Origin of the sequence: Staphylococcus sp. HMSC068G11 (genome assembly GCF_001815825.1) — a bacterium.
In the GTDB taxonomy this organism is placed as follows: domain Bacteria; phylum Bacillota; class Bacilli; order Staphylococcales; family Staphylococcaceae; genus Staphylococcus; species Staphylococcus epidermidis.
In genome coordinates this window covers 1-57,671 of sequence record NZ_KV822052.1, presented here as the reverse complement: position 1 = coordinate 57,671, position 57,671 = coordinate 1, and the positions used below count along the sequence as shown (strand labels likewise).

Genomic DNA, 57,671 nt, shown 5'->3' with positions numbered 1-57,671 from the left:
TCCTGTGTTTCCTTCACGAATAGCTTCAGCCGATGATTTAATTTCATGGGCTAAAGTACCGATACTTTTTGTATCTGCATGATTAATCACTGGCACCATAAGGCCTTCGTCTAAAGACGTTGCGATTCCTAAATGGACATCTTCATACTCAGTTAATTCGCCTTGTTCATAACGTGCATTCATTGCTCCATATTCTTTAAGTGCAAGCACTACTGCTTTAGCTAATAATGCAGTAACAGTTAATTTAACATCTTGATCTGCTTGTTTAAGTTCCGTAGCTAATCTGTCTTTGAAATCTAGCAAGCGATCCGCATCAACCTTACGATGTAATGTTAATTGAGCAGTATTATTAAGACTTTGTCTCATATTTTGAGCAATACGTTGACGCATAGGATTCAATCCTTCACCAATCGCACTTGTATCCACAGTATGTGTTGGAACATGACTTGTATCTTCATTAGATGTCGTATCACTAGCATAGTCGTATCCATTTGCTTCAACACGTTGAATATCTAGTTTTGTAATACGATGATTACCGCCCGTGCCTTTTATCTTGTTAATGTCTAATCCTTTATCCTCAGCCATATTACGTGCAAGCGGTGAGATAAAGATTCTTTCTCGTGATGCGCTTTTAGGCGAATTATCTTTATTATCGGAAGATTGTTGTGATGTATCTTTAACTTCTTGCGTTTCTTTTTCATGCTCGTTGTCTTCTTTTACTTTTTCTGATGCTAAATCATCTTCATCTTTATCAATAGCTTCCCCTTCTTCTCCAATTACACCTAATACAGCTTTAACTGCTGCATCTTCTCCGGCGTGCACTTTAATTTTTAACAATGTCCCACTCGCCGGCGCTTCAACGTCGTTGGTTAATTTTTCAGAGCTTATTGTAACAATACTCTCTCCTTGTTTTACGGTGTCACCCTCTGATTTAAACCACTCTTCAACAGTTCCCTCTTTCATTGTCATTCCAAGCTTTGGCATAATAATATTTTCACTCATTGTGATACACCTCCTATGCGTTAGCCTTTTTTAAATCATCAATTAATTCAGATGCAATATTTAATACCTTATCAGCATTCGGCATATATGCCGCCTCTAAGTTCGCTGCAAATGGTACAGGAGTGTCTGGGGCAGTCACTTTCTTAATTGGACCATCTAAGTAATCAAATCCTACATCTCCAATCACTGAAGCAACGTCTCCAGCAATGTTACACTGTGGATTAGATTCGTCAATAACAATTAGGCGGCCCGTTTTCTTCACAGAATCTAAAACTGTCTCTTGATCCCACGGTGACACTGAGCGTAAATCGATGACCTCAACTGATACTTGATCTTCTGCAAGTTTTTCAGCAGTTTCTTCTGCTACAGCTACCATTTTGCCAATAGCCACAATTGTTAAATCGTCACCTTCACGCGTCACATTGGCTTTACCAATTTCTATAGTATAAGGTTCTTCAGGAACATTACCTTTTTGTCCTAATAATGTTTTATCTTCTGAAAAGACAACAAGATTGTCCTCTTGAATAGCTGACATCAATAGACCTTTCGCATCATATGGATTAGATGGAACAACAACTTTAACTCCTGGAATTGCTGCAAACATATTATATAAAGACTGAGAGTGCTGTGCAGCAGCGCTTGCCCCTGCTCCATGAACAGTACGTACAACTAGTGGGATTTTGGCTTTTCCACCAAACATATATCTCATTTTTGCACCTTGATTTAAAATGGGATCTAAACCAAATCCGATAAAGTCGTTGAACATGAGTTCAGCAATTGGACGTAGCCCCGTCGCAGCAGCTCCTACTGCCGTGCTCAATGTAATGTGCTCAGCAATCGGTGTATCGATTACACGTTTACGACTATATTTTTTTGCGAGTCCTTTTGTTACACCAAATACACCACCGAATGTATCGTCATCTTTGATGTGGTCTACCTTTGCACCACCTGAGACATCAGTACCAATTAAAATGACATCCTCATCTTTTTCCATAGATTGGTCAATGGCTTCATTAATAGCACCCATAAATGTTAACTTGCGTTCTTCACTCATCGTAAAAACCTCCTTATGTGGTTAGGTCATTTGTTCTTATATCTTTTAATAAATATTCCAACCTTTTGCTTTAAGCAAAAACATCTTTGTATAATGAATCCTCATCTGGTAATTCGCTTTCTTCAGCAAATTTCACAGCATCTTCTACCGCTTGCTCAGCTACTTTTTCTATTTCATCTGCTTCTTTTTCAGTGAGCCAATTTTCTTCAATTGCTCTTTTTCTAAATTCAACTGTCGCATTTTTATCTGCATTACGATCATCTGGTGATTTTACTTTTTGCTCATCACCTTCAAAATGTCCATATTTACGATACGTATCACATTCAATTAACGTTGGTCCTTCACCTTTTTTAGCGCGTTCTACAGCCTCTTGTGTTGCTTTATATACTTCCACAACATCCATGCCATCAACACGTACACCCGGCATATTATAAGCCGCAGCACGCTCTGCAATTGTTTCAGAAGCACTTGCGTAGTCATGTGTTGTTCCTTCAGCAAATTGGTTATTTTCACATATAAAAAGAACAGGTAAATCTAAAATTGAAGCAAAATTAAGACCTTCATGGAAATTACCTTCATTTGCAGCACCATCACCAAAGAAACATACCGCAACATTATCTTTACCTTGATTGATGATAGAAATACTTGCGCCAATTGCTAACCCAAAACCACCACTGACAATACCATTCGCACCGAGCATTCCTTTGTCAATTTCTGCAACATGCATTGAGCCACCTTTACCGTGACCTAATCCGTCACGTTTGCCCATAATTTCTGCCATCATACCATTTAAATCGCATCCTTTTGCAATCGCATGACCATGACCACGGTGTGTACTTGTAATATAGTCATCATCACTTAATTGAGACATAACACCTGTTGCAACGGCTTCTTCACCTACATATAAGTGTACGAATCCTGGGATTCTACCATCACTAAAAATTTTGTGTACCTTTTCTTCAAAAAATCGAATTTCGTTCATCGTTTTATAAATCCAACGTGCTTGTTCTTTTTCCATTTTCATTGTCAATTCCTCCTATCTTTCATAGGTCATAAAGTTTAAAACTACATATGAATTGCAGAATCAAAAAATGCATCTGCACTCTCACCTATTGCTTCTAATAAAGCCGGGTGTGGTTGAATAATTTGAGAAAGTTCATGAATCGTACCCTCTGATGCTTTGACACTTAAAAGTTCTCCAATTATATCGGTAGCATGTGGTCCTACAATAAAAGCACCAAGAACCTCTCCATACTTTTTATCAACGACAAGTTTAATAAATCCTTCATTTTCTCCTTTGATTAACGCCTTTGCATTCCCTTGAAATGCTGATTGAGTCACTTTCACATCATAACCAGCCTCTTTAGCTTGCGCTTCTGATAACCCAACTGATGCTGCTTCAAGTCTTGTGTATATACAACGCGTAATATCTTCTTGACGCACAAGTGACGGCTGTTTGTTCATTATTGTTTCGACAACATGAATGCCATGCGCACTTGCTGCATGTGCAAGTTGATATCCTTTAATTAAATCTCCTATAGCATAGACATGTTTTTGACTCGTTTCATAATGTTCATTGATTTTAAAGAATTTACCATCCATTTCCAAATTTAAATCCTTTGCAACTTGCGTATTTGGTTGTCTACCTGTTGCAACAAGAAGGGTATCAAAGCTAACATCATCTTGCCCATCTAATATTATTTTCGATTCCTTAACTTGTTTTATCTTTGCTTTCGTCAGTATCTTAATACCTTGATTATCTAAATGTGCTTTTAACATTTCTCTAGTTTCGTTGATTTCAGTTAATAAAATGTCATCTGCAACTTCTATTATCGTAACTCTAACTCCAAGATCAGCCATTGAGGATGCGAGTTCAGTTGCAATCACACCCCCACCGATAACCGCTAACTGTTTTGGTAGTTTCTCTAAATCGAAAAATGTATCGGTTGTTTCATAATTGACTTGATCTAACCCATCAATTGGTGGAATGAACGGCTGACTGCCAGTTGCTAAAATTATATCTTTCGCTTGATACGTTTCATTGTTAACGTCCACTTTTAAGTTTTTAGAAATTCGTGCTTCCCCTTCAATATAAGCAACTTTATTTTTCTTTAACAACTGCTTCACGCCACCCGTAAGTGTTTGTACAACTTTCTTTTTACGTTGGACAAATTGAGTAAAATCAATTTTTAAGTCTTTCGTTGTGATACCCCAATCATTTGCAACTCGTATGTTGTGTGCTTTCTCGCCGTGTTCTAACAACGTTTTAGAGGGGATGCAACCTACATTTAAGCACGTGCCTCCAGCATTATTTTTTTCAATGACTGCAACATTTTTACCAAGTTGCGCACCACGTATTGCAGCTACATAGCCACCAGGTCCAGCTCCTATTACGATTAAGTCATATGATTTACTCATATAATAAATGCCTCCTTTCACCAATAGTACGTTGTGCCATCCCAATTTCATTTGCATGAGGAATAAGAAATTTTACATTTGTAAGCGCTTTCTTATTCCTTCAATTCCATTCTACTTCAAGTATTTTGAGTTTTCAAACAATTGTATGTTATTTATTATTAATACTTTATAAATTACTGTTTATCTAACTCTTAAACTGATTTAAAAAAGTAATGATGTTTAAAGATTGTATAATTATAAAAAGACCTGTACATCAGCGTGTGATAAGACTATGATTAAAATGTAAAAAAGATTTTAGATAAAGGAAGATGGTGTCGTGGGAAGTACTGTTAAATATCGTAAGTTTATTCTACCTATTGTCGTTGGTTTAATTATCTGGGCATTGACACCTATTAAACCAGATGCCTTAAATGATCAAGCCTGGTATATGTTTGCTATTTTTGTGTCAACCATCATTGCTTGTATTACTCAACCTATGACTATAGGTGCCGTATCAATCATTGGGTTTACAATCATGATTTTGGTTGGAATTGTTGATACAAAAACTGCCGTTCAAGGCTTCGGTAATAGTAGTATTTGGCTTATTGCAATGGCCTTTTTCATTTCAAGAGGATTTGTAAAAACAGGGCTAGGTCGACGTATTGCTCTACAATTCGTTAAATTATTTGGAAAGAAAACGCTTGGTTTGGCTTATTCACTTGTTGGTGTTGATCTTATCTTAGCTCCTGCTACTCCAAGTAATACAGCACGTGCTGGTGGTATTATGTTTCCAATCATTAAGTCTTTGTCAGAGTCATTTGGTTCATCGCCGAAAGATGGCTCTGAGAGAAAAATGGGTGCGTTTTTAATCTTTACTGAGTTCCAAGGTAATTTAATTACTTCAGCTATGTTTTTAACAGCTATGGCCGGTAACCCTATAGCGCAAAGTTTGGCTGAAAAAACGGCACACGTTCAAATTACATGGATGAATTGGTTTGTTGCTGCTATTATACCCGGATTAATTTCTCTCATCGTTGTCCCTTTCATTATTTATAAATTATACCCACCAACTGTTAAAGAAACGCCTAACGCTAAAAAATGGGCTACTGAACAACTAGAAGAAATGGGACATATGTCTATAGCCGAAAAAGTGATGGTTGGTATCTTTATCATTGCATTGGCTTTGTGGGTATTAGGAAGCTTCATTAATGTGGATGCTACGCTCACCGCATTTATTGCTTTAGCATTGTTATTATTAACAGGTGTATTAGCATGGTCAGATATTTTAAATGAAACAGGCGCATGGAATACACTCGTTTGGTTCTCAGTTCTTGTATTAATGGCAGAACAATTAAACAAGTTAGGCTTTATCCCTTGGTTAAGCAAACTCATTGCTCAAGGTTTGAATGGCTTTAGTTGGCCTATCGTTTTAGTTTTACTCATCTTGTTTTATTTCTACTCACATTATTTATTCGCAAGTGCAACAGCACATGTCAGCGCCATGTACGCCGCGTTACTCGGTGTTGCAGTCGCTTCGGGTGCACCGCCATTATTCAGTGCATTAATGTTAGGGTTCTTTGGTAACTTACTGGCATCAACAACACACTATAGTAGTGGACCAGCGCCTATATTATACGCAGCTGGCTATGTTACACAAAAGCGCTGGTGGACTATGAATATTGTACTTGGTATAGTCTATTTTATTATTTGGATCGGATTAGGTTCACTATGGATGAAACTCATTGGTATGATGTAAAGTTAGAATTTTAATTAAACTTCCGTTCATCAAATATATTGTAAGCTAACGTTTGAAACGTTAGCTTATTTTTTTGCATCATACTCCCATGATTAATATTTGCTATATTCATTTTACTTTTTACTCAATTCATCTATGTTATTCTGTACATAGATTAACCAGTATCACTAGGGGTGCAATTCAATTTGCTGAGAGAAAGTCTACTTTCAACCCTTGAACCTGTTGGTTAGCACCAGCGTAGGAAAGTGAGCAATATTGACAACTGTTTCTTCATTCACTTTTTTACGCAATAATTAAATGGATGGAGGAATTTTTTATGGACAAATTAACAGTAGGTTTAGAATGGTTTTTAAATCCTGATCATATGCCGTTAATCATAGGTATTGAAAAAGGATGGTTTAAAGAAGAATCATTAGAAATTGAGATGATTGAACCAAAAGAGCACTTTGATGCATTAGACGAGATTGAAAATGGTTCAATGGATATCGCGATTACTGAACCTATTCATCTGGTTCAAGATAGAGCTAAAGAACAAAACGTCATCGGGTTTGCGAGATATCTTCACACTAACGGCGGTATTATGTATAACAAAGATAAAAATATCGCTCGCCCCAAAGATTTAATCGGTAAGCGACTTCAATATCCTGGCGCTCCCGGTCCAGGTGGTATTGCCATGGCTAAAACGATGATTGAAGCAGATGGCGGCACATATAAAGAGGGTGACATCACACCAGTTAATCATAGCTTTTATCATACTGATGCACTTTTAACTGATAAAGCTGATGCTGCTACACTTATTTTCGAAAATTTTGAAATTCTTGAAGCTAAAAATCAAGGACTAAATGTAGATTATTTTCCACTAAAAAATTATAATGTACCCGATTTTTGTCAACTCATTTTCATTACTACACCTGAAGTATTAAATACGAGTGAGATCAAACTTAAAAAGTTTCTTAAAGTCATTCAAAAGGCCATTCATTACATCAATCATCATTTAGCAAGTGCAATTGAAATTTACTCAATGTATACTCGAACTGATATCTCTAACCAATTAAACAAAGATACAATTGAAGCAACAACTAAATGTTTTACAAATGATTTGTCTATGAGTTCCGACTACTACAATGATTTACAGTTGTGGCTTAAAGAAGTCAATGATATTAAAGACACGATTAACCCAACTTTATATTTTACAAATCAACTACTATTCAGTCGATATACAAAATAAAAAATACACCTTCACTCTATTTAAACGTTGATGTACACATCAATAGTTAGAATCAATATCTAATTTAGAGAATGCACATCAAATAAAGTGAAGGTATATTTATTTTACAACTGGGTTTTTCTTAATTTGAACATATTGAGAAATACTATATAACACAATACCTATCCATATAAAAATAAAGGTAATCAATTGATCAGTGTTAAATGGCTCTTTAAAGACAAAGATACCTAAGATAAACATGATTGTCGGCCCTACATATTGAATGAAGCCAGTTAACGATAATGGAATTCGCTTAGCACCTGCTGAAAACAGGATCAATGGTATTGCTGTAATTGCACCTGAAAATAGTAGCCAAAATGATGATATATTTAATCCAAATGTTATGTGTTGTTGCTGCCATAGGTAAATAACATAGATTAAACCTGCTGGTGCAGTAACAATACATTCAATAGTGATGCTACTTATCGCATCGATATGCACAATCTTTTTTAGTAAACCATAAATACCAAAAGAAAATGCTAACAGAAGTGAAATAAATGGAAATTCACCGATTTTTATTGTCATATAAAGTACGCCTACTAATGCAAAGATGATGGCTAACCATTCGAATTTATTAAATCTCTCTTTTAAAAATATAAGCGCCAAGACGATACTCACTAGTGGGTTAATGTAGTAACCTAGGCTAGATTGTAGCACGTGACCATTAGATACTGCCCAAATAAATGTCCCCCAATTCACTGTAATAACATACCCTGCAACTATGATGGCAATAAGTTGTACGGGATGCGATACCAACTGATTAACATCTCTAAAAAAAGCGTTCCGTTGATTTTTTCCTATAATGAGCACAAAAATCATAAATATCACTGAAAAAATAATGCGGAATGCCAAAATTTCAAAAGCGCCTATTTCATCAATTAAACGCCAATAAATGGGTAAAATCCCCCATAAAATATAAGCACCTAAAGCTAAAAATATTCCTTTTTTATACTCCGAAGACACCATTAACCCTCCCTCAATATAAGTGATTAGAAAATGAGACTCATTCCAACTCATTGACAGTTATGTAATCAAGTCTACTAATAAAACAGTAATATTTACACATATCTGTTTGCGCACAGCTTTTGATTTTATAATCAATCTTCATTAAAATAAGCACGTTTAATACTTGGTACATCAATTGTTTGAGACATATCTATAAAGTATTGTTTTTGCCACGCTTGTGTCTTTTGAGCGACACGATTTAAATCTTTCTCCCAAGTAGGATACACTCGAAAAGCCATTTTCCCTTTAGATTCATGATGTCTTAAAATACCTTTATGAAAAAGTACATGTTTTGGAAAAATAAACTGACCTACTTGAGAATCATCTATCACGTGTACAATTAATTTCCCAGGAAATGATTCGTAGTCAAATGCACGATTTTTCTTTGTTTTATCTTTTTCCCAAAGCGATAAAAAATATCCTTTTTTCTTTGTTGTTTTTTTAGCTAACCTACTTTTAAATACGTAGCCATTAATATTAAAATTGTATGCCTCATAAAACTGATTCCATTGTTCATCTCTTATAATTAATGATTGTTGTAAATTCATTATCTTTATGATGTGATTCAACAATCGAACTGAAGACTTCATCTTCATACTCCCCTTTATTTTCAGTCTCAAAGTTCAACACATCGACGCAAACTCTGAGATACTTTTATAATAAATATTTAAAATGGGCATATATTTATTCCCTTTGCTTTATTTTTAATCTACGATATCGATTAAGTGTCGCAATAAACTCCTGCTTTCTAGGTAGCGCTAAATGACCAGGATGCCCATGATGATTTGATATAACATCTAATCCGTGCTTCTCAATCCGTTGATACAAACAATTGGTCAATTCTACAATCGTACTTTTGTCATCTAGCAATTCATTTTTTACATAACTTAACATCATCGCTAAACCTTGTGTTTGACTGTCATCGACAAGTTGTTCTAAGCCAGAAATATGAATAGTTTCCTTACCATACGTTACTACATTCAATCCTTTAGCTTTAAAGCGATCACGTTTCCCTTTTTGATTAAAACTCGCTCTCAACGGAATTCTTGATGGAATGTGACCGAACTGATTGTGAGAAGAAACCTTTCTTTGATAACCGTCTGACTGCGCAATGTCTTTAGCATGTTGCGTAACATCTTTCAACACATATTCATCCATCATCAATACTTGATCTGCCACGTCAAAATAATCTCCCGAACCTCCAACGATTAGAATAGTCGACACGTTATGGTCGTCATATAATGCTTTTACCTTATTAGAAAAGGGTGTAATCGGCTCTTTTTCGGGAGCAATTAAACGTTGCATACGACCATCACGAATCATGAAATTCGTTGCAGATGTATCTTCATCAATGAGTAACAATGACGCTTGTGATTCTAAAGCTTCCATGACATTTGCAGCTTGAGACGTACTACCACTCGCATTTTCAGTTGAAAAATGTGTAGTATCTTTTTCACCTGGTAAATGATCAATAAATGGCTGGATATTAACATTTTGAATACTTCTTCCGTCTTCAGCACGAATTTTCATTGCATCTTGATTTGTAATCACATATTCTCTACCATCACCAGCAATATGATTATATATACCTCGTTCTAACGCTTCAAGTAATGTTGATTTACCATGATAACCGCCTCCAACTATTAATGTAATGCCTTTGGGAATACCCATACCCTTAATAACTTTGCCACTCGATAGTTTCATTACAATCTCATATTGTTTAGGACTTTTAAATTCAATAGCGTTATTCATAGGTAGATCTGAAACACCACTTTTTCTTGGTAAAATAGCACCATTTGCTACAAATGCAACAAGGTCACGTTTTACTAACTGTTGTCTAATCTCCTCTTGATCCATCATTAATTCAACTTGTTGTTGCAATTGTGAACCATTAATGTTGCGATAACATAAGGCATTTTCTACTATTTGAGGCAATACATTAATAAGTGTATGTCTTGCTATTCTACCTAATATGGTACGTCCTCGTGCTGGTAATCCAACTTCAATACGTGCCTCAATTTGATAGTTCTTAATTACTACTGCGGTACGCTCTAAGATTTCTTGGCCACAACTATCAATTTGAATTTTACTTACTTTTTTATCTTGGGCTACTATTGATTGAATCTGCTTATGAAACACGCGTGCTAAGTAATCACTCACAGCCCGTTGTTTCAGTTCAGAATTTAATAAAGAATCAGGAAATTTTGCTTGTTGGCGATCTATAACGACACTCATCTTAGATGGTGGCGCAAATGGATCAGCTTGAATATGATCAACACGTAGTTTAAATAAATTAAATTCGTATATGTCTTTTATTTGCTTATACGCACCGTACTTTTGACCGTCTAACGATGTTAAAGTCTGTTCAAGTGCTTGGGCACTTTTCATATTTTCAACCTCCAACGTTCATATATCATTACTTTTATTCTTGTGCTTATTATCAAGTGTACTAAACGTTGACATTCCTACAAAAATATTTGAACTAAAAAATACTCCAAATTTTCAACTATACATTGAAAATTTGAAGTACTTCACATTGTAATTATTCAGTTCTTGCGCCTGTACGTTCACGTAATTCATATTCTATTTCTTCTAAACTACGTCCGCGTGTTTCTGGTAAGAATTTAATTACGAAAATCATCGCTAAAACACCTATGAACGCAAAAATTAAGAATACCCATTCTGTACTTAATGCATCACTTAATATTGGGAAGAATAATGACACGATAAGCGTTCCAATATTTAGCACAAGCGCTGAAATACCAGTAGCAGCGCCACGTGCGCGCATCGGGAATAATTCAGGTAGCATAACCCATAGAACAGGTCCCCAAGAAATCCCGAAGAATACGATAAATAATGATAAACAAACAATAATAATCCACGCTGATGAAGCGATTCCAATTGTCCAAATTAAGATTGCCATAATTAATAATGAGGCAATCATACCAATATTACCACCAACAAGTAATTTTTTACGATCAATCTTATCTACTACAAAAATGGCAACTATTGTTACAAGAACATTAATAGTTCCTATACCAACTGAACCTAATATAGACGCCGCTTCACCTAGTCCAGCCTTAGCAAAGATTGAAGATGAATAGAAAATGACCGCATTGATACCAATAAATTGTTGGAAAATAGCAAATATACAACCTACAATTAATATTCTACCTAACCATGGTGATTTAATGACTGTCCATGTTGATTCAGAGATAGCGTTAATTTCTTTCATTTCTTTAAGTTCTTTATCAATTTCGCTATCGTCATAGGTAATCTTCATCACTTGACGAGCGGCTTCTTCGTTTCTATTTTCAAGTAACCATCTTGGACTCTCAGGCATAAAATAAATACCCACGAGTAAAATAACCGATGGAACAACTGCTAATCCAAGCATCCAACGCCAACCCTCAATATCCGCAAATGCATAGTTGACTAAATATGCTGCTAAAATACCAATTGTAATCATTAGTTGATTAAGTGAACCTAGTGAACCACGATATTCTGTCGGCGCCATTTCACTTAAATAAACAGGTACTGTAGACATCGAACCACCCACTGCTAAACCAATAATTAAACGTCCAATAATTAATAATGCTAAATTGGTTGATGCAGCAAGAATCAGTGCCCCAATAATAAATACAATAGCGATGAGCATTACTAGACGTCGACGACCTAATTTATCGGCAAGTGGGCCACTGCTTCCTGCACCGACTATTGCGCCAATTAACATTGAAGACACAACGATACCCTCAGTTGTACTATTGAGAGGTATGTCTTTATGTATAAATAATAAAGCACCGGAAATCACACCATTATCATAACCATATAATAAGCCACCAAGTGCTCCCAAAATAAAGATTAAATACTTATTTGCTTTCATTCGTATCATTCCTTTTTCTATAGCTAGACTAATTATAATGCCTATATGAAAGCGTTTCAACATAATTTTATTAACATTTACTTATGAATGGTTATGATTTGATATTCAAGTCAAGTATAAATAAATATCATCATATTGCTTAAATTATCTATATCAATAACTTCACTAATCATAGCAATTTAAATATAATCATTGATTCTAGAAATACATATATAAATAAAACACCCTATCCGCTCACAATTTCTATCGACCGGATAAGGTGCCTTTGATTTTTCTTTATTTAATTATTGTTTATCTGTCACTTTTTCATTACGTACCATATCTTCAAACATGTTGTCCCAGAAATCTTCTAATTCTTCTTTAGAGATACGAACTTCTGATGTATCTGTACCAACGAAGTCACCATGGTCCCAATTATGTTTAACTGGTGTCACTTGCCATACTCCTTTTTGAACTTGATCTGTCGCAGACGTATGCGCTTGGTTCAATGGATATTGCCCAGAGATGACAGACACAAGTCCATCGTTTTCTCTCCACGCTTTGTCTTTTACTTTACCAATCGTATTTGCAGTTAATGTATAGCCTATGTTCATATTGACATCTGCTTTTTGAGTACCATTTGGACCTGGTCTTGTAGATTCACCCTGATATGTTTTGTAAACAATATTGGGGTTTAAGGATGTTTTTTGATTTAAGATATCTGTACCCTCAGTAGTTAAATCATAGAATCCATTATCTTTTGTTGTCCATAATTTACTTTGTTTCACACGTTGAATATATTGAACTAATGTTTCGTCTTCTCTTTGTTTAAGTCCCCATTGACTTAAACCAACATCAACATGAGATAATTTATTACCTTTTGACCTTGCATAGTCATATGCTACTTGTCTAATAATTTCTTCATTACCTAATAAATCTGCAGCATGGGTGCCATTATGTGGTGTGGCAATAGTAGTAATAGACGATATCATATTATCTTGCCCACCTTTATATAACGGAGAAATGTCACCACCATGTTGTTTTTGGTATTCTACCTCTTCTGGACTACCATGACGTAATAACTCTTCAAGATAACGAATTGTTTGACCACCCATACTATGGCCAATGAGATGAATTTTTTGACCAGGCTTCCAATCCTTATAAGCACCGGCGTATGTTTTTCCGTAACGCTCGTGTCCATATTTTGCAGCATGTGCCGCACCATAGTCTACACGTCCACCTTTAATGTAATAGTACAATTCTACAGCTCTATCATAATTACTGCCAAATGCACTTACACTTGCTTCCATCACGTTATAACCTTTAGCTCTATAATCTTGAATAATTTTGAGACGGTCACCACCCCAATAGTTACCTTTTCCTGTAATGGGACCAGTTCCTGATGCATAACCATTAAATCCATGTACAAGAATAATAGGATCATGATTTTTATATTCTTTTTGTGATGCTACTTTATTTGTTTGATCCTTCAATTCTTTGGATGCCTCTGTTGTCGCAGTATTTCTTGTTGTTGCCTGAGAATTTTTAGTGAGTGCTTTAATCCCTTTTCTAGAATCATCTTTTTCATTTTCAGGAGATTCTTTTGTTGAAAGATCTTTGTCTATGTCATCCACTTTAAGTTCTTTATCTGATGATGTTGTTGACTTTTCTTGATTTAAATGTTCATCTCCACGATTATTTCGAGTAACACCTGCATCTTTTGCTGTTATATGCTGCTCTGAAACATTCTCAGATGCAATACCCTCATTCGATTGCGTTGCATCTTTATTGTATTGATGATCTAATTTTCCATCTATTCTTGAAGATTTTTGAGCCTTATCGATGCTCGATTGTTGGAGGTTAATTTTTTCTTGAGATTTTTCTTGGTCTATATTTTGATTTTCTTGTTGAGCATTTTTTACATCTTTACTTTGTAACTGCTTTTGCTCGTTTGTAATCTCCTGTTCACGTGATTCTTTCATTTTTGTTTGTTCAGATGTTGTTTTATCATCTTGTTGGGGTTGTACTAGGCTTTTTGCATTTTCATTTTTTCTAGTTTCTTCTTTTTTTGCATTTATACCTTTCGTTGTATGTTCCGCAACTTTTTTAGGATTTTGTTGATCATTCTTTGTCATGGATGTCTGAGGTTGATTGGATTGACTATCAATTTGTTTGCCTTCATTAGATTTAACGTCAGTACTAGGTGTCTCATGATATGAGTAGTCATTGTTATGTATTGTTGCATTTTTATCAATTGTTTCTGAATGGTAATTTTTATTATCTTTATTCTCAGGTTGTTGAATTTCTTGATCTTTGTGTTGCAGCTCAATAGAATGTGATGCACTTACTTCTGATTGTTCTTGATTTTCAAGATGATTGGATTCAGCAGCATGTACTGAGCCTCCGCCAATAAATAACATCGATGCAACAATGATTGAAGACGCACCAACACTTAATTTTCGAATGCTATATGAATTCTTTTTATTTTTCATGTTTAAAGCACCTCTATCTTTTTTATATCATTTATAACCGTGACTTAAATGAAAAGATTAATAATTTCGCGCGGGATAATTTCTAAAATTCTTTGAATCCAGGCTTTCATCAATAAACTCCTCTCTCTTAGCTGAATGATTTAACAAATTATGAGAACAACACCAATTTTACACAATGAATATTAATCTATTATTAATTTCTTTTTACAACTATATAAACAACAATAAAATATGTACTTAAATTTAAACTTTAAATACACACATATGCACTATCTCGATAGCAATTAGTCAATCGTACAACCTTTAAAGCTTAAAAAGACACTCAAACGATTTTCATATCGCTTAAGCGTCTTTTGTAAATTTACACCATTATAATAATTGTGTGAGTGGCACCACTTCAAAGTTCAAACTATGTTTACTCATATGAGATATTTGAATGAGTCTTTTAAAATAATCCACTGAGGTAAATTGGACCTGTTTTTTTAAAAATCTTAAATTTTGTGTCACATCATAGCGGTCTAAACCATTCACTAATCCCTCACCAATGAGTTTGGTATAACTTTCTTTCTTAGTCCAAATTTCATAAAAATCTTTAAGTGTAGTCACTTGGTTAAATTCATTTGTTGTAAAATTCTTTGCCAAATATTTATAATCTAAGTCTTTCATTTCTTCGATATCAATACCAATAGGCTGATTATCTATTATACAAACGATATAAGGATAACTATACGAAAGACTCACGTATATATGACAAGAACTTCGTATCTCAACTTTACCCATAGTTGTGATGTGATACCCCCATTCTTTAGGAGTTAATCCAGCACATTGTTCAATAGCATACTGAATCAATACATCACCTAATTGGTGCATAAGTCGATCCTTTAAAAATGTATAGTGTATTCGTTCTGGTTTTTTCAACTGACGAGAACTTCTATTCAAAAGCAATTCTACTTCCTCTAAAGTTTCTGTCACCTTAGTCACATACAAATACATGATTCACCTCTAGTTGGCATCAAATTTTTCAAATAATAAGTGGTACCATTGTTGCAACCATTGGTAAGAAAGATGTGGCCATTCACCTTGTAATTCTTTCATTACTGTTTGAGTCATATTTGAATCTGTCACACCTGAAATTTGATTATCTCCATTACTATTAAGACCAATCAATTCATGCATACCTAATTCATGTAATTTCTGTTCAAACTCACTATCACTTACTACAGTCATTTCTGACCCTTTGGCATTGTCAATTACTTGTTTCATAGTTATTGAACGTGGTGCGTATACATGATAAATAATAGGTATTGCATTGGATCTTGCCAATTTAATAATATGGCGTGCTGTGACATCGATAAATGAAAATTCAACTTTAGCTTTCGATATACTTTCTCCTATAAACGGCATTTTTAATAAATCATGCATGACAATACTAAAACGATTAGTTGTTAAATTTTTCATATTTAATGGTCCGGTAGAAGCACTTGTCAGATTTCCTAATCTTATAATCTGAGCTGCTAGACCTTCATTAACCGCTTCTAACACTTTAATCTCGCTATAAAACTTACTTTTAGTGTATGGTGATGTAAATAACTGGCCTTTATATAAATCTTTTTCAGAAAATGAAATATCGTCTTGATGTGCTTCAAACACCGTACCTACACTTATCGTTGATATATAGATTAATTTCGCTTTTTTATCCTTAGCTAAATCAATTAATGCTTGTGTACTTCTTACATTGACATCAAAAAATGTTTCATCATCACCAAAGTGATCTGTACGTGCTCCGGCATGAATAATTGTATCAATGGCTGAATCGATAATGAGGTGATCAAGTTCTGATAAATCAGCTAAAACAATATCAATATGCTTCATTAATTTATCCACATGAGCCATATCAAAATAACAATTTAAATTATTTTCCAAGTTAGTCTTAGCTTGATTGATATCATGACCTCTGACAATACATGTAATTTGATCAGCATTATCTTGCATTTCATCAATTAAATATGCGCCTAGGAACCCCGTTGCACCAGTTAGCAATACATGACCTAAAGATGATTGCGCTAGGTGTTGTGGTTTTAGTTGATATCGTCGTTCAACTAATGATTGTAATTGTGGTAGATGATCTGGTAATACTACTTCTGGTAGTGCTTGGCGTGTTTCTGTGTGATTAGCTATATAACGAACAGTTTTAAATTGATATACATCTTGCATTGTAATGTGTATGCCATTTGATTTTAGTTTTGATACTACCACCATTGCATCTAGTGATGTACCACCCATTTCAAAGAAGTCATCATCTATACTCATAGATGATACGTCCAACACTTCGCTAACGATTTGTGCTATTTCTCGTTCGATATTATTACGTGGTGCAACAAATTTATTTTTGTGTACATTAGGTACAGGTAATTTTGACTCATCCACCTTATCATTTCCTGTTAATGGAATTTCGTTAATAGCTGTTAATGTCTTAGGAATCATGTATTTAGGCAAATATTGATTTAAATGCTGTGAAATATGATTTTCGTCTTCTTGACTTCCAACATAATAAGCATGCAACACTTCACGCTCACCCTGTTTAGCTAAAATAACAACGCTATCTGTTACAATATCTACTGAATTAATGATATTTTCAATTTCACCTAGTTCAATGCGATAGCCATGTACTTTAACTTGCTTGTCTATTCTACCAAGAAATTCAATTTGCCCATCTGGCATCAATCGTGCTAAATCACCACTTCGATAAAGTTGTCCTGGACCAAACGGGTTTTCAATAAATTTTTCCGTCGATAGTTCGGGTCTGTTTAAATATCCTGAAGTTAAACTTTCTCCTGCAATACATAATTCACCTGGAATACCAACGCCACATAGTTTACCGCCTGACATAATAAAAATATCAACATTAGCTAACGGTTTCCCAATCGGAATAGTCGATGGTATGGCGTCACCTTTTTTGTATATCCAACAAGATGCGATAACCGTATTTTCAGAAGGACCATAGGCATTAACATACATATCACAATGCTTAGAGATATGCTGCACAAATGCTGGCGTACTTGTCGCACCTCCTGTAACCACTTTAGGAATGTAAAAATGATGCATCACATTATATACCTGTAGTGGAATAGATGCGATGGTGATATTTTCTTGTGAAATTAACTTTTCTAATAAATCTGTATTGGTCCGCTCAACTGATGTTGCAATGACAAGTGGATATCCATTTAATAAACTACAGTAGAAATCAGTTGCCGAAGCATCGAACACATAATTAGCGTACTGCAGATAGACTTCATCATCGGATAAATTGAGTCTTTTTGTCCAAGCACACACTAAATTTAATATATTACGTTGTTTCACTGATACTGCTTTAGGCTTTCCTGTTGTTCCAGATGTATAAATATGATACAAATCATCTTCCAAATTCCCTGCATATTCTATATTTAAACTTTTATTATTTTCAGTGTTATCAATATCTTCGATTTTAATTACTGGTATATGTGAGGATATTGTTTTTCCATATGTGAGAACTGCTGCGACTTCAGCGTCTTTAATAATAAATTCAATGCGTTTATCGGGATAAGTGACGTCAATAGGTACATAAGAACCTCCAACTTTTAATACAGCAATCATACTAGCAACCATTTCAAAACTTCGTTCAGTTAAAAGGGCTACACGTTCCCCTTTTTGAATGCCATTATGTATCAATGTTTGAGCTATACTATTAGAATAATCATCAAGTTCTTGATACGTCATCGATTGTCCATTCATTTTAAGTGCTACATCATCTGCTTTCGCTTTCATGACATCATGTAAAAGTTGCTGTATTGACTTATTTTTTGGCAAGTCTAAAGAACAATCATTCACATACTTGTCCAACCAAATTAATAAGTCATCATTTTCATCAATATCTTGAATTTTTAGGTTTTCGGTAGATATTACATGTTTAATAATCATTTGAAGTTGTTCAGCAATATGATGAATGGTTTCTTGTTTATATAAATCTGTATTATATTCAATATTAACGACATAGCCATCTTGATCTTCTTCAATAATAAATGACATATCAAATTTAGCTGTTGTTGACTGAGGTGGGATATGTGTCAGTTGACTATGTCCAAAATTCGCATGATTTGTTTCATTATTTTGAAGTACGAGCATCACATCAAATAACGGATTATGTGAAGCATCTCTTTCATCAGCAAGATCATTGACTAAGCTTTCAAAAGGATATTCTTGATGTTCATATGCCCCTAGACACATCTCTTTCATCTCAGCCATCAATTGATCCCATGTCTTTTGATCATGTGGTCGACCACGATATACAAGTGTATTAGCAAACATACCTAACATATTTTCAGTATCGCGATGCGTACGCGCACTGATTACACTACCAATAGCGATATCGTCCTGACGTGTATATTTGTGCAATAATACCATGATTGCACTAGCAAAGAACATAAAGTCTGTCACTTGATGTTGTTCTACATAAGATTTCAATTGCTGTTTGATTTGATGATTGTAATGAAACGACAACATATTACCGTTGGTTGTTTTAATACTTGGTCTAGGATAATCCGTAGGCATGTTTAATATTGGAACCTGATTTTCAAATTGTTGTAACCAAAAGCGACGTTGTTTAGATAAATCTCTATGCACCATCCACTCACTATAATCTTTATACTGAAGCTTAAGTTCAGGTAATGATTTATCTTGATATAAAGCGTTCAAATCAGATAGTAAAATCGTGTTACTCATACCATCATTAATACTATGATGAGTATCCATAAATAAATAATCTTGTTGTGGTCCATGTATATATTTAACTCGCATCTGACTTGGTTGTTCTAAATCAAACGGTTCCATAAATGATTGAATAATATCTTGCTCGTTCGTTAGAGATGTCGTTACCTCTTCAAAATCAGGTAAAACATGTGTTGCAATACGTTGTTTAACTTCATTGTCATCAATTACATATTGTGTTCGTAATATTTCATGACGTTCAATCAACTTAGATAATGCACGTTGCAATTGCATAACATTGAGTTCAGAAGATAATCTCCATAAGAATGGAATGTTATACACTGTGTCTTTAGGATTGACCTTCCATAATAGATACATACTTTTTTGAGACGCACTTAAATCATATTGATACGATTCATTTGCTTTGGGAATTACATCATAGACATCATTTTGCAGTTCTTCAATTTGTTGTCCTAGTTGCTCTACAGTAGGAGATTTCATTAAATCACCTACTTTAAGACGTTTTTTCAACCTTTCTTCAATACGGTTTACAACTAATGTTGCTCTAAGAGAGTGTCCACCTAGTTCAAAGAAATTATCTTTAATACCTACCTGATCAATATGTAAAATCTCTTCGAAAATACGGCAAACAGTGCGTTCAATATCGTTACGAGGTTCTACATAATTTCTATTATTCTTTAGATTAATTTCAGGTAATGCACGCACATCTAATTTCCCATTCATCGTGATGGGTATACGATCCACCTTCATAAAATGCACAGGTATCATATATTCAGGTAATGTTCCACTTAAAATATCTTTTAATTGACCTGTTGATTTTAATTGCGATGCTTCATAATATGCCACTATTTGTTTATCTTGGTCTTGTTCCCGAACGATGACTACAGCTTTATTAATATCACGTATAGCTTCTAATGCTTTTTCAATTTCTGATAATTCTATTCTAAATCCACGTATTTTAACTTGCTTATCGATACGACTAATATAATCAATATTGCCATCTTCTTGAAGACGAACTAAATCACCGCTACGATAAAGCATTTCATTATTAAAAGGTGACTGAATAAAACGTTCAGCAGTAAGTTTAGGTTGATTTAAATAACCTTTTGCTAAACCTGCACCACCAATGCACAATTCACCTGGAACACCTACACCACAAATACGTTCACCTTGCATGACATAAACTGTCGTTCCACTAATAGGTAAACCAATAGGTATACGTGAAGGCATCTCTTGTGGAATCGCAAAAGTTGTAGTAAATGTTGTATTCTCTGTCGGTCCATAACCATTGATTATTTGAGGATGACACTCACGTGAATTTAATAAGTGAACCCACTTAGCATTTAACACTTCCCCACCGATAAGCAAATAAGTTAAAGATTCTAATGCTTCGATACGTTCGCTGGCAATTTGATTAAATAAAGATGACGTTAACCACATCGTGTTGACTTTATTTTCAGTAATAGCTTGATCTAACAATTGAGGATTTAACAATGTATCTTTAGGTGTAATGACTAACCGTCCACCATTCAATAATGGACCATATATTTCAAAGGTTGCTGCATCAAAAGCTACTGTTCCTGATAATAAGACGGCTGTATTTTCGTTTAATTCGACATAATTTGGATTGTGTACTAAGCGATCAATACCTCTATGTGGCACCAGTGTCCCTTTAGGTTTACCAGTCGTTCCTGATGTATAGATGACATAAGCGATATCTTCTGAACAATTAATGCCTCTCGGGTTATCAATCTCTTGTTCTCTTGAACCAACTATAAATTCTATATCCATTTGAGGTAAATCTGATTGAAATGATGTACGATATGTTAAAACCGCTTTAGGTTTTGCGTCCTCAATAATATAATTTATTCTTTCTTCAGGATAATCTGGATCAATTGGTATATAACCTGCACCAGCTTTCAAGATGCCTAACATTCCAATAATCATCTCTAAGCTGCGTTCTGCTATTAACGCCACCATATCATTAGGTTCAATCTGATTATTTAAACGCAATTTATATGCTAAAAGATTCGCACATTGATTTAATTGATGATATGTCATCGATTGTTGTTCATATTGCAACGCAATACTATCTGGATGTTGGTGCACTTGACGTTCGAATCTTTCAACCACGCTTTTATAAGTGACCTCACTATAATTGATGTCATTGTTTTGAAAATTGATGTCGTTATATTTAGCTAAATCTGATCGATCACTGAGTTTTATATCTTTAATTAATAATGATGGATTTTGTGTAATTTGCATATAAATTCCATTAATTAATTTGACTAACGTATGTACAGTTAAATCATCATAAACGTTGTCATTATAAACTATATCAAAACCACCCTGTACATGAGGATAAAACTCTAAATCCGCTAATGATGATGCTTCATTGTATAGACGATGTATATAATGACATATATGATTAAGCTCAAATTGTTCTTGTACTTTTTCAATATGAATCATCGTTTCTACATCTGTTTGTACTGCTTTAGGTTGAACAACAAAAGACGCGCCACACATTTGAAGCTCTTCAAGTAGTGCGGAACACTCATCCACCATATCTTTTACGGCGTCACTTTGACTAACACTTAAATTAAGTGGGGCAATGTCTGTGTTTAAAACCATCATATTCTCAGTATTTTTATTATCTATCGAAAAATGGATGCCTAACGTCACATCAGAAGACTGACTTATAAAATGATGCGCTAAGTAAATACTTACAATCCACACATCAATGTCTAAAGATGGTAGTTCTGTATGCAAAGAACACATTTTTTTCTTTTCACATGTATTCTTAACAGGTATGTAAGCGTAATTATCACCGTCTGCATTCAATACGTTGAAGTGCTTTGATGGACACTCAGCTTGATTTTGATCCATCTTTTGGTTCATTTCTTTGATCCAATTATAAAAATCCGAGATACTATATTCACTTTTTAAAGAGTGGGTATAAGCGATATTTAATTGTTGCAAAAATGGAGTTAATTGACTTTCATTAAAAATAGTAGCGTGGAAATCTAAAAGTAGATAGGCTTCATCAAGAAATTGATAAATCTTAAAATTAAACAGAGGTAATTGATTGAAATGGTAGGAATTTAAATTACGTGTAAAGAATGCTTCTAAATCTATACTTTGCGACATTTCATTAACTTCTTGAATTTCAATAAATGGAAAAAAATCTCTTAAATTTATCTTGAGTTGATTAAAATCATCTGTCACAAACTGTGTGCGCAACACAGGTTGATTTTGAACGACATCTAATAATGCATACATTAATCTATGTAACTCAATGTCGCGACTTAACTTTACCCAATATGTCACCCTGTGTTCTGAACTTGATTGATTTAAATGTTTAAAATAAAAATACTTTTGAAAATATAGTGCTTCAATATTCATTAGAGTCCTTCTTTCATATTCATTCCCAAAATAACTCATAAACAACATACATCATATTTTCTAGCCATGATTTATATTAGTATACTCTCACTATAGAAAACAATTAGGAATATGAAAATTAACAAAATCTTAATAAATATAGTTTTTTTAAAATTACGAGCAATTTGGTACGAATTATACATTTCTAATTAAAAAAATTATTATGAATTTGCATTATTAAAACGACTCACTGAAATGTAAAGTGACATGCCACCTAGCAGTAATAAAACAAACATATAAATCCCCATCTCCATTGAAGTTAAAAACACACCTAATATAATTCCAAATCTTGCAAGCAATTCAGCTAAGTTAAATCCTAAAGCATGCACTGCTGAATATGTCCCTCTCTTATGAGAAGGAACCATTTTAAAACGATTTTCTTCAAGAATTGGAGAATATACCATTTCACCTATCGTCGCTATAATCATAAATATGATAAGTAACGTAAAATCATTAAGATAAGTGAGGTTCGAATATCCAATGACATAAAAAATAATTCCAATCAATAATGCTGTTTTAACATCCATTTTCATAACAATTTTTGAAATAAAATAGGTAAAAATGATAACAATGATTGTATTCGTCATTAATAGAAGTGAATACATTTTAACGCCATCGATATGTAACGAAAACAATATCATCGGATCAAACTCTTGTTTTAAACGCACTGAAATGTATGATGATACAGATAACTCACCCATCGTTAAAATACTAAATCCTATAATTAGAAGTAGATATGTTGTATCTTTAAATACTGGTTTATAACTTTTTAATATTTGACCCATGGAGAATTGTTTCTCATTAGTGTGATGTGTTTGCGACTGAGTGACAATATTTAAATCTTTAGGCAACCATACGATAAGTGCTATAAAAACCATAATGTAAATGACAAAAGCGATGAAAAACAACATAGATTTATGTGCTCCATACATCAATCCACCTATGAGCGCACCAAGAGCAACAGCAATATTCGTCAGCCAATAACTTATCTTATAAATATATTGTTCAACTTCAGGCGTAATCGCATCCATAATAATCGTGTCCATTATAGGTTGCTGCATGCCTATTGTGATACTAAATATTGCGTAAGCGATGCAAAATAAAATGATCATATATGCTTGTTCAGAGATTGTAATCGCCATAACTACGAGCATTAAACTTAATATCAATTGATAACTTAGTGTTAACGTTTTTTTAGGTAAACGTTCAATAAAATGACCTGAAATTAAAGATATTGGAAAATTTATCATGACTAGCGCAAATAAAAAAAGCCCTGCAAAATGTTGATTGACCATATCTGTTAAATACAACGCAATAAATGGTAAAAATGCCGTGACTATAATATTTTGAAAAAAATCGCATATTAATCGGACTTTTAAAGTTGTACTTAATTGCTTCACATTCATCCTTCTTTCTCTGTTAAAACATATAATACTTTTTAAACCTTTAAAGAAAGTGATTAACCTCATATAAATTAAATGCAATTCAATTTTACATCACACATAATATATATAGTCTTTTTTATATTTAAATGCAAGTTTCATATTAAACAAATTGATTAAAAAGTTCTTTCAATTTCTCATTGATCGATTTTATTTTAAATAAAAAAATTTCATCAGTATATTTAAGTGGTGGATGGGGCTTGAATTTAGAAATTATGATGGAATTCATTTTTTATTTAACAACCGTTAGTCCATTTGAATTTCCACTAAAAAGCTGAATAATAAGACATATATTCATAATGTCTTCATTGTCTCACTCTCTAAGAGTCGATACCCAAATTGCTTTGTCTATTGAAATACACTCTGTTAATGCCCAGAAGTTCATCGCTGTCTTTACATTATAAAAAACCTAGAACATCAATTTGTGTCCCAGGTTCATCCCATAATTCAGTCTCTCTTATACAGTTTTTTGAATAATTAATGATTTTTTTCTTCTTTTATGAATAACGCTAAGATAAATCCAATAATAATTAATACTGTAGTAAAAATAAATGCAACATCTATACCATGTACTGTTGCTTCTTGTGTTAGTTTCATTTTTGACATTGTTGAGTGTGAAGCTGTATACTGTTTTGCCACTATTGATAAAATTGTCACACTAATCGCTGTACCCATAGCACCTGCAATGATGCGTAAGGAATTCATAATTGCTGTACCATGTGAGACATCATCTGACTCAAGTGCATTCAGTCCAACTGTATTAAGAGGCATCACTAATAATCCTAATGCGATCATCCGTATAGTGTAAACAAGAATAACAAACCAATACGGCGTTCCTGTAGTAAGGAACGAATATAAGAATGTCATACTAATGAGTAAGATAAAACCAGGTATCACAAGCACTTTAATACCATGTTTATCAAAAATTTTTCCTGTATAAACCATCGTTAATCCATTAATGACCGCACCTGGAAGTACGACAACCCCCGATAATAATGCGGATTGACCTAAACCTGTTTGAATATAAATAGGTATGAGTAACGCAGGACTTACCATTGTAATATATACTAGCATCGAAGAAACAGCTGAAAGTGTGAACACTTTATTTTTAAACACACGCATATTTAACAATGGATGTTTTAATTTAAGCTGACGCGTTGTAAAAATTATGATAATGGCTATACCGAGTACAAATGTCACAATGACAGGTAGAGAGGTGATACCAAACGTACTCACGCTACTAAATGCGAATAATATTAAACCAAAGCCGAAAGTAGAATAAACTACTGAAATTTTATCAAGAACAATGTCTTTTGTTTTTGTATTATTTTCAACAAAGAAAAATCCTAAAATAAAAGCCACCACAGCAATTGCTGAAACAAGATAAAATGGCATTCTCCAACTAAATAAATCTACGAATAATCCAGTTAACGTTGGACCAATTGCAGGCGCACTTTGTACAACCACACCTGCCAATCCCATCGCAAACCCACGTTGTTCAGCAGGGAACAGTGTAAATACTGTAAACTGCATCAAAGGCAAAAGAATGCCGGCACCAATCGCTTGGATAATACGAGATATCATTAAAATTGTAAACGTAGGTGAAAATGCCGCTATAATAGATCCTATGAGAAAAATAGCCATTGAGAAAATATATAAATGACGTGTCGAATATTTATCCATTAAAAAGGCAGTAAGAGGAATCATAATACCGTTAACAAGCATAAATCCGGTAATTAACCATTGTGCTGTTGTTTCTGTGATGTTCAGTCCTTTGATGATTGCTGGAAGTGCGGTGTTTAAAATAGTTTGATTGAGCATAGACACAAAAGCACTAATGAGCATTACCGTAACGATAGCATTACGTTTAGAAGTCGTCATCGAAATGTTAGACATAGAATGGTACTCCTTTCAAAATGAAGTTGCAGACACCAAACTTAAGATTGTGTGGAAGACTATTACAGAAACAATTGGTAGGTATAACATGAATGGTAGTCTTACTTGCACATTAACAAGAATTATTACTACATTGTGAAATATATCCTAGAAGTCTTATATAAGTACTTAACTGTATAAAATGATTAAAAATTAACAGAAGTAAAATAAATTTCGTATCAAATACGATAAACTACGCTTTTCAATAGAATAAGTTAAACCTTGTTATAATCACATTTTAACCCTATCCTCATATGTGAATACATAAAAATACCCGAGACATTTGATGATGTCTCGGATATTAATCATATATCACTATTTGATTTATCTACATTCCTTTTCAAGTCCCAACTTACTAGCGTCATCATTTACACAACAACACTTAATAACAAAACGCTTTTCGTTAAACTTTATCCTCTCGTTGCTATTCATGATGTTCAACTTTATTTATATGATATAAAACCTGAAATTTTCTCAACGACTGCTATGTCACAATCATCTTGAGGGATTACTAACTTCCTTTATTTATCCTTTTGTGCTCTCACCCACTCCTCTGCCAAGAATAATAGAGCCACAATACCTATAATAATAACGCCAATCAGTTTCATATGTATAATATCGGCTTGATACATATATACAAGACTTGCAATCACACCAACAGGCACAATAAGGCCTAATATTTTATTTCCCGTACGCGATAAAAAGTAATGAATAGCAAGCAAAACAGCGTATATAATGACTGGTAATATGTTCTGTAGATGAATCATAAAATTATATCCCTCCATAAACATTCATTGAATTGTCTTGCGCATCTATTGTCTATCTTAACGTATTTAAAATGGTTCTTCATTTTTCTTTAAATAGTGAATGAATTCTAATACTATTTGTTGTTTTGACTTTTCTTTATTTACAATTGCTATAAAATTTACTACATAATCAAATGGTTTTCCTAGGGTTACTGACTCTATGAGTTCATTATCTAAAAACGGTTCATTTTCAAGCATTAACGCTGAAACGATACCTACACCTAAACCTTCAGCAACTGTTCGCATAAGAACAATTGGATTAGTGGTTTTAAAAATAATCTTCAGTGGATGGTGCGTTTCTTCAAATTTCTTCAAGTGATGTTGGTAAAACTCACGATCATATAGTACAAAAGGATATTGTTGAATTTCTTCCAAATTAACATATTCTTTGAAAGTTAATTTAGACTTTTTAGGAACAATCAATCTAAAATGAGAGCTTAAATTAAGTGAGTGTTGTGATACTTGACTATCTTCATCCTCTCGTCCTGTAACACCTATCAGACCAATATCAATGTCACCATGTTTAACTAACATTTTTATTCTATCTTTATCAGCTTCAATGACTTCAACATCAACATTAGGGTGGTTATCTTTAAATTGTGATAAAGCTTTGGGTAGTATTTTATGAAAGAGAGTTGGAATCGTACCAACTCTAAGTGTTCCTTTAATATTTGTCCTCATCATAGCTATTTCTGATAATAGTGCATCTTTAGACTCCAGTATTTCTAATATAAACGGTATTAAACGGTTTCCTGCTTCTGTTAAAGTAGTTCCTTTTCTAGAACGTGAAAATAATTTATATCCTAATTCTTTTTCTAAATTAGTGAGAGATTGACTCATTGCAGATTGGCTAATATGTATGCTTTCACTCGCTTGAATCATTGATTCCAATTCATATAGCTTTTTTACGTATGCTAACTGTTCAAAGTTCATAATTCTCTCCTTCTTATATAAGCTTTACTTATATTATATTAATTAATTCTAATTATACATTAGTATATCCGATATATATAATAGATGTTATGACAACATTAAGAACGTAGAATTTCATTATATTGAGGAGGGATAGCATGTCGAATCAATCAACGAATAACCGTTTGTGGACGAAAGACTTTATATCTATTACTTTCGTTAACTTATTCATGTATTTAATTCATTACATGTTGGTCGTAACGATCACTGAATATACTATTGATAGATATCATGCCTCTGAAAGTATAGGTGGATTAGCAGCAGGTATATTTATTATTGGTATGCTAGCTGGACGTTTAGGTTCTGGTAGAATTATAGATCACTTACAACCTAAAAAGGTCTTACTTTACGGCGTCATCTTTTCAATTATTGCGATAGCATTATACTTCACTATCACAAGCTTATGGATTCTTATGTTGATTCGATTTATTCATGGTATAGCCTTTGGATTCTCATCAACGGCAACAGGAACCATTTCATCTCGAATCATCCCAGAGAATCGAAAAGGTGAAGGTATTGGTTATTATGGATTAAGTGTAACACTTGCTTCTGCTATTGGCCCTTTTATTGGATTAGTTTTTAATAACCATTTAGGGTTTAAATCTATCTTTGTTGTCAGTCTATTAAGTATTCTTATAGCATTTGTATTAAGTATTTTTATTAAAAAACTACCCGTACTTAATCTTAATATCGAAGCTAAAGATCAACCAAGTGGTATACACGCTTACCTACAAAAAGAAGCACTACCTATTTCTTTGGTGGTCATTTTAATTGGTGTCGCTTATTCTAGTGTCTTATCATTTTTATCTATTTACTCTGAAAAAATCAATCTCGTTACTACATCAAGTTTCTTCTTCATTGTCTTTGCGATTGTTACGTTTATCACACGCCCATTTACAGGTAAAATTTATGACAATTATGGTGAGAACAAAGTAATGTATCCAGTTTTACTGAGCTTTACATTTGGTCTTATTATTCTCGGTTTTACTCATACAAGCATCATTTTACTTATTGCAGCTGCATTCATCGGCTTTGGTTATGGCACTATCGTACCTACTGCTCAAGCAATTGCAATTCAACAATCACCTGCAAATAAAATGGGCTTAGCAACGTCGACATTCTATATCTTTGCAGATTTCGGTGCAGGTATGGGGCCATTTATTTTAGGTATCATCATACCATTTATTGGTTATCGTCATTTATATATGGCAATGGGGATGCTTGTTATCATAGCACTTATTCTGTATTACTACGTTCACGGTAGAATGCACAAAAATCCACTCAACTAATGAGAATATTGAAATTATTCCAAACAATTTATAATTAAAACACCGTATAAATTTATTAAATAGCCACTTAGGGTTGAAAGTTAAAATCTCTAAGTGGTTATACTATTAAAGTATGATAACTTCATTTTTTCATTCAAATTATATTAATATCAAGTTTGTAAAATAAACAAAAGAATATATGCTAATACTTAAATATAAGCACAGCATTTTTTGCAATACACAATATATAGTATTATCATATGATTATAAAATATTTAATAGAGGTGATATTGTTGAGTGAATTTTTAGCTGCAATAGTCGGAGGCATTTTTACTTTAGCAGGTACATTTATAGCACTTTGGTTCCAATTTAGAAAAGAGGATAAAGATAAAAGTAAAGATTATCATAACGATCAAGTTAGTTCTTTAGATGTTACAGCTTATAAAGCTGCAAAAGTAAGAAATAACTACTTAAATTTCGAGACTTCTAACTTTAGTAAAGAAAATACAATGGAAATTTATCAAGATATTGAAACAGATTTTAAATCTCTTGATACCCATGTTCAAAACCTAATTTCTCTAATGAGTCATCATAGCGATCAATCGAATACAATAATACAAAAATTATTAGGTAGCTATGAACCAGTCGAAAATCAATATAACAAACTTAAAGTAGCTTATAAGATTTATCATCATCAATATAATACACCGGATTTTGATAAAAATGGCATCACTTTCTCTAAAAGAAAGCTAGACATCGAAATAGATCAATTTATAGATAAATTAGAAGCATTTGCTAAAACCGAATATGCTAATCACCAACTATATAAACCAACACTAAATCCTACTGTAGATAAATCCGACGCAATTTATAAAAATAAAAAATATTAACTTCATCAAACTTTGTCATATGTGACCAACACATGAAACATTATAAGACAGAAAGCAATATTCATTAATAATGCTTATACAAACAAATTTTCCTTTATGTTTTGAGCTTATTTATCTTTTTCGATTTTATAATTTTTACAAATCTTTCAGCTATTTAACCAGAAACATGTTTACAATATCTTAGTTACCACTACATTTTGCTTTTAGTATGTATACTAACACTAAAAACTAGGAGTACCATAACTATAACTAGCTATGGTACTCCTAGCGACAATTTCAATATTTACGCTCTATCTTTACATGTTATTCTTCAGGATATTTAGCTCTTACTTCAGAGATAACACTATCCATACTCATATTTGATTTAATTCCTACACTGGCAATAAAGCTTCCTTCAACGATTGGCGCTTCCATTTTAACAATTTTGTGGTCACCTTCGTACATTTCTAAAGCTGTGTCTAAATTCATGCCTGCTGAACCGATGTCATAGAAACAAAGCGCATCATTTTCAAGTCCATTAATTACAGAGACGATTTGATCAAATGATGTACCGATTTCATCGTCACTTAAGCCACCAACGGCAATAAGGTCAACACCACCGTCAGTCATTTGATTGATTAATTGTTTAACACCTTCTGCGATTTTATGACTATGACTTACTACTACTATAGATGTCATGACTTACTCTCCTCCTATAATTGCATTAAGAATATAAACACTACTTTGTGCACCAGGATCAATATAACCTTTTGAAGCTTCGTTAAAATATGATGCACGGCCTTTAGTAGCTACCATATCTTTGGTTTCATTAGCAAATGATTGTAGTTTATCAAGATCTACTGTTTCATTATTTTCAACAGCTTCTCTCGCACGTTCGATAACATCATACATCGTTTTTTCATTTAATTCGACTTTACCACGTTGTTGAATGCCATCAGCAAACGCTTTAAGTACGTCTTTAAGATTATCATGATCAATTTCATCATTCACCGCACTCGCCATTTTGATAAAACCAAACCCGTATAATGGTCCAGAAGCACCACCTACGTTAGACATTAACGTCATACCTGTTGATTTGAATAGCGCTTGCATACTTTGATCATCTATTTTTTCTTTTAAGTGTTCGAAACCTCTGACCATATTTACGCCATGATCTCCATCACCAATAGCTCTGTCTAAATCAGTCAGTTCACTTTCTTTTTCTTTAAAAGTATTTTCTAAATCTAATAAGCGTGCTTTGATATCTGCTACATTCATCCTCTAAGTCACCTCAAAATTTAATATATATTTATTACTTATTGAATTTTAAAATTAAAAATATTTACTTGCTGTAGGTGCAGCTAAAGCTTCACTCACTTCTTCACTGAAGGGGAGTACAGTAATAGAGAAGCCTTGCATGTCTAACGCTGTCATATAGTCACCTACGAACCATTGTTTAACATCAATATCATTCTGATTGAATTGTTCATCTAGATATTTAGTAACTATATTTAATTCTGATAGCGGCGTACCACCCATACCATTAACCATTACGATTAAAGGTTTTTTCTCAATTTCTTTGTACAACTGATCGAGTAAACGTTCAACAATCACGTTGATGGGTTGTACGTCTTCACGATGTAAACCTTTTTCACCGTGAATACCGATACCAATTTCCATTTGATTGTCTTCAATATCGAAACCATTTTTACCAGTTGTGGGCACCATTGGAGGCGTTAATGCCATACCAATACTTTTAATATCTGGTAAAAGCGCATCAACTTTAGATTTGATTTCATCAAGTGCAACACCTTTTTCAGCTAGGTATCCAGCATATTTATGCACAAACACTGTACCCGCTACACCACGGCGTTTTTCTGGGTCAGAAATAGCAATATCATCTCTGACGATAACACTTTCAACTTTAATATCTTCCATTTGAGCCATTTCTTGAGCCATTTCAAAGTTCATAACGTCTCCTGCATAGTTTTTAATGACAAGTAGAACGCCATCACCATTGTCCACAGCTTTAATGGCATCTAATATTTTATCAGGTGTAGGTGAAGTGAATATTTCTCCACATACAGCTGCATCGAGCATGCCTTCTGCTACAAATCCAGCGTGTGCAGGTTCATGTCCACTACCGCCTCCAGAAACGAGTGCAACACCTGATTGCTTTTTATGCTTTCTAACAACAATAGTGTCAGATACAACTTCAACATCGTTGTTTGAAACTGTAATTCCATCAAGCATATCTTTTAAAATTGTGTTTTTATCTTGAATTAACTTTTTCATTCAAAGCGACTCCTTTTAGTTGAACTGACTTTTAGATAAATCATTAACAGTTAAAATTGCGTCTGCGATTTCATCAGCAGTGATTTTATCACTTAAGTTAGCAAACGTATCGTTTGGTGTTAATGCACGTTCACCTACTTGAACTAATTCTTCATAACTTGTGTTTTCAATGTGAAGACCTTCTAATGTTGTTGGCATATTGATATTATCGAAGAATGTTTTGTATTTCATGAATTTTTCAGTTGGGGCATTTTCAAGTACTAATTGTACTAAAATACCGTATGCCACTTTTTCACCATGAGTTAAGTGGTGGATGTCTCCTTCTAAAGCTGTGAATCCATTATGAATTGCGTGTGCACCTGCTAGTCCACCGTTTTCAAATCCTAAACCTGAAAGTAATGTATTGGCTTCAATCACAGCATCTACTTGTGGTGTCACGATATGATTTTCTACAGAAGTATAAGCACTATAACCATATTCAAAAATAACTTCTTCACATTTTTGAGCGATTGCTAAACTTGCTAATGTCGGTTTGCCATGGAACATGTTTTGCCCTTGTCTACGAAGTGTAGATTCAACTTCGATTAATGTTGCTAAACCATCACTCATACCTGATGCAAATAAACGTACAGGTGCTTGTGCAACAATTTCAGAATCTACGATAACTGTATCAGGGTTTTTAGGGTAGAATTCATAACCACTAAATGATCCATCTTCGTTATAAATAACAGATACTGCTGCTGTTGGTGCATCCATTGATGCTGTAGACGCAAAATCGATGACGCTTGCTTTAAGTTCAAATGCTACAGCTTTACCTGTATCTAACGCTTTACCTCCACCTAAACCAATAACAACGTCAATATTTTTTTCTTTATATTGTTTGGCTATACGTTGAATTTCTTCTTCAGAAGATTCTCCTTTAAATACTTCATATTCAAAATCAACGTTGTTATTTGCTGAGAAACTTTCTTTTATTTTTTCTTCAGTAATATTCCAAACTACTTCGTCTGCAATAATCAACGCATGACTACCAAGACGTTCTGTTTCTTCAGCGATAGAGCTAACAATACCTTTCCCTTGTACATATCTTCCTGGTGATTGATAAATAAATTTAGACATAAGTATTCCTCCAAAACATCTTTTATATTTATATTAAAAAATAAGATTTAAAATGAAATAATGTAATCTCATTCCCCTAATCTTAATTTTTAATAAGCATGGATCATACTGTCTCTCATCTCTCAATTACTAGTATACGCTTTCAAAAAATTTTTTAAAGGATTATCCACCGAAAATTTAATAGAATTTGATTAAATTGTTGTTAATTCTTTTGAAATTTCATTAAAACAGCGCATGGTTAGTGCATTATGACAATTTATTTAAAATTACATTTACATTGATTAAAAATATTTTCAATCATAATTTAACTGTCGATTTCAAACCCTAAATCTTCAATCATGCGATAATCTTCCTCATTCGGTTGACCACCTGTAATTAAGTAATCTCCTACAAAAATTGAATTAGCCGCTTTCAATGCGAGTGGTTGTAATGAACGTAGATTTACCTCCCGTCCACCTGCAATTCTAATTTCTTTTGTTGGATTGATTAACCTAAACATCGCTATAATTCTTAAACATTTCATTGGTGACAATAAATCTAATCCACCGAATTTAGTTCCTTTAATAGGATGTAAAAAATTAATAGGAATGCTATCAGCATCGATGGCGCTTAAAGCAAATGCCATATCAATAATGTCCTCATTTGACTCTCCCATACCACATATCACGCCTGAACAAGGAGAAATATTATTATCTTTCATCATTTCAACCGTATTCACTCTATCCTCATATGTATGTGTAGTTACTACTTCATCGTGATAACGCTCACTCGTATTTAAATTATGATTATAACGATCGACACCAGCAGTCTTTAATTTTTTAGCTTGTTCTTCTTTCGTTAATCCTAAGCATGCACAAATCTTTAGTTGTGGGTGTACCTTTTTAATATCTTCTACTGTTTCACAAATATGATCGACTTCTCTGTTACTAGGTCCTCTACCACTCATAACGATACAATATGTACCGATTTGATTTTCAGTTGCCACTTGAGCACCTTCTTTAATTTGGTCCTGTTCAACAAGTGCATAACGTTGCTTTTCTTTCATTTTTACAGATTGCCCACAGTACCCACAATCTTCTGCACAGATACCACTTTTAGCATTTAATATCATATTAAGCTTAACTTTTTTACCGTAGTAATGTTTTCTCACTGTATAGGCTTCATTTAATAAATCGAATGTATCAATTTCAGCATTTTCGAAAATAGATATTGCTTCATCTTTTGTTAATGACTCTTGATTTAACACACGTTGGGCTAGGTTTAATGTCATAATCTTTAACTCCTTTTTCTTAAAAATTATCATTTTCAAATCATCCGATTGCAAATTGTAAACTTTTACCTATTATAAGTTTACATTAATCTAGATACGATTGAAAATATTTATAAAATAAGGATGAAACAACGCGTACATTGTTTCATCCTCGCAATGGTATAACACGGAATTAAAGTACTCCATGTAAATATAACTTTATTAATTATTAAAATGTCTGCACACAATACAATCATTATGTGCAAAACTTTCTTTTACTAATAGAAGTTTAGTATTTAATGTCAGGAATTATTTTACTTCACCCGTTTTAGGATTAAATTGTTTAATTGATGTCTTTCGTAGTTCATCCTTTTCATTCTTACTTATTTGGTAATTGTTATGATAAAGTGTAGATTCCCAACTTCCATACATTGGATTAGGGAAAATAATATACTTTGTGCCAAAATCTTTTTCATGTTTCTGCACGAGTTTCTCACGTTCTTTAGCAGTAGACTTTTTAGGATCTGTAAAATCTAACAAATTGTCACCAAATAACATCACTAACTTATGATTTTTTTCGACTTGTTGACGTCGTGATGCTTTACTTTTATCGTTTTTCCCTTTTAGTAAAATATGATTATCTTTCGCTTGCGGTAGTCCAATATTTTTTAAATTTTCCTTTGTAGCTTTAAAATCTTTTTCTTTATCACGGTCAGAAATATAGTAAATATCGATACCTTTTTTGTCAGCATATTTTAAGAATGATTTGGCACCATACACAGGTTTTGCCTTCGCTGCTGCAACCCATTCATGCCATCCTTCTGGAAAAGATGTATCGTGCATAGAAGCATATCCTTGATATGGTGAATTATCAAGCACTGTTTCATCTAAGTCTAAAGCTATAGCAAGTTTTTTCTTACCTTTATGCTTTTTAATATGTTCATCTAACTGATATTTCGCAGTATTGTATCCCTGTAGATAAAGTGCCTTCGCTTCGGCAGAATTTTGATACCATGAGACAGCCATTACATTTTGTTCACCAAGGTTGGGGTCATTTTGATGTTGTGTCGTATGATTATGGTTATCTTTAGTATGAGATTCACATGCATATGTATGAATTGGTGCTGAAATTGTAACTGTCGATGCTAGTGTAGCTATTGCAATGTACTTTGATAATTTATTCATTGATTCACCTCATTAAAATAATTGAAAATTACAAATTTTAGTATATAGTAATTTTATTACAAAATGAATCATAAAATTTTTTACAAAAAATTACATATCAATTAAAATATCAAAACTCATCGTAAAATTGCATATGCGCCTTCTCACTTTTATAATATTCCATTCTATCTTTTAGTGTCCCAGTATGTAATTCAATTTTATGCCCATCCGGATCTGTAAAATATATCGACTTTTTGTCTTTAATGTCTCTTGGTCGCCCTTTTAAAATATTTACTTGATTCTCTTTAAGCCATTGAATCCACTTTTGAAAATCTTCTTCATCTATGGAGAAAGCAACGTGCGTATAGGAATGGTTTATTTCATTCCTTGGTATATTTTTTCTTGATTCAGTGCAATCCAAGTATGACCAATAGTTAAATATGCTGTCGTTCTACCTGATACTAATAAGTCACCTTGTAAAATATCTTTATAAAATTGTATAGAGGTATTTAAATCACTTACTGAAAAACAAATATGATTAACACTTGTTATTTCCATTTATACACTCCTTGTAATAGTGAAGTTAAAATTTAATATCATGCGTAAAAAAACTGTAACCAAACGAATGATTACAGGATGTGTTGATATATGATTAAATAATTAATTTAAATAGTGATCCACGTGTTCAAGTCTATAGTGTGAATCTTTCGCTTTCTCTTCTTCAAATTCCTTTTTAGTTAATGGAGATAAATGTTCAATCTTGTAATGTAGTTTTTTCGCAAACGCTTCAACTTCATCTTGATTGTCAGCTGTTACAAACATCGTTAATACATTATTATCAACAATATCTTTATGGTGTTGATAATTCAACTTATACACTTTCATCTTACTATTCCTCCTATTATACTAATATGCCCTTTTTACTTTGAATAACCTTCAATTTAACTAGAATAATCCACTGATAGCTTATATTTCATGTAAGTTGTGGTTTATTGTAAGAGATGTTTCTAAATATAATAAAGAATAGGTGATTAATCAATATAATTTTACAACTATTTTGAGAATTCACTAATAATATAAAGAAATTACTACAGTTTATTCAATTAACATACCACTTACATTTCGATGCTAACCTAACTTCATTATTTAAAATGTGTTAAATTCACTTTAATTGAATTTTCTAAATTCTTTAAAGTTGGTTTTATCTTAAACATAAACCTTTTTGACCAATTTTACACTATTCAAATCCAATGTTAATAAAAAGTTCATTGATTTATTAATAAAAAATTACAATTTTTGAGGTGAGTTGAAAACTTCAAGGAAACGCTTACAATAAAATTGTAATTCATTCACAAGGAGTTGTTATTGATGAAAAATTTACGTAACAGAAGCTTTTTAACTTTATTAGACTTTTCACGACAAGAGGTAGAATTTTTATTAACACTTTCCGAAGATTTGAAGCGTGCCAAATATATCGGCACTGAAAAGCCTATGCTAAAAAATAAAAATATCGCACTTCTTTTTGAAAAAGATTCTACTAGAACACGTTGCGCATTCGAAGTTGCCGCACATGATCAAGGTGCACACGTCACTTATCTTGGACCAACAGGTTCTCAAATGGGTAAAAAAGAGACTGCTAAAGATACAGCACGTGTGCTTGGTGGTATGTATGATGGTATTGAATACCGAGGTTTCTCTCAACGTACTGTAGAAACATTAGCACAATATTCAGGTGTTCCAGTATGGAATGGATTAACCGATGAAGATCACCCTACACAAGTACTTGCTGATTTTTTAACTGCTAAAGAGGTATTGAAAAAAGAGTATGCTGATATCAACTTCACTTATGTTGGCGATGGACGTAACAATGTTGCTAACGCATTAATGCAAGGTGCTGCCATTATGGGTATGAATTTCCATCTTGTTTGTCCTAAAGAACTCAATCCGACAGAGGAATTATTAAATCGTTGCGAACGTATTGCGGCGGAAAATGGCGGTAACATTTTAATAACAGATGATATTGATAAAGGCGTGAAAGATTCTGATGTTATTTATACAGATGTTTGGGTATCAATGGGCGAACCTGATGAAGTATGGCAAGAACGCCTTAAACTTTTAAAACCATATCAAGTTAACCAAGCACTATTAGAAAAAACAGGCAATCCAAATGTTATTTTTGAACATTGTTTACCTTCTTTCCACAATGCTGAAACTAAAATTGGTCAACAAATTTATGAAAAATATGGCATTAGTGAAATGGAAGTCACTGATGATGTCTTCGAAAGCAAAGCTTCTGTAGTATTCCAAGAAGCTGAGAATAGAATGCATACAATTAAAGCAGTCATGGTAGCAACTTTAGGAGAATTCTAAATTATAGAAGGAAGTGAGTGAAATGGCTAAAATTGTAGTAGCTTTAGGTGGAAACGCTTTAGGAAAATCACCACGAGAACAACTTGAATTAGTAAAAAATACAGCTAAATCCCTAGTAGGATTAATTACTAAAGGTCACGAAATTGTGATCAGTCACGGTAATGGACCACAAGTAGGAAGTATTAACCTTGGTCTGAATTATGCAGCTGAACACGATCAAGGTCCTGCTTTTCCATTTGCTGAATGTGGCGCTATGAGTCAAGCCTACATCGGCTATCAACTTCAAGAAAGTTTACAAAATGAACTTCATTCAATGGGCATAGATAAGCAAGTTGTCACACTAGTTACTCAAGTAGAAGTTGATGAAGGCGACCCAGCTTTTAATAGTCCTAGTAAACCCATCGGTCTGTTCTACACTAAAGAAGAAGCACATCGTATTCAACAGGAAAAAGGTTATCAATTTGTAGAAGATGCTGGTCGAGGTTACCGTCGCGTCGTACCATCACCACAACCAATATCTATTATCGAACTGAAAAGTATTAAAACTCTAATAGAAAATGACACACTTGTCATCGCTGCAGGTGGAGGTGGTATACCAGTCATTCGTGAGCAGCACGATAGCTTTAAAGGTATAGATGCCGTCATTGATAAAGACAAAACAAGTGCATTATTAGGTGCTGATATTCATTGTGATCAACTCATTATTTTAACAGCGATTGATTATGTTTATATCAACTATCATACTGACAAACAGCAAGCACTTAAAACAACAAATATAGATACGCTTAAAACATATATTGAAGAAGAACAATTCGCCAAAGGCAGCATGCTACCTAAAATTGAATCTGCCATCTCCTTTATTGAAAATAATCCTAACGGTAGCGTGCTCATCACATCATTAAGCCAATTAGATGCAGCACTAGAAGGTAAAATTGGCACACTCATTACAAAATAGCATTTTAACGCATAAGTAGAAATTAATTTAAACATATTCATACAGTGCATCCTGTTATTCCACTCCTCTCCATTTCAAGCAGGGTGCACTTCCTTAATCAATCATGTAAAATACTAACCAAATTCAATTGATAGGCTTTTATTTTAGGTTAACTGTCGAAGGAGATGAAACCGTTGGAACAAGCGATCAATGATAATAAAAAGAAAAAACGTTTTAACTTTAGAATGCCAGGTGCATTTATGATTCTCTTTATCCTAACAGTTGTCGCAGTTATAGCAACTTGGATAATCCCCGCGGGTGCATACTCAAAACTTTCATATGAACCTTCATCCCAAGAATTAAAAATTGTTAATCCTCATCATCAGGTAAAAAAAGTTCCTGGAACACAAAAAGAGCTTGATCGATTAGGAGTTAAAATCAAAATAGAACAATTTAAATCTGGTGCAATTAATAAACCCGTTTCAATTCCTAATACTTACGAACGTTTAAAACAACATCCAGCTGGTCTTGATCAAATTACCAGTAGCATGGTTAAAGGAACCATCGAAGCCGTCGATATTATGGTCTTTATACTTGTTCTAGGTGGATTGATTGGCGTTGTTCAAGCGAGTGGGTCCTTTGAATCAGGATTGTTAGCACTTACTCAAAAAACGAAAGGCCACGAATTTATGTTGATTATGTTCGTAGCAATTTTAATGATTCTGGGTGGAACACTATGTGGCATTGAAGAGGAAGCTGTAGCGTTCTATCCTGTACTCGTTCCAATATTTATTGCGCTTGGATATGATTCTATTGTCTCAGTCGGTGCAATTTTCTTAGCAAGCTCTGTGGGTAGTACATTCTCAACAATCAACCCATTCTCAGTCGTCATTGCTTCTAATGCAGCAGGAACAACTTTTACTGATGGTCTTTATTGGAGAATAGGCGCTTGTATCATCGGTGCCATATTTGTTATTAGTTATTTATTCTGGTATTGTAAAAAAATTAAAAAAGATCCTAAATCCTCTTATTCTTATGAAGACAAAGCAGCATTTGAAAAACAGTGGTCTGTGCTCCATGATGACGGTTCTTCTGAGTTTACATTACGTAAAAAGATTATTCTTACGCTTTTCGTCCTACCATTCCCTATTATGGTTTGGGGCGTCATGACACAAGGATGGTGGTTCCCAGTCATGGCATCTGCATTCTTGATCTTTACCATTGTCATCATGTTTATTGCTGGAACAGGACAATATGGTTTAGGCGAAAAAGGCACTGTAGATGCATTCGTTAATGGCGCTTCAAGTTTAGTAGGTGTATCTTTAATCATTGGTTTAGCTCGAGGAATCAACTTAGTATTGAATAAAGGAATGATTTCTGACACAATCTTGCACTTTTCATCATCTATCGTGCAACATATGAGTGGGCCTTTATTTATCATTGTTCTGCTCTTTATCTTTTTCTGTTTAGGATTTATCGTGCCGTCCTCATCAGGATTAGCAGTACTATCTATGCCTATCTTTGCGCCATTAGCTGATACAGTAGGTATACCAAGATTTGTTATTGTTACAACATATCAATTCGGTCAGTATGCAATGTTGTTCTTAGCGCCTACTGGACTTGTAATGGCAACACTTCAAATGTTAAACATGCGCTACTCACACTGGTTACGTTTCGTATGGCCTGTTGTCGCGTTTGTTTTAATATTTGGTGGAGGCTTACTTATTACACAAGTTTTAATATACTCATAATCTTTTAAAAGTGGAAAAATATTTACCTATTCATAGTTATATCTTTTAGAAATGACGAAAAAAAGAACGCCTAGAACATTAATAGTCGTCCTAGGCGTTCTTAGCATATGAGCAGTCGATGCTTAAATAAAAAAGTTCTATATTCAAATTTTACATGCATGGGACGCTTCATTGTTGAAATAATCTAACTCATTCAATACGTACGCTCTCCCACTTCTTTATTAATCTTAACAAAAGCCGTATGGATTTAACTATATTCTAACATTCATTTTAAATATGTGATGATGTAAAACGGTCAATGACATCTTCTATTGCTTTATCCCAAAATGCATAATCGTGATGACCTGGCGCTTTTTTAAATTGATATGAAATACCTTTTTCATCTAAATAGTTCACAAAATCAATATTACCTTGATACAATTCATCTTCAGTTCCACAAGTAATATATAGTTGTGGTAACGTTTGTCCATTGTCTATTGCTTGTTCAACTAAATAGTATGGATCAAAAGATGTCCCCGCGACATGTTGCGTATTACCTACAATCGCTTCTGGAGTAAAATCATACCATTGATATTGACCAATCATAGAAACATCATATGGCGCTGAAAGCATAGCGGCTTTTGAGAAACGATAACTTTGCGTTAATGCAAATTTGATTGCACCATAACCTCCCATAGAGTGACCTGCTATAAAATTATCTTCTCTCTTTTTAGACAATGGAAATATTTGATGAACATAATCATAAACTTCTAGTATATAGTCATAATAACTATGTCCATAAGCCATATTTGAATAGAAACTATGATCAGCATTAGGCATCACCACTGCTAGTTGGTGGGTATTCGCATAGCGTTCTATACTCGTATATCTCATATAAGAGGAAGTATCACTTGATAAACCATGTAGCAATAACATAGTTTTTAATGGTTTCGCATTTTCATTTGTATCAAAGTAACTTTTATCTTCTGGAAGAATGACATTAATCGTTTGATGCATTCCTAAAGTTTTAGATAAATAATTTAATGTAATATGAGCCATAATGTTGGATCACTCCTCCCTGTGTAAAAAATTAAATTACTTACGTAGCTGGATCTAGCTTTTTCTCTAATAAACGTAATAAAACATCTATAAGTATGACAATGATAACGATAGGTATGGCACCTGCTAGAATAAATAGTGTTCCATCAGTTGCATTTGTACCTCTAATCACAATATCACCTAATGTTGGTGCACCAATAAATGAACCTACAGCTACGACACCAATAGCTACAACAAGGGCAATCCGAATACCACCTATAATAACTGAAAGTGACAGAGGTAACTCAATCATAGTTAATACTTGGTTACGCGTCATACCCATCCCTTTTCCAGCATCTTTAATATTTGGGTCAACTTCATTAATTCCTGTATACGTATTTTTAATAATAGGAAGCAAGGCATATAAGAACACAGTAAAAATGACTGTATTCATACCAAGTCCCATACTAAGCATTAATATCGCTAACATAGCAATAACCGGAACAGTTTGAATAATATTCGCAATAGTGATAATAACACCTGATAATTTACCAAATCGTGCAATGATGATACCAAGAGGTATGCCCACTAAACATGCTAGTAAAACACCGTAAACAGACATTAACAAATGATTAACAAACAATTCCCATAGGTAGCCAAAGTTCATTTGATAGTAGTGAACGAGTTGTTGTATTAAATTCCCTTCCATGTTTATTGACCACCTTTCTGTTTATCTTTTTTATTGTCATCGTCTTCAAAATAATGATGTTTTTTCAAGAAGTCCTCTGCAACTGTTGCAGGCTCTTTCCCTTTACCATCAGCTTGATAATTTAATTCTTGCATTTGTTCTGTTGATATCTTACCTTCTAATTTTTTAACAATCGGTTTGAGCTCTGACTTCTCTTTTAACAATTGATCTGATGCAAGTGGACTGGCATCGTATGGTGGGAAGAATCGACGATCATCTTTCAACACTTTTAAATCATATGCTGAAATACGTCCATCTGTAGAATAACCTACGGCAACGTCTAATTTGCCAGAACTCAGTGCATCATAGACAAGACCAATTTGCATAGGTCTTACCGTACCGAAACTATAGCCATATTCTTTTTTAAATGCTGGATAACCGTCACCTTTACGGTCCATCCATGAACTATCCATACCTACTCTTAAATCTTTAGCATGCTTTTCTAAGTCTGAAACAGTTTCTAAATGATATTTCTTAGCTGTCTCTTTTGTTACTATCAATGCATATGTGTTTTCAAAACCATATGAATTGAAGAAGGTTTGATTGTATTTCTTTTTAAACCCTTCTTGAGTCGCTTTCATGGCCTTTTTAGGATCTTTAATCGGATCTTCTTTCAACGCCCCTGTTAAGTCAGTGCCTGTATAACGCGTACCTGACATATTAGCTTGGCCACTTGTGACAGCATTATGTTGAATCGTACTTGAACCTAAATTATTAATTAAGGTAGGTTTAATTTCACCTTTTGTATCATGTTCAATAAGTAATCTCAGCATGTGCGATATAATTTGTGATTCACTTGTTCCTAAACTTGTGATTCTAACATCGTCATCTGAATGACTATTTTTTAAACCGGGTAAGTTACATCCAGATAACACTGTTAGACATAATACTAAAACAATTAGATATTTTTTATAATTCTTCATATTATCCTCCTTCAATGATTATCTGGAAACTTTTAATCCTTTAGGTACAACCCATTTTTCAATCAGTGATAAAACATAATCTACAATAAGTGCAATAGCAGTGACAAGAATAGTTGCAGTAATAATCATACTCGGTTCAAATAGCGCTAATCCGTTAAAGATAAAATCACCTAAACCACCAGCACCAACATAACTTGCCAATGTTGCCCAACTAATAACGTAGACAGAAGACAGCCTAATTCCACTAAGTATTAATGGTAATGCGAGTGGCAACTCCACATCTTTCATCAATTGAAAGTTAGTCATTCCCATACTACGTCCTGCTTCTCTAAGGTTGGAATCTATATTTTGAATGCCTATAATCGTATTATTTAAAATTGGTAATAATACATATAAAAATAACGCTATAATTGCAGGTGTTTTTCCTACACCAAATAATGGAATCATTAAAGCTAATACCGCTAATGTAGGTATCGTTTGTAAAACGCCAGCTATCGTCAATGACACTTTCGAAAGCTTTTCCTTTTTAGATAATAAAATGCCTAAAGGAACCGCTACAATCATTGCAATAACCAATGCCACTATCGATATGTACAAATGTTCGAATGTCTTTGCAAATAACATACCACTATGTTCCGAAATAAACTTTATCATGGTGTCTCAACTCCTGTGGACTCGGGTTCAACAATCCCAGAATGATTATCATTGTTACCCGATTCTAACTCTCCCCAAATACTGTCATAAACAATGTCTACAAGGTTAGCTCGGGTGACAAGGCCTAATAATGTTTTATTATCACTGTCAACAACGGGTACATTACGTACATTACGTTTAAGAATTGTACGAACAGAATCTTGTAACTTACTATCAATACGTACTCTATAAATATCTCGTTGCATCGTATCTATAAGTTCTTTATGATGTCTTAATCCTTCGTTAATATCTTCAATATCTAAATAACCCAATAAATGCTCATCATTGCCGACAACAAATATCGTATCGACTCTTTTCTCTCTCATAATATTCACCGCATCATTAAGAGAACGGTCAACATGTACTGTCACGGGTTTAATCATCGCATCTTTAACTGTACGGATATTAGGTCTATCTTGAATTAAGCGATTCTGACCAATAAAGTCTCTAACGAAATCATTCGCTGGACTACGTAAAATATTATCTGGCGTGTCATATTGAATCACCTGTCCATTTGTCATAATACATATTTTATCTGCAAGTTTGATTGCTTCATCCATATCATGTGTAACAAAAATGAATGTCTTTCCTAATTGTTGTTGTAATTTTTTGACTAAGTCTTGTAATGTATCTCTTGTGATTGGATCGAGTGCACCAAACGGTTCATCCATTAAAATAATATCTTGTTCAGCTGCGAGTGCTCTTACAACACCAATACGTTGTTGTTGACCACCTGATAATTCTGAAGGATATCGATTTAAATATTCTTCTGGTAAATCTACTAAGCGTATAAGTTCTTTCGCTTTCTCATCCTTTTTCTCTTGTGACCATTTTAATAACTTTGGTACGAGAACAATATTCTCTTTCACTGTCATATGTGGCATTAAGCCGATTTGTTGTATGACATAACCGATACTGCGACGAAGCTCAACCGGATTAAGCTCTTTGATATTTTTACCGTCAATGGTAATTTCTCCCTCTGTAGATTCAATCATACGATTAATCATTCTAAGGGCAGTTGTTTTACCGCTACCACTTGTCCCAATAAATGCAATAAAGTCTCCTGATTCAATGTTTATGGTCATATTATCTACAGCTTTTTTACCACCTGCATAGACCTTTGATAAGTTTTTAATACTTAACATATGTCCATTCCTTTCTATAGGTAATTCAATTTGTTAAAAAATAAGGACTCATTGTGATGTTATACAAAGTAAACTAAGTAAGAACAAGGCACAAAAGAGTCCTTAAATCATATTCATCTAAATTCTAAGTTGTATTACTCTTTCCTTTTTGGCTTTTTCTTGATGCCGATACGATGACCTATATATTGAGATGTCGTCTCCACATTTTCTATATTATAATAACGTTCGATGTTATTCAAAATGTCGTTCGGAAATGCTGAAGGTCTTCCTGAAGTCGTATCAATGCCCATCAGCATCACTTCATATGTTGCACATAAATCATCATCTGCATTAAACATTTCCATTAGGACATGTAATCGTTTGCTATCATAATCGTGAAGATGCACTTTAACAATGACATCTTCATTTTCTTTCATTTCATTAAGAAACATGACATGATTTTCTAAGGTGAATACGGTATATTGGTAAGATTGAATGGCATCAATAGTTAAGCCTAAATGACCTAACCAATCATCTGTTGTATCACTGAAAATTCGGTTATACATTGCATCATTTAGGTGCCCGTTATGGTCTACCCAATCACGATGCACTTTTGTGTGAAACACATACTGTTGATTCATCATTGTAACTCCGCTCCGTTAGACTTTTTCATCGCTTTACTATCACTTGGCCAATATTGTTCTGCTAATTCTTTCACTTTAATTAGAAATTCGTTTCTTTTTTGATCAAGTTCAGACATTGTATATCCTTGAGAAGATGCTTCACTACCATTTACTACTTTATGATATAAGTCATCTGTCAGTTCAGGCGCGATGAGTTTTGTCCAAGGTTTTTTGAGAGCTGGACCAAATTGTTTTAACATATGACGCATACCACCTTCACCACCTGCCAAGTGGAATGTCATAAATGGACCATATTGTGCATAACGTAAACCTGCTGCATGGGTAAACGCCTTATCAACTTCCTCTGTTGTTGCAATGCCATCATTAACTATGTGCAATGATTCACGCCATAATGCTTCCATAAGACGATCTGCAATATGTCCTTCTATTTCATGACGCACATGTAAAACATCCATGCCAATACTTTCATAAATCTGTTCGGCTTTAACTGTTGTTTCTTCAGATGTTTGCTTACCTGGTACAATTTCGACTAATGGCAAAATATATACCGGGTGGAATGGATGCGCAACAACTAATCGCTCAGGATGTGATAAGTTAGCTTGTAATTCTGAAGGCATAATTCCTGATGTACTTGAACCAATTGTTGCTTCGGGTTTCGCATAAAAATCAATCTCTTTTAATACAGCATCTTTAATTTCTTCTACTTCTGGTACATTTTCTTGAATATGATCCGCATCTTTGACCGCTTCTTCTAAATGTGGTGTAAATGTTAGGTTTTGAATTGATGCATTTTCAGCAAGGCCCATTTGCTCTGCGTAAGGCCAATTTTGTTTAACTTGTGTCAACATGCGTTCATATGCACCTTCACTTGGATCAGTAGCAATCACTTCATGACCATGCGCAAGCATTCTAGTAATCCATCCACTACCAATTACACCTGTTCCAACAACTGCGAATTTCATTATTTGTCTCCTTTACCATGAGGATTTCTAAGATTAAATTTTTCTCTTGCTTCAGCAGGTGTAAGTGGCTCAATGTCGAGCTCTGCTAAAATTCTTTTTGCCTCTTCTACCAATGCTTCATTCGTTGCTTTTACACCTTTTCTTAAATAAATATTATCTTCTAATCCAACACGAACATTTCCTCCACGTTGCGCAACTTCTCTTACAGTTGGGAGTTGCATCTTACCAATGCCAAATGCTGACCAATGTGCATTTTCTGGTATACGTGATTTAAGATATTCTATTGTTTCAGGATCATTTTCTGCACCCCAAGGAATACCTAAACAAAATTGGAACATAGGGTCTCCATCAATTAATCCTTCTTCTATCATTTGTTTGGCAAAACTCACATGACCTGTATCAAAACATTCAAGCTCAGGCTTGACTCCCGCATCTTTAACCATTTGTGCTTGTTTACGTAACCACGATGCAGGGCTTAAGTATATTGCATCTCCCATATTGACACTGCCACAATCTAATGTACACATTTCTGGTAATAAGTCACCAATAGGTTTAAAACGTTCTTCTGGTGTTTGAATCCAAGTTCCTTCTCCACCTGTCTCTGGATGTTCTAGACTTGGAATGAAGTCTCCACCGCCACCAGATGTCACATTAATGACGATATCTTCATCAGCTTCTCTGATTAATCTAACTGTTTCAGCATACAGTTCTGGATCATGACTTACTCCTCCAGTTTCAGGATCTCTTACATGAATATGTGCGACAGTTGCTCCTGCTCGTGCACATTTAATTGCTGAATCTGCAAGTTCTTGTGGTGTAACTGGTACGTTCTCATTTTTTTGTATTGTATCTCCAGCGCCAGTAATAGCTGCTGTTAAAACAACTTTTTGCATCATTAACACCTCTAAAAGTTTTATTTTTTATGACATTGATTACTATACCAACTAGTCGGTTTAGTTTCAACTGACTTAACACAAAAAAGAACAGCGCGATGTACGAGACATCACCCTGCTCTACGGATATAGCTTATTTAATTTTTTTCTATTTGCATCTTTAAACGTTCAATAACTTTCTCTCTCATTTCTTCATCTATAGCACTAATTCCGAATATTTCCGACAACCATAAACCATCGACAGCTAAACGAATAATGGTAGCATCTACCTCATCTAACCCGTCGTGTGTAATTTGATATTGCCATTCTTGATATGAGGTCTTTAATGGTGATAATAAACTTCTATTAGTCCCTTGCGCCGCTAACATTCCAGAAGTAATAGGCGCATTATCCGTACGATGTGCTCTTGTCGCTTCTATAAATGCGTTGAGCCATTGCCCTTTTTTGTTCTTTTCATTATCGATATGTTGGTTCACGTTATCTCTGTACAAATTATTGGCATAGTTAACCAGCTCTTTGATGAGTTCATCTTTACTTTTAAAATGATAAAATAAACCACCTTTACTTATTCCAGCCCTTTGAGCTACAGCATCCAACGTGAGATAATCAGCACCTTTTTCATTAATAATAGCTGCGGCCGATTCTAATATTAATTGTCTTTTGGAAGTTCTAGGCATTTCGTCACCTTCTTTATCGAATTCTAAATAATATATAATTGTAATTATTTAACACTTTTTCAACACCCATACTTATCGAGTGTATTTATTTTATAAACAACTTTTCTTAAATTCAACTTTATTAACATGAATTGTATTTATTAATAACGATTTACTTATTACTATATGTCACAAACATATAAAAAGTAAACTTATCATATAATATATGTTCCTCTGTCAACGTCGGTTAATTATGAAAAAATATTAAGTAGCTCCATTCCGTTGCTTAATACTTTTTTATTCACTTATAAAAATCCAAGAAAAGAGAGAGCGATTTCGCCCTCTCTTTTTTGTGTAGTAGTACTATTAAATTTTATCTCACTAACAATTAATATACTTATTAATAAAATGATGTATTTAAAAATTATAATAATCTTGAAATATAATTATTAAGAAATTCGCAGTTATATCATTTATTAACTCAGCCTTATTGTACGTGGGACGATTTTTTAGCAGTCATAAAGTATACAATAATACCAATAATGAAACCAATAAGTGCTGGAACAATCCATCCCATACCAATGTTAAAGAATGGGAGATAATTTTCACCAAATCCAATGATTGTTTGTGCAAATTTTGTATTAACAAAGAACTCTGGACTTGCTTTCACACCATCTACAAATGCCGCCACCATTGTAAATAATGTTGTAAATCGATAGACAATTTTAGAATGTTTAAATAATGGACTAAGTAATGCTAATAAAATTAAAGTAATCGCTAAAGGATAAATGAACATCAACACTGGTGTTGAATACATAATAATTTTTGTTAAACCTACATTAGCAAATATACAAGCTAATATACTCACCCCAGTAGCTAACCAAAGATAGTTAGATTTAGGGAATAACTCTGTAAATGTTTCCGAAAAGGCTGTGATCAATCCTATTGCTGTTTTCAGACATGCCACAATGATGATTAGTGACAAAATAATAATTCCGTAATCCCCTAAATAATGTTGTGCAATCTGAGCAAGCGCAATACCACCATTTTCACTTACTTTAAAACGACCTAAACTCATCGTACCCATTAAAGCTAATAAAGTATAAATAACGCCCATAGCTATAATACTAATCGTACCTGATTTTAAAGTTTCTTTAGCGATTGTATTCGGATTAGTAATCCCCAACTTTTTAATTGTAGTAACAATGATAATACCAAATGCTAATGATGCCAAAGCGTCTAATGTATTATATCCATCGATAAACCCTTTGAGTAACACGCTATTGCTATAATCAGCACTTACTGGCGCATGACTAATTCCACCCATAGGACGGATAAATGCAAGCACAACAACAATTCCAAGCAAGATGAGAAAGACCGGATTTAAGAATTTTCCAATATAGTCTAATATTTTAGAAGGTTTACGCGAAAATAACCACGCTACTCCGAAGAATAAAATACTAAAAATAGGCAACAACGCTTGGGCCGTACCAGATGAAATAAATGGTGAAAATGCTATTTCAAATGACGTCGTCGCAAGTCTTGGCAACGCAAAAAACGGACCTATAACAAGATACAAGCCAATTGTGAACAAATAACCATATATTTTACTTATCCTTGAGGAAATTTCAAAGACCCCGTTTGTTTTAGATACACCTATCGCTATAATTCCTAAAAAAGGTAGTCCGATAGCCGTGATAAGAAATCCTAAATTGGCGGTCCATACATTTGCCCCCGCAGTTTGACCTAAGTGAATTGGAAAAATGAGATTTCCAGCACCAAAAAAAAGACCAAACAGCATTGAGCCGATAAATAGATTCTCTTTTAATGTTAATTTATTTTTCATCATTAATTATGTATCTCCTAATATGTATTATTAGCTATTATACATGATTTTAACCGTCTGCGTGGCACGAAGTTATATTTATATATGTGTGTATTATTACATCTTAATCTCATAGTTTTTCATTTTATAACACGATTCAAACTATAAATAATGAAAAATTTTTAATATTTCTATACATTGTTGTTTTTTATAAGAAATGTTAAGTTAATATTTATTTTTTATTAAAAATCCATTTATTTTAGCATATAATTTTTAATTAATAAAAGTTTTTGATAATATTAAGTGTACAAGGATTTTTATTTTTTATTAAAAAGTGAAAATCATTACTAAAAATGAGGAGGACTGTGAAATGACTGTATTGAGTGAGCAAGACAAAATAAGATTATTAGCTGATATCGTCAAGATTCAAACTGAGAATGATCATGAAATTAAAGTATGTGAGTACTTAAAAGACCTGTTAAGTCAATATGATATTGATTCTAAGATTGTTAAAGTTAATGATTCACGCGCTAATTTAGTTGCTGAAATTGGTAGTGGCGCTCCAGTCTTAGCAATCAGTGGACACATGGATGTTGTAGATGCTGGTGACCATGATGATTGGACTTTTCCTCCATTTGAACTCACAGATAAAGATGGCAAGTTATTCGGCAGAGGTACCACTGACATGAAAGGTGGTCTTATGGCGATGGTCATCGCGATGATTGAATTAAAACAATCAAACGCATTAAAGCAAGGTACGATACGTTTATTAGCTACTACAGGAGAAGAGACGGAACAATATGGTGCACAATTACTAGCTGATGAAGGTTACTTAGATGATGTGAGTGGTTTAATTATTGGCGAACCAACTAGTAATATCGCTTACTATGCTCATAAAGGTTCTATGAGCTGTGTAGTCACAGCGAAAGGTAAGGCTGCACATAGTTCCATGCCACACCTAGGTACAAATGCTGTTGATATTTTAGTTGATTTTGTAAATGAAATGAAACAAGAATATAAAAATATTAAAGAACATGATAAAGTACACGAGTTAGACGCTGTTCCAATGATTGAGAAACATCTCCACAGAAAAATTGGTGAAGAAGAATCACATATCTACTCTGGATTTGTAATGTTAAACTCTGTATTCAATGGTGGTAAACAAGTTAATTCTGTTCCTCATAAAGCGACAGCTAAATATAATGTAAGAACTGTTCCAGAATATGACAGTACTTTCGTGAAGGATTTATTTGAAAAAGTCATTCGTCATGTGGGCGAAGATTATTTAACTGTAGATATACCTAGCAGTCACGATCCAGTGGCAAGTGATCGTGATAATCCTCTTATTCAAAATATTACACGTATTGCACCGAATTATGTACATGAAGACATTGTTGTGAGTGCATTGATTGGTACAACTGATGCATCTAGTTTCCTAGGAACAAATGAAAATAACGTGGATTTTGCTGTCTTTGGACCTGGTGAATCTATTATGGCGCATCAAGTTGATGAATTTATTAGAAAAGATATGTATTTAAGTTACATCGATGTTTATAAAGATGTATTTAAAGCATATCTAGAAAAATAAACTATTTAAACTTATGAATCATATTTTTATTAAATAAAGTTAATTGAGATATATTTTATACTCAGTTTATCGACTGATTAAACGTAAAGAAGCCTGTGACAACGATTGATGTCTCAGGCTATTACTATATTTATCTTTCTATAATGTTACGGGTATTTTGCCATTAAAGTTAACATAGCGATAAGCTTCTTTAACCGCTTCATCGTCAGGTGGTTCAACATTTTCGAGTTGATAAGGGATGCCTAAATTTTTCCACTTATGCACACCGAGTTGATGATATGGTAAGATTTCAAACTTTTCAACGTTATCTAAAGAATTAATAAATTCTCCTAGTTTTATCAAATCTTCTTTATCATCCGAAATACCAGGTACTAAAACATGTCTAATCCAAACAGGTTGTTTCATATCAGATAATTTACGTGCAAACTTTAAAATATGTGTGTTAGGTTTGCCTGTTAATTTGATGTGCTTATCATTATCAATATGTTTAATATCTAATAAGATTAAATCTGTATGCTTTTGCAATTCATCAAAATGACGATTAAATGCTGGTGTATCATTCACACATCCCGCAGAAGTATCAATGCATGTGTGAACACCATTCGCTTTTAATTCTTTGAATAATTGCTCCAAGAAAGGCATTTGTAGTAATGGTTCGCCACCACTGACTGTTACCCCACCACCTGAAGCTTCAAAGTAAGGTTTGTACGGTAAGATTTCATTTACCATTTCATCAACCGTCACTTCTCTTGATGGTTCGTTAATCTTCCAAGTGTCTGGATTATGACAATATAAACATCTTAACAAACAACCTTGAGTAAATAATATATATCTAAGTCCTGGCCCGTCGACAGTGCCCATACTTTCAACGGAGTGTAAGTGTCCTTTAAGCATTTTGCTCCCACCTTAAATTTATTACATAGATTCGTGGAATGTACGTGAAATAACATCTAATTGTTGTTCACGTGTTAATTTAATGAAGTTTACAGCGTATCCAGATACACGAATCGTTAATTGTGGATACTCTTCTGGATGTTCCATTGCATCAATTAATGTTTCTCTATTAAATACGTTAATGTTGAGGTGATGACCATGTTGCATTGCATAACCATCTAACATACTAGTTAAGTTTTTATTTTGATCTGCTTCTTCTTTACCTAGTGATTTCGGTACGATACTAAATGTATTTGAGATACCATCTTTACAGCAATCGTAAGGTATTTTAGCTACTGAACTTAGTGAAGATAATGCACCTTTTTGGTCACGACCATGCATTGGGTTTGCGCCAGGTGCAAATGGTTCGCCAGCTTTACGTCCATCTGGTGTGTTACCAGTTTTCTTACCATAAACAACGTTTGAAGTAATTGTTAATACACTCATTGTGTGTTCAGAATTACGGTATGTTTTATGGCTACGTAATTTAGTCATGAAACGTTCAACTAAATCTACTGCAATTTCATCAACACGACTGTCATTATTACCATATTTAGGAAAGTCGCCTTCGATTTTAAAGTCAGTTACAAGACCTTCTTCGTTACGGATAGGTTTAACTTGTGCATATTTAATCGCTGATAAAGAGTCAGCTGCTACAGACAATCCGGCAATACCAGTTGCCATTGTGCGAATAATTTCTGTATCATGTAAAGCCATTTCAAGACGTTCATAGCTATATTTATCATGCATATAGTGAATGATATTTAATGAGTTGATATATACGCCAGCTAACCAGTCCATCATTTTTTCATATCTTTCGAAGACTTCATCATAATCTAGTACGTCTGATTTAATACCTTCATAACTTGGCCCAACTTGTTTACCAGATTTTTCATCTTTACCACCATTGATAGCGTAAAGTAATGCTTTAGCTAAGTTAGCACGTGCACCGAAGAATTGCATTTGTTTACCAATCTTCATGGCAGATACACAGCAAGCGATACCATAATCATCGCCATAGCTTTCACGCATTAAGTCATCATTTTCATATTGGATTGAGCTCGTTTTAATACTCATTTTAGCACAATAGATTTTGAAGTTTTCAGGTAAGCGAGTAGACCATAACACTGTTAAGTTTGGTTCTGGTGCTGGACCTAAATTATCTAATGAGTGTAAGAAACGGAATGAGTTTTTAGTTACCATTGGACGTCCGTCAATACCTACACCACCGATAGATTCAGTTACCCAAGTTGGATCTCCAGAGAATAATTCATTATATTCAGGCGTACGCGCGAATTTAACGATACGCAATTTCATAATGAAGTGGTCAATGATTTCTTGAACTTCTTGTTCAGTGATGTCACCATTTTGTAAATCACGTTCAGCATAAATATCTAAGAATGTTGAAGTACGTCCTAAACTCATTGCTGCACCATTTTGTTCTTTGATAGCAGCTAAATATGCTAAGTATAACCATTGCACAGCTTCTTTGAAGTTAGTAGCAGGACGGCTAATATCAAATCCATATTTTTGACCTAATTCTTTTAAATCTTGAAGTGAACGATATTGCTCTGATAATTCTTCACGTAAACGAATTACATCTTCAGACATTTCAGTAGACATTGTGTTAAAGTCTTTAAGTTTTTGTTCCATTAAGAAATCTACACCGTATAAAGCAACACGACGATAGTCTCCGATAATACGTCCACGTCCGTAAGCATCTGGCAAACCAGTAATAATACCAGCTTTACGACAGTTTAACATTTCTCTTGAATATGCATCGAATACACCTTGGTTGTGTGTTTTACGATATTCAGTGAAGATTTTTTCTGTTTCTGGATCTAATTCGTAACCATACGCTTCACATGCTGCTTTTGCCATACGAATACCACCGAATGGTTGCATAGAACGTTTGAATGGTTTTTCAGTTTGAACACCAACAACTTTTTCTAAATCTTTGTCTAAGTAACCAGCGTCATGAGAAGTGATTGTCGATGCCACTTTAGTATCCATGTCCCACATGCCACCGCGCTCACGTTCTTCTTTTGATAATTGCATTACTTGATCCCATAAAGTTTCAGTTGCTTTTGTAGGACCTTCTAAAAATTCATCGTCACCTTCATATAATGAATAGTTCAATTGTATGAATTCTCTCACGTCTATATTTTTATTCCAACGACCTGTTTTAAATCCTTGCCAAGCATTAGTATGATTATTTGTTTCTAACATACTCTCCGCCTCCATTTCGTATTGTTAACGTTTTCAACGGCAGTATACCATGAATCATGTGATTAATTTCACATAATTTGTGGCATATTTTCTACTAAAGTTTGTATAAATTACGAACCTGTGACAGAAGTTATAACAGTTTGTGAATAAATTATCCTGTTACATAACAGTTTTCTGAAAAATTCCTTCTATAATGAAACCTCATAGCAAGAAAAATTCACTATCTTATAACGAAAAGTAAAACAAAACCTGAGACAATTGTTGTCTCAGGTTTTGTTTATCTATCATTAAATTAGAAACTGGCTTAGTCTTTTTATCTCTGTTACTAATAAGGCTAAATTGAAAAACATATCATAGATATTACAGATGTGCGTTTGAGTGTCCTAACACATAAATTTTATAGACAGTTCAACTTAGAGCTCATAAGCTATATGGGGATTGTACTCAAAATAAATTCTACTCTACCTCATTTTTCACACTCTTAATTTACCTCTTTATTATTATTGATTTAGCTTCTTTCTTTTTAAAAATCCATAAAACTAGAATTAAAAAGATATGAATGTAAAAATTTCTTCTATTGTAATCAAAAAGCGTGAATATTCTAATGCAATAAAATTTTGATACAATTTCATTTCTTTCGTTTTAACAAAGTAAATAAATCGATTATTTTTACATGTACGGGAGTGTAACCTCAGACAAACTGGAGGCTCCCTTAAAATTTTTCGTTATTTTTATGTAGTTCTGCTATGAAGCTTTAGAAACACTTTGTCCTTGTCTAATTTTACTTAGTATCATTGCAATAGTAACCAATAAAGCGCATAAAATATACATCCATTTAAATCCTACCGTATCTGATATTGGCCCCATTAGCACACCTCCTAGTGAAATCCCTAAATCTGCACATGCTATAAACAATCCTAATAACATATTACGTCCTATCTTTGGTAAGACAAAACTTAAATACGTTGTCAATGTAGGATAAACGAGCGCTTGTGTTATTCCAATAAAGATTGCACTTATATATACAAATATACTCAATATTTGTGGTCCAAAAGCTACAATGATTGAAGCAATCATCAGTAACGTTAAGACAATCATCATAAACCGGTGATGCCATAAACCATCAGATGGTACATACTTACGTAAATAAAATCTAGCTATCACTACTGTAATGGCTTGAATTGTAAGGAAAATACCTGCATTCGCGAAACCTTCCCTAACTGTATATAATGGTATAAAAGTACTCATCGCACCAAACACGATAGATGACAAAATCATAATCATACCACTGCAGAAGAGTGCTTTATTTTTAAAAAATTGAACATATACAGTCATTGCATTAAAAGGTAAGACTTCTTCTTTTGGTGCTACCTCTTTTTGTGTATTTGCAAAAGTAGTTCTATAACCAAATAAGGTTGTTGTTACTGCAATAAAAATCATAACAATAGCAAATATGGTCATATTTTCCACGTGCCAAATCCCAACTGCAATTAATGGTCCTAATAAATTGGGAATTGTTGAAAACAATGAATAGAGAGATACACCTTCTGAACGATATTTTTCAGGTAAAGCATCTATAATACCCAATTGTAAAGACATTGAGAAGAATGCCGTACATACACCTTGCATGATACGTGCAACCAAATAACCTTCAAGTCCTGTAAACCCATATAATACCAGTGCCATAGCATTAATCAATAATATAATACGCAATACTTTAATCGGTCCTACACGTGCAATAATTTGACCAGCCCAAGGGCGAAATAGCATTGCCGTTAGCATGTAAGCTCCCATTACAATTCCAATTACGGTATTCGTCGCCTCCAAGTCATGTCCTCTTAGAGGTATGAAAACATTGAGTATGGCATTCGCACTAAAAAACATCAATGTTAAAATATATAATCTTAAAAATGGCCAAGACATGGCACCTTTCATATTGTCACTCCTTAGATTGATAGTTGTTTATCAATCAGTTCTCTTGTATAACCATTTTGTTGCCTATGCAATTCACTTATAGATGTCCTAGCTTCGATACAGCCATTTTTAAAAATAAGCAAGTCATCACATATATACGTGGCAGCTTGTATATCATGAGTAATAAAAATATAACTCAGCTGATGTGAGTGACGTAACCTTTTCAATAAATCTAATATTTGTGTTTGCATAGACATATCTAATGAACTAATCGGGTTCTGTTGCAAAGTAAAAAAATATAGCTAACC

Annotated in this window: 43 protein-coding genes, 3 pseudogenes and 1 riboswitch (1 of these 47 running past the window's edge); of the genes and pseudogenes, 8 read left to right on the top strand and 38 right to left on the bottom strand. The window is 33.7% G+C overall.

All coding sequences use genetic code 11. The annotated features are described in order from the left end of the window. From HMPREF3058_RS00340 to lpdA, 4 genes are all read right to left on the bottom strand, one after another. Nucleotides 1–1,002, bottom strand: partial view of a dihydrolipoamide acetyltransferase family protein gene (locus tag HMPREF3058_RS00340; protein WP_002491304.1) — the 5' portion only. The gene continues 276 nt to the left of window position 1, outside the view; only the first 1,002 of its 1,278 coding nucleotides appear in the window; it begins with the start codon at nucleotides 1,000–1,002; its stop codon lies off the left edge, out of view. Nucleotides 1,003–1,015: 13 nt separating this feature from the next. Beyond that, entirely contained in the window at nucleotides 1,016–2,056 is a 1,041-nt protein-coding gene (locus HMPREF3058_RS00335) for an alpha-ketoacid dehydrogenase subunit beta (protein WP_002475401.1), read from the bottom strand. Nucleotides 2,057–2,126: 70 nt separating this feature from the next. Continuing rightward, complete coding sequence (locus tag HMPREF3058_RS00330; protein WP_002487528.1) at nucleotides 2,127–3,080, bottom strand: thiamine pyrophosphate-dependent dehydrogenase E1 component subunit alpha; 954 nt, start codon at nucleotides 3,078–3,080, stop codon at nucleotides 2,127–2,129. Nucleotides 3,081–3,121: 41 nt separating this feature from the next. After that, a complete protein-coding gene (gene lpdA / locus HMPREF3058_RS00325; RefSeq protein ID WP_070731026.1) occupies nucleotides 3,122–4,474 on the bottom strand; it encodes a dihydrolipoyl dehydrogenase in 1,353 nt (450 codons plus the stop codon). A gap of 316 nt (nucleotides 4,475–4,790) precedes the next feature. Here lpdA and HMPREF3058_RS00320 point away from each other — a divergent pair, with 316 nt between their 5' ends. Together HMPREF3058_RS00320 and HMPREF3058_RS00315 are read left to right on the top strand one after the other, a co-directional pair. Next, a complete protein-coding gene (locus HMPREF3058_RS00320) occupies nucleotides 4,791–6,209 on the top strand; it encodes an anion permease (protein WP_002458082.1) in 1,419 nt (472 codons plus the stop codon). A gap of 159 nt (nucleotides 6,210–6,368) precedes the next feature. Continuing rightward, a riboswitch (TPP riboswitch) is annotated at nucleotides 6,369–6,470 on the top strand. Between the two features lie 55 nt (nucleotides 6,471–6,525). After that, complete coding sequence (locus HMPREF3058_RS00315) at nucleotides 6,526–7,437, top strand: ABC transporter substrate-binding protein (RefSeq protein ID WP_002491251.1); 912 nt, start codon at nucleotides 6,526–6,528, stop codon at nucleotides 7,435–7,437. Nucleotides 7,438–7,536: 99 nt separating this feature from the next. Here the strand turns inward: HMPREF3058_RS00315 and rarD are convergent, their stop codons facing one another. The 12 genes and pseudogenes from rarD to HMPREF3058_RS00260 form a co-directional block, all read right to left on the bottom strand. Beyond that, nucleotides 7,537–8,439, bottom strand: coding sequence for an EamA family transporter RarD (gene rarD, locus HMPREF3058_RS00310; protein ID WP_002458084.1), 903 nt, complete (start codon nucleotides 8,437–8,439; stop codon nucleotides 7,537–7,539). Between the two features lie 134 nt (nucleotides 8,440–8,573). Then, entirely contained in the window at nucleotides 8,574–9,071 is a 498-nt protein-coding gene (locus tag HMPREF3058_RS00305) for a MepB family protein (protein WP_002487537.1), read from the bottom strand. A 94-nt stretch (nucleotides 9,072–9,165) separates the two neighbouring features. After that, nucleotides 9,166–10,869 (bottom strand): ABC-ATPase domain-containing protein, encoded by a 1,704-nt coding sequence (locus tag HMPREF3058_RS00300; RefSeq protein WP_002491265.1) that lies wholly within the window; start codon nucleotides 10,867–10,869, stop codon nucleotides 9,166–9,168. Nucleotides 10,870–11,023: 154 nt separating this feature from the next. Then, on the bottom strand, nucleotides 11,024–12,364 hold the full coding sequence (locus HMPREF3058_RS00295) for a glucose transporter GlcP (protein ID WP_001830529.1): 1,341 nt from the start codon (nucleotides 12,362–12,364) through the stop codon (nucleotides 11,024–11,026). A gap of 284 nt (nucleotides 12,365–12,648) precedes the next feature. Continuing rightward, nucleotides 12,649–14,835 (bottom strand): YSIRK-targeted triacylglycerol lipase, encoded by a 2,187-nt coding sequence (gene lip / locus HMPREF3058_RS00290; protein ID WP_002491298.1) that lies wholly within the window; start codon nucleotides 14,833–14,835, stop codon nucleotides 12,649–12,651. A gap of 369 nt (nucleotides 14,836–15,204) precedes the next feature. Further along, complete coding sequence (gene ausB / locus HMPREF3058_RS00285) at nucleotides 15,205–15,828, bottom strand: aureusimine biosynthesis 4'-phosphopantetheinyl transferase AusB (RefSeq protein ID WP_002491261.1); 624 nt, start codon at nucleotides 15,826–15,828, stop codon at nucleotides 15,205–15,207. Between the two features lie 9 nt (nucleotides 15,829–15,837). Beyond that, nucleotides 15,838–23,001: an aureusimine non-ribosomal peptide synthetase AusA gene (gene ausA / locus HMPREF3058_RS00280; RefSeq protein ID WP_002499525.1), complete on the bottom strand. Its 7,164-nt coding sequence runs from the start codon at nucleotides 22,999–23,001 to the stop codon at nucleotides 15,838–15,840. A 200-nt stretch (nucleotides 23,002–23,201) separates the two neighbouring features. Beyond that, entirely contained in the window at nucleotides 23,202–24,440 is a 1,239-nt protein-coding gene (locus HMPREF3058_RS00275) for an MFS transporter (RefSeq protein WP_002491280.1), read from the bottom strand. Nucleotides 24,441–24,714: 274 nt separating this feature from the next. Continuing rightward, nucleotides 24,715–24,867, bottom strand: a pseudogene (locus HMPREF3058_RS12365) (single-stranded DNA-binding protein). A 92-nt stretch (nucleotides 24,868–24,959) separates the two neighbouring features. Beyond that, nucleotides 24,960–26,378, bottom strand: a complete 1,419-nt coding sequence (locus HMPREF3058_RS00270) for an MDR family MFS transporter (RefSeq protein WP_002491262.1) — start codon at nucleotides 26,376–26,378, stop codon at nucleotides 24,960–24,962. A 560-nt stretch (nucleotides 26,379–26,938) separates the two neighbouring features. Next, nucleotides 26,939–27,184 (bottom strand): hypothetical protein, encoded by a 246-nt coding sequence (locus HMPREF3058_RS00265; protein ID WP_002491282.1) that lies wholly within the window; start codon nucleotides 27,182–27,184, stop codon nucleotides 26,939–26,941. Between the two features lie 66 nt (nucleotides 27,185–27,250). Further along, the gene (locus HMPREF3058_RS00260; RefSeq protein WP_002491301.1) at nucleotides 27,251–28,156 is read right to left on the bottom strand and encodes a LysR family transcriptional regulator; all 906 of its coding nucleotides are present in this window, start codon (nucleotides 28,154–28,156) and stop codon (nucleotides 27,251–27,253) included. A 137-nt stretch (nucleotides 28,157–28,293) separates the two neighbouring features. Between HMPREF3058_RS00260 and HMPREF3058_RS00255 the strand changes: the two genes are divergently transcribed. Continuing rightward, nucleotides 28,294–29,484: an MFS transporter gene (locus tag HMPREF3058_RS00255; RefSeq protein WP_070731022.1), complete on the top strand. Its 1,191-nt coding sequence runs from the start codon at nucleotides 28,294–28,296 to the stop codon at nucleotides 29,482–29,484. Nucleotides 29,485–29,756: 272 nt separating this feature from the next. Next, nucleotides 29,757–30,353 carry a type I secretion system protein gene (locus tag HMPREF3058_RS00250; RefSeq protein ID WP_070731019.1) on the top strand — a complete coding sequence of 199 codons (597 nt, stop codon included), beginning with the start codon at nucleotides 29,757–29,759 and terminating at the stop codon, nucleotides 30,351–30,353. A gap of 303 nt (nucleotides 30,354–30,656) precedes the next feature. Here HMPREF3058_RS00250 and dhaM read toward each other — a convergent pair whose 3' ends face one another. The 8 genes and pseudogenes from dhaM to HMPREF3058_RS00210 form a co-directional block, all read right to left on the bottom strand. Beyond that, a complete protein-coding gene (gene dhaM, locus HMPREF3058_RS00245) occupies nucleotides 30,657–31,031 on the bottom strand; it encodes a dihydroxyacetone kinase phosphoryl donor subunit DhaM (RefSeq protein ID WP_001830585.1) in 375 nt (124 codons plus the stop codon). A gap of 3 nt (nucleotides 31,032–31,034) precedes the next feature. Beyond that, on the bottom strand, nucleotides 31,035–31,610 hold the full coding sequence (dhaL, locus tag HMPREF3058_RS00240) for a dihydroxyacetone kinase subunit DhaL (protein WP_002491250.1): 576 nt from the start codon (nucleotides 31,608–31,610) through the stop codon (nucleotides 31,035–31,037). A gap of 54 nt (nucleotides 31,611–31,664) precedes the next feature. Then, nucleotides 31,665–32,627, bottom strand: a complete 963-nt coding sequence (gene dhaK / locus HMPREF3058_RS00235; RefSeq protein ID WP_002491305.1) for a dihydroxyacetone kinase subunit DhaK — start codon at nucleotides 32,625–32,627, stop codon at nucleotides 31,665–31,667. Between the two features lie 15 nt (nucleotides 32,628–32,642). After that, complete coding sequence (locus HMPREF3058_RS00230) at nucleotides 32,643–33,746, bottom strand: glycerol dehydrogenase (protein ID WP_002458095.1); 1,104 nt, start codon at nucleotides 33,744–33,746, stop codon at nucleotides 32,643–32,645. A gap of 304 nt (nucleotides 33,747–34,050) precedes the next feature. Then, complete coding sequence (gene bioB / locus HMPREF3058_RS00225; RefSeq protein ID WP_070731017.1) at nucleotides 34,051–35,016, bottom strand: biotin synthase BioB; 966 nt, start codon at nucleotides 35,014–35,016, stop codon at nucleotides 34,051–34,053. A gap of 288 nt (nucleotides 35,017–35,304) precedes the next feature. Then, on the bottom strand, nucleotides 35,305–36,180 hold the full coding sequence (locus HMPREF3058_RS00220) for a 5'-nucleotidase, lipoprotein e(P4) family (RefSeq protein WP_070731013.1): 876 nt from the start codon (nucleotides 36,178–36,180) through the stop codon (nucleotides 35,305–35,307). A 109-nt stretch (nucleotides 36,181–36,289) separates the two neighbouring features. Further along, a pseudogene (locus tag HMPREF3058_RS00215) lies at nucleotides 36,290–36,717 on the bottom strand (FosB family fosfomycin resistance bacillithiol transferase). 102 nt (nucleotides 36,718–36,819) lie between these two features. Continuing rightward, nucleotides 36,820–37,044, bottom strand: a complete 225-nt coding sequence (locus HMPREF3058_RS00210; protein ID WP_002446874.1) for a hypothetical protein — start codon at nucleotides 37,042–37,044, stop codon at nucleotides 36,820–36,822. 483 nt (nucleotides 37,045–37,527) lie between these two features. Here HMPREF3058_RS00210 and argF point away from each other — a divergent pair, with 483 nt between their 5' ends. The 3 genes from argF (at nucleotide 37,528) to HMPREF3058_RS00195 (ending at nucleotide 41,214) form a co-directional block, all read left to right on the top strand. Then, nucleotides 37,528–38,529, top strand: coding sequence for an ornithine carbamoyltransferase (gene argF, locus HMPREF3058_RS00205; protein ID WP_002491300.1), 1,002 nt, complete (start codon nucleotides 37,528–37,530; stop codon nucleotides 38,527–38,529). A 22-nt stretch (nucleotides 38,530–38,551) separates the two neighbouring features. Then, entirely contained in the window at nucleotides 38,552–39,484 is a 933-nt protein-coding gene (gene arcC / locus HMPREF3058_RS00200) for a carbamate kinase (RefSeq protein ID WP_070731009.1), read from the top strand. 164 nt (nucleotides 39,485–39,648) lie between these two features. Further along, nucleotides 39,649–41,214, top strand: a complete 1,566-nt coding sequence (locus HMPREF3058_RS00195; protein WP_080033780.1) for a YfcC family protein — start codon at nucleotides 39,649–39,651, stop codon at nucleotides 41,212–41,214. Nucleotides 41,215–41,484: 270 nt separating this feature from the next. Here HMPREF3058_RS00195 and HMPREF3058_RS00190 read toward each other — a convergent pair whose 3' ends face one another. The 10 genes from HMPREF3058_RS00190 to brnQ all read right to left on the bottom strand — a co-directional run bounded on the left by HMPREF3058_RS00190 (nucleotide 41,485) and on the right by brnQ (nucleotide 50,723). Further along, nucleotides 41,485–42,252, bottom strand: coding sequence for an alpha/beta hydrolase (locus HMPREF3058_RS00190; protein WP_002484664.1), 768 nt, complete (start codon nucleotides 42,250–42,252; stop codon nucleotides 41,485–41,487). 40 nt (nucleotides 42,253–42,292) lie between these two features. Then, nucleotides 42,293–42,940, bottom strand: a complete 648-nt coding sequence (locus HMPREF3058_RS00185; RefSeq protein WP_001830555.1) for an ABC transporter permease — start codon at nucleotides 42,938–42,940, stop codon at nucleotides 42,293–42,295. A 2-nt stretch (nucleotides 42,941–42,942) separates the two neighbouring features. Beyond that, nucleotides 42,943–43,902, bottom strand: coding sequence for an osmoprotectant ABC transporter substrate-binding protein (locus tag HMPREF3058_RS00180; protein WP_070731004.1), 960 nt, complete (start codon nucleotides 43,900–43,902; stop codon nucleotides 42,943–42,945). Nucleotides 43,903–43,920: 18 nt separating this feature from the next. Next, nucleotides 43,921–44,556 (bottom strand): ABC transporter permease, encoded by a 636-nt coding sequence (locus HMPREF3058_RS00175; protein WP_001830452.1) that lies wholly within the window; start codon nucleotides 44,554–44,556, stop codon nucleotides 43,921–43,923. Further along, nucleotides 44,553–45,740 (bottom strand): betaine/proline/choline family ABC transporter ATP-binding protein, encoded by a 1,188-nt coding sequence (locus HMPREF3058_RS00170; RefSeq protein ID WP_070731001.1) that lies wholly within the window; start codon nucleotides 45,738–45,740, stop codon nucleotides 44,553–44,555. Before HMPREF3058_RS00170 ends, HMPREF3058_RS00175 begins: the two co-directional genes overlap by 4 nt. Nucleotides 45,741–45,874: 134 nt before the next feature. Then, nucleotides 45,875–46,363, bottom strand: coding sequence for a thioesterase family protein (locus HMPREF3058_RS00165; protein WP_002485975.1), 489 nt, complete (start codon nucleotides 46,361–46,363; stop codon nucleotides 45,875–45,877). After that, complete coding sequence (locus tag HMPREF3058_RS00160) at nucleotides 46,360–47,325, bottom strand: 3-hydroxyacyl-CoA dehydrogenase NAD-binding domain-containing protein (RefSeq protein WP_002485988.1); 966 nt, start codon at nucleotides 47,323–47,325, stop codon at nucleotides 46,360–46,362. The genes HMPREF3058_RS00165 and HMPREF3058_RS00160 overlap by 4 nt, the downstream gene beginning before the upstream one ends. After that, entirely contained in the window at nucleotides 47,325–48,218 is an 894-nt protein-coding gene (locus HMPREF3058_RS00155) for a beta-keto acid cleavage family enzyme (protein WP_002494032.1), read from the bottom strand. The genes HMPREF3058_RS00160 and HMPREF3058_RS00155 overlap by 1 nt, the downstream gene beginning before the upstream one ends. A 137-nt stretch (nucleotides 48,219–48,355) precedes the next feature. Continuing rightward, complete coding sequence (locus tag HMPREF3058_RS00150; protein ID WP_002446863.1) at nucleotides 48,356–48,895, bottom strand: TetR/AcrR family transcriptional regulator; 540 nt, start codon at nucleotides 48,893–48,895, stop codon at nucleotides 48,356–48,358. A gap of 466 nt (nucleotides 48,896–49,361) precedes the next feature. After that, entirely contained in the window at nucleotides 49,362–50,723 is a 1,362-nt protein-coding gene (gene brnQ / locus HMPREF3058_RS00145) for a branched-chain amino acid transport system II carrier protein (protein ID WP_002446862.1), read from the bottom strand. Between the two features lie 346 nt (nucleotides 50,724–51,069). On the opposite strand from brnQ, the gene HMPREF3058_RS00140 reads away from it, so the two are divergent. Beyond that, complete coding sequence (locus tag HMPREF3058_RS00140; RefSeq protein WP_002491273.1) at nucleotides 51,070–52,287, top strand: ArgE/DapE family deacylase; 1,218 nt, start codon at nucleotides 51,070–51,072, stop codon at nucleotides 52,285–52,287. 138 nt (nucleotides 52,288–52,425) lie between these two features. Here the strand turns inward: HMPREF3058_RS00140 and pflA are convergent, their stop codons facing one another. The 4 genes and pseudogenes from pflA to HMPREF3058_RS11465 all read right to left on the bottom strand — a co-directional run. After that, nucleotides 52,426–53,181, bottom strand: coding sequence for a pyruvate formate-lyase-activating protein (gene pflA, locus HMPREF3058_RS00135; protein ID WP_002446860.1), 756 nt, complete (start codon nucleotides 53,179–53,181; stop codon nucleotides 52,426–52,428). A 21-nt stretch (nucleotides 53,182–53,202) separates the two neighbouring features. Next, nucleotides 53,203–55,449 (bottom strand): formate C-acetyltransferase, encoded by a 2,247-nt coding sequence (gene pflB, locus HMPREF3058_RS00130; protein WP_002491252.1) that lies wholly within the window; start codon nucleotides 55,447–55,449, stop codon nucleotides 53,203–53,205. Between the two features lie 744 nt (nucleotides 55,450–56,193). Further along, nucleotides 56,194–57,384, bottom strand: coding sequence for a staphylopine family metallophore export MFS transporter CntE (locus HMPREF3058_RS00125; protein WP_002446858.1), 1,191 nt, complete (start codon nucleotides 57,382–57,384; stop codon nucleotides 56,194–56,196). Nucleotides 57,385–57,395: 11 nt separating this feature from the next. Beyond that, nucleotides 57,396–57,641 (bottom strand): annotated as a pseudogene (locus HMPREF3058_RS11465) (ABC transporter ATP-binding protein); the annotation flags it as partial. Between the last annotated feature and the right edge of the window lie 30 nt (nucleotides 57,642–57,671).

Coding starts and splice junctions, on each gene's coding strand:
- HMPREF3058_RS00335 (WP_002475401.1), bottom strand. CDS start 2,056: ATGAGTGAAGAACGCAAGTTAACATTTATGGGTGCTATTAATGAAGCC.
- HMPREF3058_RS00330 (WP_002487528.1), bottom strand. CDS start 3,080: ATGAAAATGGAAAAAGAACAAGCACGTTGGATTTATAAAACGATGAAC.
- lpdA (WP_070731026.1), bottom strand. CDS start 4,474: ATGAGTAAATCATATGACTTAATCGTAATAGGAGCTGGACCTGGTGGC.
- HMPREF3058_RS00315 (WP_002491251.1), top strand. CDS start 6,526: ATGGACAAATTAACAGTAGGTTTAGAATGGTTTTTAAATCCTGATCAT.
- HMPREF3058_RS00305 (WP_002487537.1), bottom strand. CDS start 9,071: ATGAAGTCTTCAGTTCGATTGTTGAATCACATCATAAAGATAATGAAT.
- HMPREF3058_RS00300 (WP_002491265.1), bottom strand. CDS start 10,869: ATGAAAAGTGCCCAAGCACTTGAACAGACTTTAACATCGTTAGACGGT.
- HMPREF3058_RS00295 (WP_001830529.1), bottom strand. CDS start 12,364: ATGAAAGCAAATAAGTATTTAATCTTTATTTTGGGAGCACTTGGTGGC.
- lip (WP_002491298.1), bottom strand. CDS start 14,835: ATGAAAAATAAAAAGAATTCATATAGCATTCGAAAATTAAGTGTTGGT.
- ausB (WP_002491261.1), bottom strand. CDS start 15,828: ATGTATTTGTATGTGACTAAGGTGACAGAAACTTTAGAGGAAGTAGAA.
- ausA (WP_002499525.1), bottom strand. CDS start 23,001: ATGAATATTGAAGCACTATATTTTCAAAAGTATTTTTATTTTAAACAT.
- HMPREF3058_RS00270 (WP_002491262.1), bottom strand. CDS start 26,378: ATGTCTAACATTTCGATGACGACTTCTAAACGTAATGCTATCGTTACG.
- HMPREF3058_RS00265 (WP_002491282.1), bottom strand. CDS start 27,184: ATGATTCATCTACAGAACATATTACCAGTCATTATATACGCTGTTTTG.
- HMPREF3058_RS00260 (WP_002491301.1), bottom strand. CDS start 28,156: ATGAACTTTGAACAGTTAGCATACGTAAAAAAGCTATATGAATTGGAA.
- HMPREF3058_RS00255 (WP_070731022.1), top strand. CDS start 28,294: ATGTCGAATCAATCAACGAATAACCGTTTGTGGACGAAAGACTTTATA.
- dhaM (WP_001830585.1), bottom strand. CDS start 31,031: ATGACATCTATAGTAGTAGTAAGTCATAGTCATAAAATCGCAGAAGGT.
- dhaL (WP_002491250.1), bottom strand. CDS start 31,610: ATGAATGTAGCAGATATCAAAGCACGCTTATTAGATTTAGAAAATACT.
- dhaK (WP_002491305.1), bottom strand. CDS start 32,627: ATGAAAAAGTTAATTCAAGATAAAAACACAATTTTAAAAGATATGCTT.
- HMPREF3058_RS00230 (WP_002458095.1), bottom strand. CDS start 33,746: ATGTCTAAATTTATTTATCAATCACCAGGAAGATATGTACAAGGGAAA.
- bioB (WP_070731017.1), bottom strand. CDS start 35,016: ATGACATTAAACCTAGCCCAACGTGTGTTAAATCAAGAGTCATTAACA.
- HMPREF3058_RS00220 (WP_070731013.1), bottom strand. CDS start 36,180: ATGAATAAATTATCAAAGTACATTGCAATAGCTACACTAGCATCGACA.
- HMPREF3058_RS00210 (WP_002446874.1), bottom strand. CDS start 37,044: ATGAAAGTGTATAAGTTGAATTATCAACACCATAAAGATATTGTTGAT.
- argF (WP_002491300.1), top strand. CDS start 37,528: ATGAAAAATTTACGTAACAGAAGCTTTTTAACTTTATTAGACTTTTCA.
- arcC (WP_070731009.1), top strand. CDS start 38,552: ATGGCTAAAATTGTAGTAGCTTTAGGTGGAAACGCTTTAGGAAAATCA.
- HMPREF3058_RS00195 (WP_080033780.1), top strand. CDS start 39,649: ATGAAACCGTTGGAACAAGCGATCAATGATAATAAAAAGAAAAAACGT.
- HMPREF3058_RS00190 (WP_002484664.1), bottom strand. CDS start 42,252: ATGGCTCATATTACATTAAATTATTTATCTAAAACTTTAGGAATGCAT.
- HMPREF3058_RS00185 (WP_001830555.1), bottom strand. CDS start 42,940: ATGGAAGGGAATTTAATACAACAACTCGTTCACTACTATCAAATGAAC.
- HMPREF3058_RS00180 (WP_070731004.1), bottom strand. CDS start 43,902: ATGAAGAATTATAAAAAATATCTAATTGTTTTAGTATTATGTCTAACA.
- HMPREF3058_RS00175 (WP_001830452.1), bottom strand. CDS start 44,556: ATGATAAAGTTTATTTCGGAACATAGTGGTATGTTATTTGCAAAGACA.
- HMPREF3058_RS00170 (WP_070731001.1), bottom strand. CDS start 45,740: ATGTTAAGTATTAAAAACTTATCAAAGGTCTATGCAGGTGGTAAAAAA.
- HMPREF3058_RS00165 (WP_002485975.1), bottom strand. CDS start 46,363: ATGATGAATCAACAGTATGTGTTTCACACAAAAGTGCATCGTGATTGG.
- HMPREF3058_RS00160 (WP_002485988.1), bottom strand. CDS start 47,325: ATGAAATTCGCAGTTGTTGGAACAGGTGTAATTGGTAGTGGATGGATT.
- HMPREF3058_RS00155 (WP_002494032.1), bottom strand. CDS start 48,218: ATGCAAAAAGTTGTTTTAACAGCAGCTATTACTGGCGCTGGAGATACA.
- HMPREF3058_RS00150 (WP_002446863.1), bottom strand. CDS start 48,895: ATGCCTAGAACTTCCAAAAGACAATTAATATTAGAATCGGCCGCAGCT.
- brnQ (WP_002446862.1), bottom strand. CDS start 50,723: ATGATGAAAAATAAATTAACATTAAAAGAGAATCTATTTATCGGCTCA.
- HMPREF3058_RS00140 (WP_002491273.1), top strand. CDS start 51,070: ATGACTGTATTGAGTGAGCAAGACAAAATAAGATTATTAGCTGATATC.
- pflA (WP_002446860.1), bottom strand. CDS start 53,181: ATGCTTAAAGGACACTTACACTCCGTTGAAAGTATGGGCACTGTCGAC.
- pflB (WP_002491252.1), bottom strand. CDS start 55,449: ATGTTAGAAACAAATAATCATACTAATGCTTGGCAAGGATTTAAAACA.
- HMPREF3058_RS00125 (WP_002446858.1), bottom strand. CDS start 57,384: ATGAAAGGTGCCATGTCTTGGCCATTTTTAAGATTATATATTTTAACA.